48 protein-coding genes (2 of these 48 running past the window's edge) are annotated in these 57078 nt (G+C 67.5%); 34 read left to right on the forward strand and 14 right to left on the reverse strand.

What is annotated here, in order from left to right; all coding sequences use genetic code 11:
• The 14 genes from rsmG to AC5LXX_RS00555 form a co-directional block, all read left to right on the forward strand.
• Positions 1-566, forward strand: partial view of a 16S rRNA (guanine(527)-N(7))-methyltransferase RsmG gene (rsmG, locus tag AC5LXX_RS00490; protein WP_124454621.1) — the 3' portion only. It extends 121 nt beyond the left edge of the window; the window shows 566 of its 687 coding nt (coding positions 122-687); its start codon lies off the left edge, out of view; the stop codon is at positions 564-566.
• A gap of 51 nt (positions 567-617) precedes the next feature.
• Positions 618-1397 (forward strand): ParA family protein, encoded by a 780-nt coding sequence (locus AC5LXX_RS00495; RefSeq protein WP_124454622.1) that lies wholly within the window; start codon positions 618-620, stop codon positions 1395-1397.
• 31 nt (positions 1398-1428) lie between these two features.
• Complete coding sequence (locus AC5LXX_RS00500) at positions 1429-2322, forward strand: ParB/RepB/Spo0J family partition protein (RefSeq protein WP_011546803.1); 894 nt, start codon at positions 1429-1431, stop codon at positions 2320-2322.
• Positions 2323-2332: 10 nt separating this feature from the next.
• On the forward strand, positions 2333-3463 hold the full coding sequence (locus AC5LXX_RS00505) for an SLC13 family permease (protein WP_493410176.1): 1131 nt from the start codon (positions 2333-2335) through the stop codon (positions 3461-3463).
• A 568-nt stretch (positions 3464-4031) separates the two neighbouring features.
• On the forward strand, positions 4032-4553 hold the full coding sequence (locus AC5LXX_RS00510) for an ATP synthase subunit I (RefSeq protein WP_124454626.1): 522 nt from the start codon (positions 4032-4034) through the stop codon (positions 4551-4553).
• A 109-nt stretch (positions 4554-4662) separates the two neighbouring features.
• The gene (atpB, locus tag AC5LXX_RS00515) at positions 4663-5514 is read left to right on the forward strand and encodes a F0F1 ATP synthase subunit A (protein ID WP_039351439.1); all 852 of its coding nucleotides are present in this window, start codon (positions 4663-4665) and stop codon (positions 5512-5514) included.
• Positions 5515-5589: 75 nt separating this feature from the next.
• Entirely contained in the window at positions 5590-5862 is a 273-nt protein-coding gene (gene atpE, locus AC5LXX_RS00520; protein WP_021160442.1) for a F0F1 ATP synthase subunit C, read from the forward strand.
• Positions 5863-5991: 129 nt separating this feature from the next.
• Positions 5992-6462, forward strand: coding sequence for a F0F1 ATP synthase subunit B (locus AC5LXX_RS00525; protein ID WP_006477283.1), 471 nt, complete (start codon positions 5992-5994; stop codon positions 6460-6462).
• A gap of 2 nt (positions 6463-6464) precedes the next feature.
• A complete protein-coding gene (locus AC5LXX_RS00530; RefSeq protein WP_124454628.1) occupies positions 6465-7004 on the forward strand; it encodes a F0F1 ATP synthase subunit delta in 540 nt (179 codons plus the stop codon).
• Positions 7005-7048: 44 nt separating this feature from the next.
• Positions 7049-8590: a F0F1 ATP synthase subunit alpha gene (gene atpA, locus AC5LXX_RS00535; protein ID WP_021160444.1), complete on the forward strand. Its 1542-nt coding sequence runs from the start codon at positions 7049-7051 to the stop codon at positions 8588-8590.
• Between the two features lie 68 nt (positions 8591-8658).
• Positions 8659-9534: a F0F1 ATP synthase subunit gamma gene (gene atpG, locus AC5LXX_RS00540; protein WP_057927954.1), complete on the forward strand. Its 876-nt coding sequence runs from the start codon at positions 8659-8661 to the stop codon at positions 9532-9534.
• Between the two features lie 66 nt (positions 9535-9600).
• A complete protein-coding gene (gene atpD / locus AC5LXX_RS00545) occupies positions 9601-10995 on the forward strand; it encodes a F0F1 ATP synthase subunit beta (RefSeq protein WP_006477287.1) in 1395 nt (464 codons plus the stop codon).
• A 118-nt stretch (positions 10996-11113) separates the two neighbouring features.
• Positions 11114-11539: a F0F1 ATP synthase subunit epsilon gene (locus tag AC5LXX_RS00550; protein WP_006477288.1), complete on the forward strand. Its 426-nt coding sequence runs from the start codon at positions 11114-11116 to the stop codon at positions 11537-11539.
• 257 nt (positions 11540-11796) lie between these two features.
• The gene (locus tag AC5LXX_RS00555; RefSeq protein ID WP_493410177.1) at positions 11797-13524 is read left to right on the forward strand and encodes an AMP-binding protein; all 1728 of its coding nucleotides are present in this window, start codon (positions 11797-11799) and stop codon (positions 13522-13524) included.
• Between the two features lie 300 nt (positions 13525-13824).
• Here AC5LXX_RS00555 and AC5LXX_RS00560 read toward each other — a convergent pair whose 3' ends face one another.
• Positions 13825-13980 carry a hypothetical protein gene (locus AC5LXX_RS00560; RefSeq protein WP_185658210.1) on the reverse strand — a complete coding sequence of 52 codons (156 nt, stop codon included), beginning with the start codon at positions 13978-13980 and terminating at the stop codon, positions 13825-13827.
• A 280-nt stretch (positions 13981-14260) separates the two neighbouring features.
• On the reverse strand, positions 14261-15061 hold the full coding sequence (locus AC5LXX_RS00565; RefSeq protein ID WP_493401986.1) for a transporter substrate-binding domain-containing protein: 801 nt from the start codon (positions 15059-15061) through the stop codon (positions 14261-14263).
• 149 nt (positions 15062-15210) lie between these two features.
• On the opposite strand from AC5LXX_RS00565, the gene hemE reads away from it, so the two are divergent.
• The 4 genes from hemE to AC5LXX_RS00585 all read left to right on the forward strand — a co-directional run bounded on the left by hemE (position 15211) and on the right by AC5LXX_RS00585 (position 24543).
• Entirely contained in the window at positions 15211-16305 is a 1095-nt protein-coding gene (hemE, locus tag AC5LXX_RS00570) for a uroporphyrinogen decarboxylase (protein ID WP_311767306.1), read from the forward strand.
• 451 nt (positions 16306-16756) lie between these two features.
• A complete protein-coding gene (locus tag AC5LXX_RS00575; protein WP_493401988.1) occupies positions 16757-19018 on the forward strand; it encodes a primosomal protein N' in 2262 nt (753 codons plus the stop codon).
• A gap of 368 nt (positions 19019-19386) precedes the next feature.
• The gene (putA, locus tag AC5LXX_RS00580; protein WP_493410178.1) at positions 19387-23319 is read left to right on the forward strand and encodes a trifunctional transcriptional regulator/proline dehydrogenase/L-glutamate gamma-semialdehyde dehydrogenase; all 3933 of its coding nucleotides are present in this window, start codon (positions 19387-19389) and stop codon (positions 23317-23319) included.
• 84 nt (positions 23320-23403) lie between these two features.
• A complete protein-coding gene (locus AC5LXX_RS00585; protein WP_124454643.1) occupies positions 23404-24543 on the forward strand; it encodes a branched-chain amino acid ABC transporter substrate-binding protein in 1140 nt (379 codons plus the stop codon).
• Between the two features lie 115 nt (positions 24544-24658).
• Here the strand turns inward: AC5LXX_RS00585 and AC5LXX_RS00590 are convergent, their stop codons facing one another.
• Together AC5LXX_RS00590 and AC5LXX_RS00595 are read right to left on the reverse strand one after the other, a co-directional pair.
• A complete protein-coding gene (locus AC5LXX_RS00590) occupies positions 24659-26167 on the reverse strand; it encodes a class I adenylate-forming enzyme family protein (protein ID WP_493410179.1) in 1509 nt (502 codons plus the stop codon).
• Positions 26168-26200: 33 nt separating this feature from the next.
• Positions 26201-27853 carry an acyl-CoA dehydrogenase family protein gene (locus tag AC5LXX_RS00595; protein WP_493410180.1) on the reverse strand — a complete coding sequence of 551 codons (1653 nt, stop codon included), beginning with the start codon at positions 27851-27853 and terminating at the stop codon, positions 26201-26203.
• Positions 27854-27972: 119 nt separating this feature from the next.
• Between AC5LXX_RS00595 and AC5LXX_RS00600 the strand changes: the two genes are divergently transcribed.
• From AC5LXX_RS00600 to AC5LXX_RS00615, 4 genes are all read left to right on the forward strand, one after another.
• Positions 27973-28641: a TetR/AcrR family transcriptional regulator gene (locus AC5LXX_RS00600; RefSeq protein ID WP_493410181.1), complete on the forward strand. Its 669-nt coding sequence runs from the start codon at positions 27973-27975 to the stop codon at positions 28639-28641.
• A 228-nt stretch (positions 28642-28869) separates the two neighbouring features.
• On the forward strand, positions 28870-30024 hold the full coding sequence (locus tag AC5LXX_RS00605; RefSeq protein WP_493410182.1) for a pyridoxal phosphate-dependent aminotransferase: 1155 nt from the start codon (positions 28870-28872) through the stop codon (positions 30022-30024).
• A gap of 47 nt (positions 30025-30071) precedes the next feature.
• On the forward strand, positions 30072-30860 hold the full coding sequence (locus AC5LXX_RS00610; protein ID WP_124454655.1) for an ABC transporter substrate-binding protein: 789 nt from the start codon (positions 30072-30074) through the stop codon (positions 30858-30860).
• A gap of 13 nt (positions 30861-30873) precedes the next feature.
• Complete coding sequence (locus AC5LXX_RS00615; RefSeq protein ID WP_493410183.1) at positions 30874-32304, forward strand: FAD-binding oxidoreductase; 1431 nt, start codon at positions 30874-30876, stop codon at positions 32302-32304.
• 45 nt (positions 32305-32349) lie between these two features.
• Here AC5LXX_RS00615 and AC5LXX_RS00620 read toward each other — a convergent pair whose 3' ends face one another.
• Together AC5LXX_RS00620 and cadR are read right to left on the reverse strand one after the other, a co-directional pair.
• Entirely contained in the window at positions 32350-32922 is a 573-nt protein-coding gene (locus AC5LXX_RS00620) for a PadR family transcriptional regulator (RefSeq protein WP_493410184.1), read from the reverse strand.
• Between the two features lie 68 nt (positions 32923-32990).
• Entirely contained in the window at positions 32991-33422 is a 432-nt protein-coding gene (gene cadR / locus AC5LXX_RS00625; protein ID WP_006477300.1) for a Cd(II)/Pb(II)-responsive transcriptional regulator, read from the reverse strand.
• Positions 33423-33503: 81 nt separating this feature from the next.
• On the opposite strand from cadR, the gene AC5LXX_RS00630 reads away from it, so the two are divergent.
• Together AC5LXX_RS00630 and AC5LXX_RS00635 are read left to right on the forward strand one after the other, a co-directional pair.
• Positions 33504-36086 carry a heavy metal translocating P-type ATPase gene (locus AC5LXX_RS00630; protein ID WP_493410185.1) on the forward strand — a complete coding sequence of 861 codons (2583 nt, stop codon included), beginning with the start codon at positions 33504-33506 and terminating at the stop codon, positions 36084-36086.
• Between the two features lie 10 nt (positions 36087-36096).
• Complete coding sequence (locus tag AC5LXX_RS00635; protein WP_493410186.1) at positions 36097-36480, forward strand: zinc ribbon domain-containing protein; 384 nt, start codon at positions 36097-36099, stop codon at positions 36478-36480.
• Between the two features lie 83 nt (positions 36481-36563).
• Here the strand turns inward: AC5LXX_RS00635 and AC5LXX_RS00640 are convergent, their stop codons facing one another.
• On the reverse strand, positions 36564-37445 hold the full coding sequence (locus AC5LXX_RS00640; RefSeq protein ID WP_493410187.1) for an AraC family transcriptional regulator: 882 nt from the start codon (positions 37443-37445) through the stop codon (positions 36564-36566).
• A 290-nt stretch (positions 37446-37735) separates the two neighbouring features.
• On the opposite strand from AC5LXX_RS00640, the gene AC5LXX_RS00645 reads away from it, so the two are divergent.
• From AC5LXX_RS00645 to eutC, 4 genes are all read left to right on the forward strand, one after another.
• The gene (locus AC5LXX_RS00645; RefSeq protein WP_124454669.1) at positions 37736-39199 is read left to right on the forward strand and encodes a mechanosensitive ion channel; all 1464 of its coding nucleotides are present in this window, start codon (positions 37736-37738) and stop codon (positions 39197-39199) included.
• Positions 39200-39386: 187 nt separating this feature from the next.
• Positions 39387-40796: an ethanolamine permease gene (eat, locus tag AC5LXX_RS00650; RefSeq protein ID WP_493410188.1), complete on the forward strand. Its 1410-nt coding sequence runs from the start codon at positions 39387-39389 to the stop codon at positions 40794-40796.
• Positions 40797-40892: 96 nt separating this feature from the next.
• On the forward strand, positions 40893-42290 hold the full coding sequence (locus tag AC5LXX_RS00655; protein ID WP_493410189.1) for an ethanolamine ammonia-lyase subunit EutB: 1398 nt from the start codon (positions 40893-40895) through the stop codon (positions 42288-42290).
• Complete coding sequence (eutC, locus tag AC5LXX_RS00660; protein WP_493410190.1) at positions 42287-43081, forward strand: ethanolamine ammonia-lyase subunit EutC; 795 nt, start codon at positions 42287-42289, stop codon at positions 43079-43081. The genes AC5LXX_RS00655 and eutC overlap by 4 nt, the downstream gene beginning before the upstream one ends.
• On the opposite strand, the gene AC5LXX_RS00665 is transcribed toward eutC, so the two are convergent.
• Positions 43082-43966, reverse strand: coding sequence for a LysR family transcriptional regulator (locus AC5LXX_RS00665; RefSeq protein WP_493410191.1), 885 nt, complete (start codon positions 43964-43966; stop codon positions 43082-43084).
• Positions 43967-44129: 163 nt separating this feature from the next.
• Between AC5LXX_RS00665 and AC5LXX_RS00670 the strand changes: the two genes are divergently transcribed.
• Positions 44130-45743: an MFS transporter gene (locus tag AC5LXX_RS00670; protein WP_493410192.1), complete on the forward strand. Its 1614-nt coding sequence runs from the start codon at positions 44130-44132 to the stop codon at positions 45741-45743.
• A gap of 108 nt (positions 45744-45851) precedes the next feature.
• Here the strand turns inward: AC5LXX_RS00670 and AC5LXX_RS00675 are convergent, their stop codons facing one another.
• Positions 45852-46280: a pyridoxamine 5'-phosphate oxidase family protein gene (locus AC5LXX_RS00675; RefSeq protein ID WP_493410193.1), complete on the reverse strand. Its 429-nt coding sequence runs from the start codon at positions 46278-46280 to the stop codon at positions 45852-45854.
• Between the two features lie 321 nt (positions 46281-46601).
• On the opposite strand from AC5LXX_RS00675, the gene exaC reads away from it, so the two are divergent.
• The 3 genes from exaC (at position 46602) to AC5LXX_RS00690 (ending at position 50090) form a co-directional block, all read left to right on the forward strand.
• Positions 46602-48128, forward strand: a complete 1527-nt coding sequence (gene exaC, locus AC5LXX_RS00680; RefSeq protein WP_493402010.1) for an acetaldehyde dehydrogenase ExaC — start codon at positions 46602-46604, stop codon at positions 48126-48128.
• A gap of 179 nt (positions 48129-48307) precedes the next feature.
• Positions 48308-48850, forward strand: coding sequence for a hypothetical protein (locus AC5LXX_RS00685; RefSeq protein ID WP_493410194.1), 543 nt, complete (start codon positions 48308-48310; stop codon positions 48848-48850).
• 205 nt (positions 48851-49055) lie between these two features.
• Positions 49056-50090: a helix-turn-helix domain-containing protein gene (locus AC5LXX_RS00690; protein WP_124454688.1), complete on the forward strand. Its 1035-nt coding sequence runs from the start codon at positions 49056-49058 to the stop codon at positions 50088-50090.
• Between the two features lie 93 nt (positions 50091-50183).
• Here AC5LXX_RS00690 and AC5LXX_RS00695 read toward each other — a convergent pair whose 3' ends face one another.
• On the reverse strand, positions 50184-51278 hold the full coding sequence (locus AC5LXX_RS00695) for a glycosyltransferase family protein (RefSeq protein WP_493410195.1): 1095 nt from the start codon (positions 51276-51278) through the stop codon (positions 50184-50186).
• Positions 51275-52978, reverse strand: coding sequence for a thiamine pyrophosphate-binding protein (locus tag AC5LXX_RS00700; RefSeq protein ID WP_493410196.1), 1704 nt, complete (start codon positions 52976-52978; stop codon positions 51275-51277). The genes AC5LXX_RS00695 and AC5LXX_RS00700 overlap by 4 nt, the downstream gene beginning before the upstream one ends.
• 323 nt (positions 52979-53301) lie before the next feature.
• On the opposite strand from AC5LXX_RS00700, the gene vapB reads away from it, so the two are divergent.
• Together vapB and AC5LXX_RS00710 are read left to right on the forward strand one after the other, a co-directional pair.
• On the forward strand, positions 53302-53538 hold the full coding sequence (vapB, locus tag AC5LXX_RS00705; RefSeq protein ID WP_493410197.1) for a type II toxin-antitoxin system VapB family antitoxin: 237 nt from the start codon (positions 53302-53304) through the stop codon (positions 53536-53538).
• A complete protein-coding gene (locus tag AC5LXX_RS00710) occupies positions 53538-53939 on the forward strand; it encodes a type II toxin-antitoxin system VapC family toxin (RefSeq protein WP_493410198.1) in 402 nt (133 codons plus the stop codon). The genes vapB and AC5LXX_RS00710 overlap by 1 nt, the downstream gene beginning before the upstream one ends.
• Before the next feature lie 67 nt (positions 53940-54006).
• Here the strand turns inward: AC5LXX_RS00710 and AC5LXX_RS00715 are convergent, their stop codons facing one another.
• The 3 genes from AC5LXX_RS00715 to gcvP all read right to left on the reverse strand — a co-directional run.
• Positions 54007-55395, reverse strand: a complete 1389-nt coding sequence (locus AC5LXX_RS00715) for an L-serine ammonia-lyase (RefSeq protein WP_493410199.1) — start codon at positions 55393-55395, stop codon at positions 54007-54009.
• A gap of 31 nt (positions 55396-55426) precedes the next feature.
• Entirely contained in the window at positions 55427-56569 is a 1143-nt protein-coding gene (locus AC5LXX_RS00720; protein WP_493410200.1) for an alginate lyase family protein, read from the reverse strand.
• Positions 56570-56720: 151 nt separating this feature from the next.
• Positions 56721-57078 carry the end of an aminomethyl-transferring glycine dehydrogenase gene (gcvP, locus tag AC5LXX_RS00725; protein WP_493410201.1) on the reverse strand. The gene runs 2570 nt beyond the window's last position, so only the last 358 of its 2928 coding nucleotides appear in the window; its start codon lies beyond the right edge, outside the window; the stop codon is at positions 56721-56723.

Below are 57078 nucleotides of genomic sequence, written 5' to 3' on the forward strand. Positions count from 1 at the left end.
TCGCGCTGCTCGGCAAGTGGAACGCGGTCTACAACCTGACCGCGATTCGCGACCCGAAGCAGATGCTGATCCAGCACATCCTCGATTCGCTCTCGATCGTCCCGCATCTGCGCGGCCGCGCATCGGCGCGTGTGCTCGACGTCGGCTCGGGCGGCGGGCTGCCCGGTATCGTGCTGGCGATCGTCGAGCCGGGCTGGCTGGTCACGCTGAACGATATCGTGCAGAAGAAGTCTGCATTCCAGACGCAGATGCGCGCGGAGCTGAAGCTGGCGAACCTGTCGGTGGTCACCGGGCGGGTCGAATCGCTGCAGCCGGGTATCGAAGTGCCGGAAAAATTCGACATGATCGTATCCCGCGCTTTCGCGGATCTGTCCGACTTCGTTAAACTTGCTCGACATCTGGTCGCGCCGGGCGGATCGATCTGGGCAATGAAAGGCGTCCACCCGGATGATGAAATTGCGCGCTTGCCGGAAGGCAGCCGCGTGAAGCAGACGATACGGCTGGCGGTGCCGATGCTCGATGCCGAGCGGCATCTGTTCGAAGTGGCCGTCGACGACGCGAATTGAAGGCACGCGGTAGCGTGCCGTTTGTTTGAAGGTAAAGGGAACACACCAACGATGGCAAAGATCTTCTGCGTTGCGAACCAGAAGGGGGGCGTCGGCAAGACGACGACATCGGTCAATCTCGCCGCAAGCCTTGCAGCGCAGGAGCAACGAGTCCTGCTGATCGATCTCGACCCGCAGGGCAACGCGACGATGGGCAGCGGGATCGACAAGGCCGCCTGCGAAGCGACCGTGTACGAGGTACTGGTCGACGGCGTGTCGGTGACCGACGCGCGCATTCGCCCGGACGGCGTCACCTACGACGTGCTGCCCGCGAACCGCGAGTTGTCCGGTGCCGAGATCGAACTGATCAGCATCGACAACCGCGAGCGCCGTCTGAAGGCCGCGCTCGAGCGCGTGGCCGACGACTACGATTTCGTGCTGATCGATTGCCCGCCGACGCTGTCGTTGCTGACGCTGAACGGGCTATGCGCGGCACATGGCGTCGTGATCCCGATGCAATGCGAGTACTTCGCGCTGGAGGGGTTGTCGGACCTCGTCAACACGATCAAGCAGGTTCACGCGAACATGAACCGCGACCTGAAGATCATCGGCTTGCTGCGCGTGATGTTCGACCCGCGCATCACGCTGCAGCAACAAGTCTCCGATCAACTGAAAGCGCACTTCGGCGACAAGGTGTTCGACGCGGTGATTCCGCGCAATGTGCGTCTGGCGGAAGCGCCGAGCTACGGGTTGCCGGGCGTCGTGTTCGACCGCAGCTCGCGCGGTGCGCAAGCGTATCTCCAGTTCGGTGCCGAGATGATTGAACGCGTGCGCGCGTTCGAGGTGTCGTGATCCGGACATGAGCGAAGCGAGGAAGAAAGACATGAACGCGGTACCAAAGAAGAAGGGCTTGGGACGTGGCCTCGAAGCGCTGCTCGGCGGCAGTGCCGATATCACCGAAGCGGTGAAGATCGAAGGGGCACCGAACACGCTCGCGCTCGGCAAGCTGCAGGCCGGCAAGTACCAGCCGCGGACGCGGATGGACGAGGGCAGCCTGCAGGAGCTCGCGGCGAGCATTCGCGCGCAGGGCGTGATGCAGCCGATCCTGGTACGGCCCATTTCGTCAGACAAATACGAGATCATCGCGGGCGAGCGGCGTTTCCGCGCAGCGCGCCTGGCCGGCCTCGATGAAGTGCCGGTACTCGTGAAGGACGTATCCGATCAGGCCGCCGCCGCGATGGCGCTGATCGAGAACATCCAGCGCGAGGACCTGAACCCGCTTGAAGAGGCGCACGGCATCCAGCGCCTGCTCGACGAATTCGGTTTCACGCATGAGCAGGCAGCGGAATCGGTCGGCCGTTCGCGCAGCGCGGTGTCGAACCTGCTGCGCCTGCTGAACCTCGCGTCGCCGGTGCAGACGATGCTGCTGGCCGGCGATCTCGACATGGGCCACGCGCGTGCGCTGCTCGCCGTCGATGCGGCGACGCAGATCACGCTCGCGCATCAGGTCGTCAACAAGCGCATGTCGGTGCGCGAGACCGAGAAGCTGGTGTCGCACACGACGAAGGAAGCGCCGGCCGTGAAGGCGCGTGCGAAAGACGATGGCGGCCGCGATACGCGCCGTCTCGAGGAGGAGTTGTCTGACCTGCTCGCGTCGACCGTGAAGATCAAGCTCGGCCGCCGCGGGCGCGGTCAGGTGTTGATCGACTTCGGCAACCTCGACGCGCTCGAGGGCATTCTCGCGCGGCTGCGCGGCAACGTCGCAACTGAAGAGTAACGGGCCGCCGATGCAGGAGAAGGGCGCATCGGCGCCGCGCCGGTGGCTCGGCTGGCTTGCGCAGGAACCGGTTCTGTCGGTGCTTGCACTCGGCCTGATCGTGCTGCAATGGGTGCGTCCGCAACCATTTGGGGTGCTTGCCGGTCGCGTCGACTGGCAGACTGTCGCGACGCTCGCGGGCCTGCTGATGCTGACCAAGGCGCTCGAGCTGTCCGGTTGCCTGATGTGGCTCGCGCACCGCATCGTTCATCACGTGCATTCCGAGCGCGGCCTCGCGATGCTGCTCGTCGGGTTCGCCGCGGTGCTGTCGATGTGGCTCACCAACGACGTCGCGCTGTTCGTCGTCGTGCCGTTGATGGTGTCGCTGCGTGCGCTGACGCCGCTGCCGTTCCGCCGCCTCGTGATCGTCGTCGCACTGGCCGTCAACGCGGGGTCCGTCGCGACACCGCTCGGCAATCCCCAGAATCTTTTCCTGTGGCAATTGAGCGGCGTGTCGTTCGGGCGTTTCGTGGTCACGCTCGGGCCGCTCGCACTCGCGCTGATGGCGCTGCTGCTCGTGCTCACCGCATGCGTGTTTCGCGCGAAGCCGCTCGACCTGTCGGGCGACGCCGACGCATTCCCCGTACAACGCATGCACGCGCTGATCGCGGCGGTGCTGTTCGCCGCGTTCGTGTTGCTCGCCGATGCGCACCATCCGCTGCCCGGCCTGGTCGGTGTCGCCATCGTGCTGCTCGCCGTCAAACGTGACGCAGTCCTGAAGATCGACTGGCTGCTGCTGCTGATCTTCGTCCTGATGTTCGTCGTGCTGCGCACTGCGGCTGCGCTGCCCGTCGTGCACGACATGATTGCGCATGCGCAACTCGATTCGCCGCTGCGCGTCTATGCCGCCGGCGCGCTGCTGTCACAGGTCATCAGCAATGTGCCGGCCGCGATCCTGCTGTCGGAATTCACGCACGACTGGCGCGCGCTCGCATTCGGCGTATCGGTCGGCGGGTTCGGTTTCGCGATCGGCTCGCTCGCGAACCTGATCGCGGTGCGTCTCGCGAAGGAGCCGCGCATGTGGCTGCCGTTTCACCTGGTGTCGATTCCGTTCGCGCTCGTGAGCGCGGTACTCGGCGCGTGGCTGCTCGTTCACGGTTGAGCAAGGCGGGGGTGCGCGGCACAGGTGCGCGATTCCCGCGGCGGAGAGGGTGCACAGCGTTCGCAGTGGCTACGGGCTGTTGATAAGTGCCGCAACCCACAGTCGAACATCTGTGGTGGCGCGACAACTGATTGGACGTATCGATGCGTGAGCGTCCGGTCGAGATTCGCACGTTGCGCACGGTCGATCGGCCGCGGCGTTTCGCGTGTTCCGGTCCGTCGCGCCGAGTCATTCCGCGCAACTGCTTTACCTCACATTCCCCGCGGTGATCGCGCCGCTCCCTCCGGGCCCGTATCGGGCGTCGTTTCCCCGTCATTTCCTCCGTCGCCGGCATTTTCCGCGCAAGAAATACCGGTGCAAAAAAGCGACCTTACAACTGTCATCGTACGTCGTCGAATCGCCCGTTTTTTCACATGATGAGGCGTCGTTTTACGCAGGTTTTTGTCGCGTCTAAAGCCTTGAATCACTTGCAACTATCGCTTACAATCGCCCGGATTTGTTAGCTAGGCACCCCTGAAAGCTTTCAGAAAGCTTGGGGTCGGGTTCAAGGACTTTGCGGAAGATTGCGATGGCGGGTCAGGCGCCGGACGACAGGCACGATGATCAGCGCACGCAACGCCCCGCTTCGGCGGCCGGCGAGTGGCGCGAATCCGATGACTGGGATGTCGAGCAGCAAGATAACAACATCGTTCCGCTTACACGGACAGAGGCCGAGAGGCTGTTCGGTCCGGACGTGAGCAAGCCCTCGCGCGTGACCCCCTACAAGGTGGTGTTCGCGCAAGTGGTCCTGTCCCTGGTTGCAACGCTGGCGTGGTGGCTGTTTTCGAAGTCGCCGGGCGCCGCTGCGCAATCCGCGTTTCTGGGCGGAGCGATCGGCTGGGTGCCCAGTGCGGTTTTCGTGGCACGACTGAAGGCAGGTGGCTCGGCCACCGTGATGAGCTGGGTGATGGGCGAAGCCCTGAAGCTCGCTCTGACGATCGGGATGTTCACTGCAGTGGCGTTCGGCTGGGCCGGCGTGCACTGGGTGCCGTTCCTCGTCACGTACCTCGTCGTGCTGAAGACGTACTGGATCGCGCTGGCCTGGCGGTAAGGAACAAGCAGCGTGCGGTTTCGACAACGAACCGCACCGGCCCGTTCCCGCAATAGCGTGTTGCGGAACAGGCAAAACGATTTTCGACAATTTGGGTGGCATTAACGATATGGCAGCTAGCGAAGGCACGCGCGGTCCGGATCCGTCCGAGTACATTGCGCACCACTTGCAGAATTTCTCCACCTCGCATCAGACGTCGATTTTCGACATCCACGTCTGGAATCTCGACACGCTGTTCTGGTCGATCGTGTGCGGCATCGTGACGATCCTCCTGCTGCGTCTGGCCGCCCGCAAGGCGACGTCGGGCGTGCCGGGCCGTTTCCAGTGCGCAATCGAGATGCTCGTCGAAATGGTCGAAGACCAGTCGAAGGCCATCGTCCACGGCAATCGTACCTTCATCGCGCCGCTCGCCCTCACGGTGTTCGTGTGGGTCGCGCTGATGAACTCCCTCGACTTCCTCCCGGTCGACCTGCCGGGCCGCGTGATCGGCCTGCTCGGTCTGTCGGACGTGATTTCCCACCATCGCATCGTCCCGACGGCCGACCTGAACGGCACGCTCGGCATCGCGCTCGGCGTGTTCGTCCTGATGATCTACTACAGCATCAAGATCAAGGGCGCGGGCGGCTTCGTGCACGAGCTGCTGTCGGCACCGTTCGGCGCACACCCGCTGCTGTGGATCCCGAACCTCGCGCTCAACATTGTCGAATATCTCGCAAAGACCGTCTCTCTCGGTATGCGGCTGTTCGGCAACATGTACGCGGGTGAGCTGTTGTTCCTGTTGATCGCCCTGCTCGGCAGCATGTGGAGCTTCGGTGGCGACGCAACGTTCCTCGGCTTCGTTGGCCATGTGATCGCGGGTAGCGTCTGGGCAATCTTCCACATCCTGATTGTTCTGTTGCAGGCATTCATTTTCATGATGCTGACGCTGGTGTATCTCGGCCAGGCGCACGACAAGCACTAAGCGCGGCGTGCAAGAAAGAGTTTCCGTTTTAGTTTTTTAAATCTCAGTTCCAAGTCTTTTCACAAAGGAGTGATCATGCAAGCTTACATCGCCAACATCCAGGGTCTGACCGCCATCGGTATCGGCATCATCATCGGCCTGGGTGCAATCGGCGCCTGTATCGGTATCGCGCTGATGGGTGGCAAGTACATCGAAGCCTGCGCACGTCAGCCGGAACTCATCAACCCGCTGCAAACGAAGATGTTCCTGCTGGCTGGTCTGATCGACGCTGCATTCCTGATCGGCGTTGGTGTCGCAATGCTGTTCGCGTTCGCGAACCCGCTCCTGTCGAAGCTCGTCGCAGGCTAAGGTTCCTCGGAAATATGCGTCCGGCGTGAGCCGGCGCAGGGCGGAACGGAGACTTGGGGCGCTGATCGAATGCAACTCGATGAGCGCCTTACCGTTTCATTTTTCCGGAATAGCAGATAAGGAAACACCGTGAATCTCAACGCAACTCTGTTTGCGCAAATGGTCGTGTTCCTGGTCCTCGCGTGGTTCACGATGAAATTCGTGTGGCCGCCGTTGATCAACGCCCTCGACGAACGTTCGAAGAAGATCGCCGACGGCCTCGCCGCCGCGGAGAAGGGCAAGGCGGAACTCGACGCAGCGCACAAGCGCGTGGACCAGGAACTCGCGCAGGCCCGCAATGACGGCCAGCAGCGCATCGCCGACGCTGAAAAGCGTGCCCAGGCGGTCGCCGAGGAAATCAAGGCCAACGCCCAGGCTGAAGCCGCCCGCATCGTCGCTCAGGCGAAGGCGGAAGCAGAACAGCAAATCGTGAAGGCGCGCGAAGCGCTGCGTGGCGAAGTCGCCGCGCTGGCCGTGAAGGGCGCCGAGCAGATCCTGAAGCGCGAAGTCGATCAAACGGCCCACGCCCAACTGCTGAATCAACTGAAAGCCGAGCTCTGATCATGGCCGAACTTGCAACCATCGCCCGCCCTTACGCAGAAGCGCTGTTCCGCGTGGCCGAGGGCGGTGACATCGCCGCCTGGTCCACGCTCGTGCAAGAGCTGGCCCAGGTTGCGCGTCTGCCGGAAGTACTGTCGGTCGCGTCGAGCCCGAAGGTGACGCGCACGCAAGTAGCCGAGTTGCTGCTTGCTGCGGTGAAGTCGCCGCTCGCGGCCGGCGCCGAAGCGAAGAACTTCGTGCAGATGCTGGTCGACAATCATCGCATCGCGCTGCTGCCGGAAATTGCCGAGCAGTTCGAGGCGCTCAAGAACGAACGTGAAGGCGCAGCCGACGCCGAGATCGTGAGCGCGTTCCCGCTGAACGGCTCGGATCTCGAAAGCCTCGTCTCGGGCCTCGAACGCAAGTTCAAGCGCAAGCTGAAACCGACGGTCGAAGTCGATTCGTCGCTGATCGGCGGCGTGCGCGTGACGGTCGGCGACGAAGTGCTCGACACCTCGGTTCGCGCGCGCCTCGCATCGATGCAGGCTGCCTTGACCGCCTGAGCGCCACGCCGGCACGCAACAGAATTGACTATCAGGAGCGAATAATGCAACTCAATCCCTCTGAGATCAGCGAGCTGATCAAGAGCCGGATCCAGGGCCTTGAAGCGAGCGCAGACGTTCGCAACCAGGGCACCGTGATCTCCGTGACCGACGGTATCGTGCGTATCCACGGCCTGTCGGACGTGATGCAGGGCGAAATGCTCGAGTTTCCGGGCAACACGTTCGGTCTCGCGCTGAACCTCGAGCGCGACTCGGTCGGCGCGGTGATTCTCGGCGAATACGAACACATCTCGGAAGGCGACATCGTCAAGACGACGGGCCGCATTCTCGAAGTCCCGGTTGGCCCGGAACTCGTCGGCCGCGTGGTCGATGCGCTCGGCAACCCGATCGACGGCAAGGGCCCGGTCAACGCGAAGCTGACCGACGCGATCGAAAAGATCGCCCCGGGCGTGATCTGGCGTAAGTCGGTGTCGCAGCCGGTGCAGACGGGCATCAAGTCGATCGACGCGATGGTGCCGATCGGCCGTGGCCAGCGTGAGCTGATCATCGGCGACCGTCAGTGCGGCAAGACCGCGGTGGCGCTCGACGCGATCATCAACCAGAAGGGCAAGGACCTGATCTGTATCTACGTCGCGATCGGCCAGAAGGCTTCGTCGATCATGAACGTGGTTCGCAAGCTCGAAGAAACGGGCGCGATGGAATACACGATCGTCGTCGCCGCTTCGGCATCGGATTCGGCTGCGATGCAGTACCTCGCACCGTACGCCGGCTGCACGATGGGCGAATACTTCCGCGACCGTGGCCAAGACGCGCTGATCATCTATGACGACTTGACCAAGCAAGCCTGGGCATACCGTCAGATCTCGCTGCTGCTGCGCCGCCCGCCGGGCCGTGAAGCGTACCCGGGCGACGTGTTCTATCTGCACTCGCGTCTGCTGGAGCGTGCGGCTCGCGTGTCGGAAGAGTACGTCGAGAAGTTCACGAATGGTGAAGTGAAGGGCAAGAGCGGTTCGCTGACGGCACTGCCGGTCATCGAAACGCAGGCTGGCGACGTGACCGCGTTCGTTCCGACGAACGTGATCTCGATTACCGACGGCCAGATCTTCCTGGAAACCGACCTGTTCAACGCAGGCATCCGCCCGGCAATCAACGCCGGCGTGTCGGTGTCGCGCGTCGGTGGCGCCGCTCAGACGAAGGTCGTGAAGAAGCTGTCGGGCGGTATCCGTACCGACCTCGCGCAGTACCGTGAACTGGCTGCATTCGCGCAGTTCGCATCGGACCTCGACGAAGCGACCCGCAAGCAGCTCGAGCGCGGCCGCCGCGTGACGGAACTGCTGAAGCAGCCGCAGTACCAGCCGCTGCAGGTCTGGGAACTGGCCGTGTCGCTGTACGCCGCGAACAACGGCTACCTCGACGACCTCGACGTCAAGCAAGTGCTGTCGTTCGAGAAGGGCCTGCGCGAAAACCTGAAGACCAGCCACGCTGACCTCATCAAGCGCATCGAAGACACCAAGGATCTCTCGAAGGACGACGAAGGCGCACTGCGCTCGGCGATCGAATCCTTCAAGAAGTCCGGTGCCTATTGATCCGCGAGTGACACACTGAGGCCGCGCGGGTGCCGAGCACCCGCGCCGCTTCGGTCAAGGAGCAAGCTATGGCTGGAATGAAGGAAATTCGCGGCAAGATCAAGAGCGTGCAGAACACGCGCAAGATCACGAAGGCGATGGAGATGGTGGCTGCATCGAAGATGCGTCGCGCGCAGGAACGCATGCGCGCCGCTCGTCCGTATGCAGACAAGGTCCGTGCCATCGCCGCGCACATGAGCCGTGCGAACCCGGAGTACCGCCACCCGTTCATGGTGGCGAACGACGGCGCGCAGACGGCCGGCATCATCCTCGTCACGACGGACAAGGGTCTGTGCGGTGGTCTGAACACCAACGTGCTGCGTGCGACGGTGCAGAAGTTCAAGGAGCTGGAAGAGAAGGGCCAGAAGGTCGAAGCCACCGCGATCGGTAGCAAGGGCCTCGGGTTCCTGAACCGCTTCGGCGCGAAGGTGATGTCGCAGGTCGTGCACCTCGGCGATACCCCGCACCTGGACAAGCTGATCGGCGCCGTGAAGACGCAGCTCGATCTGTACTCGGAAGGCAAGCTGTCGGCGGTTTATATCGCTTACACGCGCTTCGTCAACACGATGAAGCAGGAAGCCGTGATCGAGCAGCTGCTGCCGCTGTCGTCGGAACACTTCGAAGCCGATGACGGTACGCCGGCGACGTCGTGGGACTACATCTACGAGCCGGACGCGCAGGCAGTCGTCGACGAACTGCTCGTGCGTTACGTCGAGGCGCTGGTGTACCAGGCCGTCGCGGAAAACATGGCGTCCGAGCAATCGGCGCGCATGGTCGCGATGAAGGCCGCGTCCGACAACGCGAAGACGGTGATCAGCGAACTGCAGCTCGTATACAACAAGAGCCGTCAGGCCGCGATCACGAAAGAACTGTCGGAGATCGTCGGCGGCGCAGCCGCTGTTTAAGCGCGCGCCCGGGACGACAACTGCGCCTTTGCGCGAGTAAAGAATCAGGTATTTAAAGGAAAAGCGATGAGTACTGCTGCTTTGGTAGAAGGCAAGATCGTACAGTGCATCGGCGCCGTTATCGACGTGGAATTCCCGCGCGACAGCATGCCGAAGATCTACGACGCGCTCATTCTCGATGGCTCGGAACTGACGCTCGAAGTCCAGCAGCAGCTGGGTGACGGCGTGGTCCGTACCATTTGTCTGGGTGCATCCGACGGCCTGCGCCGCGGCCTGACCGTGAAGAACACGGCAAAGCCGATCTCGGTGCCGGTCGGCAAGCCGACCCTCGGCCGGATCATGGACGTCCTCGGCCGTCCGATCGATGAAGCTGGCCCGATCGAAAGCGACGTGACGCGTTCGATCCACCAGAAGGCTCCGGCGTTCGACGAACTGTCGCCGTCGACCGAACTGCTCGAAACGGGTATCAAGGTCATCGACCTGATCTGCCCGTTCGCAAAGGGCGGCAAGGTCGGCCTGTTCGGCGGTGCCGGCGTGGGCAAGACCGTCAACATGATGGAGCTCATCAACAACATCGCGAAGGAACACGGCGGTTACTCCGTGTTCGCGGGCGTGGGCGAGCGTACCCGTGAAGGGAACGACTTCTACCACGAAATGAAGGACTCGAACGTTCTCGACAAGGTCGCGCTGGTGTACGGCCAGATGAACGAGCCGCCGGGCAACCGTCTGCGCGTCGCGCTGACCGGTCTGACGATGGCCGAGCACTTCCGTGACGAAGGCCTCGACGTGCTGTTCTTCGTCGACAACATCTACCGTTTCACGCTGGCCGGTACCGAAGTGTCGGCACTGCTCGGCCGTATGCCGTCGGCAGTGGGCTATCAGCCGACGCTGGCTGAAGAAATGGGCAAGCTGCAAGAGCGCATCACGTCGACCAAGAAGGGCTCGATTACGTCGGTCCAGGCCGTGTACGTCCCTGCGGATGACTTGACCGACCCGTCGCCGGCTACGACCTTCGGCCACCTGGACGCAACCGTCGTTCTGTCGCGTGACATCGCTTCGCTGGGTATCTACCCGGCGGTCGACCCGCTCGACTCGACGTCGCGCCAGATCGACCCGAACGTGATCGGTGAAGAGCACTACTCGATCACCCGTCGCGTTCAGCAGACGCTGCAGCGCTACAAGGAACTGCGAGACATCATCGCGATTCTGGGCATGGACGAACTGTCGCCGGAAGACAAGCTGTCGGTCGCACGTGCACGTAAGATCCAGCGTTTCCTGTCGCAGCCGTTCCACGTTGCTGAAGTGTTCACGGGCTCGCCGGGCAAGTACGTGCCGCTGAAGGAAACGATCCGCGGCTTCAAGATGATCGTCGACGGCGAGTGCGACCACCTGCCGGAACAGGCGTTCTACATGGTCGGCACGATCGACGAAGCCTTCGAGAAGGCCAAGAAGATCCAGTAAAGGCTTGAGTGAGTCGCAAGCCGGCGTGTGCCGGCCGGAGCAATGAGTCAGCGATGACTTATCCGGCCGCCCGCGTCGGCCGCAATACGCTCAACCTGTGGATGAGATCGGAGTCGATATGGCAACCATCAAAGTAGACGTCGTCAGCGCGGAAGAGCAGATCTTCTCGGGCGAGGCGAAATTCGTCGCGCTGCCGGGCGAAACGGGTGAGCTGGGTATTCTGCCGGGCCACACGCCGCTGATCACGCGGATTCGTCCGGGTGCGGTGCGCATCGAAGTCGAGGGCGGCAACGACGAATTCGTGTTCGTCGCGGGCGGCATTCTCGAAGTGCAGCCGGGCGCCGTGACGGTGCTCGCCGATACCGCGATCCGCGGCAAGGACCTCGACGCGGCGAAAGCCGAGGAAGCACGCAAGCGTGCCGAGGAAACGCTGCAGAACGCGAAGTCGGATCTCGACCTCGCGAAGGCGCAATCCGAGCTCGCGACCGCGATGGCGCAGCTCGAAGCGATCCAGCGTCTGGCGAAGATCCGCAGCCGGCACTAAGCCGCGCCGCGTATCCCGCGAAAGAAAGCAGCCTTCGGGCTGCTTTTTTTTCGTCTGCCGTTTTTGTCTGTTTTTTTGCGGGTCGGATCATTTCGTCCGGTCGTGCTATTTCACCCGTCCGCCGCGATTCGATGTCAGAGTGTCGTCAGCGGAGCGCGGCATCATTCGCGGTGAGGCTGCCCGTCGCGATCGTTGCGGCGGAGGCGCGCGCAGCAGGCGCGCGCGGGCCGATCAGACAAAAACGGACGGAGACATCGATGGCAGCAGACCTTGGCAAGGAGGCGCTGATCGCGCCCGAGAACGGCTTGTCGTACGTGCGCGGCGCGACCGACGTGCCGCTATCCGACGCGACGATCGGCCGGTTCCTGCTCGACACGGCGGGCCGCTTTCCCGACCGTCCGGCCGTCGTCTTCCGCGAGCAGCAGGTTCGCTGGACCTGGCGCGAGTTCGCGAACGAGGTCGACGTGCTCGCGGCTGGCCTGGCCGCGCTCGGCATCGTGAAGGGCGACCGCGTCGGCATCTGGTCGCCGAACCGCAGCGAATGGCTGCTCACGCAGTTCGCGACCGCGCGGATCGGCGCGGTGCTCGTCAACCTGAATCCGGCCTACCGGCTCGCCGAGCTCGAATACGCGCTGAACAAGGTCGGCTGCAAGGCCGTGATCTCGGCCGAGCGCTTCAAGTCGTCGGCCTATGTCGAGATGCTGCAGACCATCGCGCCGGAGCTCGCGACCGCGACGCCGGGCGACCTGCATGCGGCACGCGTGCCGAGCCTGCGCACGGTCGTGTCGATGGGCGACGTCGCGCCGGCCGGCATGTTCCGCTTCGCGGACGTGATGACGCGCGGCCGCCAGGCGGTCGATCCCGCGTTGCTCGATGCGATCGGCGCGTCGCTCACGGCCAACGACCCGATCAATATCCAGTTCACGAGCGGTACGACGGGCAGCCCGAAGGGCGCGACGCTCACGCATCGCAACGTCGTCAACAACGGGCGCTCGATCGCGACCGCGATGCGCTTCACCGAGCAGGACACGCTGTGCATCCCCGTGCCGCTGTACCACTGCTTCGGGATGGTGCTGGCCGTGCTCGCCTGCGTGTCGAAGGGCGCGGCGATGGTGTTCCCGGGCGAGGCGTTCGACCCGGTCGCGACGCTCGCGGCCGTGGCCGGCGAGCGCTGCACCGCGCTGCACGGCGTGCCGACGATGTTCATCGCGGAGCTCGATCATCCGGCGTTCCCGACGTTTGACCTGTCGACGCTGCGCACCGGGATCATGGCCGGCTCGCCGTGCCCGATCGAGACGATGAAGCGCGTCGTGTCGCAGATGCACCTGTCGGAGATCACGATCGCATACGGGATGACGGAGACGAGCCCCGTGTCGTTCCAGAGTTCGACCGACGATCCGCTCGAGAAGCGCACGACGACGGTCGGCCGCATCCAGCCGCACCTGGAAGTGAAGATCGTCGATGCGAGCGGCGACATCGTGCCGGTCGGCGCAACGGGCGAGCTGTGCACGAAGGGCTATTCGGTGATGCTCGGCTACTGGGCCGACGACGCGAAGACGCGCGAGGTGCTGGTCGACGGCTGGATGCACACGGGCGACCTCGCGACGCTCGACGCGGACGGCTACTGCAACATCGTCGGCCGCCTGAAGGACATGGTGATCCGCGGCGGCGAGAACGTCTATCCGCGCGAGATCGAGGAGTTTCTGTTTCGGCATCCGAAGATCCAGAACGCGCAGGTCTTCGGCGTGCCCGATGCGAAATACGGCGAGGAGCTGTGTGCGTGGATCGTGCTGCGCGCGGACGAGCAGATGACCGAGGACGACGTGCGTGCGTTCTGCAGCGGGCAGATCGCGCATTACAAGATTCCGCGCTACATCCGCTTCGTCGACGAGCTGCCGATGACGGTGACGGGCAAGGTGCAGAAGTTCGTGATGCGCGACCGGATGATCGAGGAACTGAAACTCGACGTGCAGAAGACCGCTTGACGCGGCGCGGCGGCGGGAAAAAACGTGGCGGCCTGCGGGCCGCCCTATGCAGGTCGCTACGCTTTCGATGGACGAAAAAAAGCGGGCTTATTAGCCCGCTAAAAACCACACGCTACGGGGTTAGCGCGAGGAGACCAAAGATGAAACCGAATCCGGCGGGGGCCGGAAACGACTCCAACAGGGATGCCCCTCGGAAGGGCTTCGGTACGTGACCGACTGGCTCGCAGCGCTTCGCGTCCGCTCACACTTGGCACACGAGACCGCATCCGTGTTGAAACCGTTGAGGCCATTGTGGGCGAATTAATGACCCGTCGCGGTAACAAAGTGTTTCAGGTTGTAACGCCCGCCAGATAAGGCTTGGCGGGATTTTTTGCTGTTTTCGGGGTCCTGAAAAAGGTCATTTTTACCCATATTTTCCGCAGCGTTTTCAGCGCATGCGCGCGATGCGTTTTTCATGCGTATCGGGCGCGATGAATTGCCGATTTTCACGCGAGAAAGTGCGCGGCATGACCGATACCGCGTATGACGATTCATTCGTCAGAAAGATTTTGAAACGTGATTGGAATGCGCGGAAGTCGGCCGAACGGCCGATTCAAATGGTTTTGCCGTGATCGCCGGGCGCGGCGGCACGACGGCGATGTGTAACGGCGGCAGGTTTGCCGCCGCCATGCCGCGCATTCGGGAGGCAGCGGCCGCGGGGTCGAGGCCCGTTATCGGCCGCCGCGCGCAGGCGCGCTCACTTCAGCCATTTGTCCGAAATCGCCTGGTATTCGCCGGTCGACAGCGCGAGATGCAGCCACTGGTCAACGTACTGCTGGAACACGACATCGCCGCGCGGCACCATGTACGCCTTCTCGCCGAACTGGAACGGCTTGTCCGGATGCACCGAGCACAGCCCCGGATTCAGCTTTTGCTGCAGCTGCGTCTCGGACGCGTCCGTCACCATCACGTCGGCCTTGCCCGCGAGGATTTGCTTGAAGATCGTCACGTTGTCCGGATAGACGGTCAGGTTCGCATGCGTGAAGAACTGCTTCGCGAAACGCTCGTTGGTGCCGCCCGGGTTCACGATCACGCGCGTCTCGGGCCGGTCGATCTGCGCGACGGTCTGGTACTTGTCGGCGTCCGCGCAGCGCACGATCGGCGTCTTGCCGTCGACGACGTACGGCTGCGTGAAGAACACGCGCTTCTGGCGCTCGAGCGTCGTCGACACGCCGCCCACCGCGATGTCGCATTTCGCGACGAAATCGGCGGTCAGGTTCGGCCAGCTCGTCTTCACGAAGTCGGTTTTCACGCCGAGCGATTTCGCGAGCGATTCGGCCATGTCGATGTCGATGCCCTCGAAACGGCCGTCCGCGCGGTAGTACGAATACGGCTTGTAGTCGCCCGTCGTGCACACGCGCAGCGTGCCGCGTGCGAGCACGTCGTCGAGCCGCGAACCGGCGCCCGGCGCGGCGGCGGCGGTGCCCGTGGCGGTCTGCGCGTGCGCGGCGGCGCAGCAGAGCAGCGCGGCCGCGGCGAGCGTGGCGAATGTCTTCATCGGTCTCCCTCCTTCGTTTCGTTCGATATAAGCGTCCGATCATAACGGAGCCATCGCGCGCGTCATATGGCCGCCATCGTGTCGGCATGCGCAGCCGGAGGGCGGCTGTCCGGTAAAATGCCGCTTTGCCTTCGCTCGTCGCTCCTACCGTGGCCCATAACCTGCTCAACGACACCTTCCTGCGTGCGCTTCTGCGCGAGCCGACCGACTACACGCCGATCTGGCTGATGCGCCAGGCCGGCCGCTACCTGCCCGAATACAACGCGACGCGTGCGCGCGCCGGCAGCTTCCTCGGTCTCGCGAAGAATCCCGACTACGCGACCGAGGTCACGCTGCAGCCGCTCGAGCGCTTCCCGCTCGACGCCGCGATCCTGTTCTCGGACATCCTGACGATTCCGGACGCGATGGGGCTCGGCCTCGACTTCCAGGTCGGCGAAGGGCCGAAGTTCGCGCATCCGGTGCGCACCGAGGCCGACGTCGCGAAGCTCGCGGTGCCGGACATCGAGGAGACGCTCGGCTACGTGACGGGCGCCGTGCGCGAGATCCGCCGTGCGCTCACCGACGGCCAGGGCCGCCAGCGCGTGCCGCTGATCGGCTTCTCGGGCAGCCCGTGGACGCTCGCGTGCTACATGGTCGAAGGCGGCGGGTCGGACGATTTCCGTACGGTGAAGTCGATGGCGTATTCGCGCCCCGACCTGATGCACCGGATCCTCGACGTGAACGCGCAGGCGGTGGCCGCGTACCTGAACGCGCAGATCGAAGCGGGCGCACAGGCCGTGATGATCTTCGATACGTGGGGCGGCGCGCTGGCCGACGGCGCATACCAGCGTTTCTCGCTCGACTACATCCGCCGCGTGGTGTCGCAGCTCAAGCGCGAGCACGACGGCGAGCGCGTGCCGGTGATCACGTTCACGAAGGGCGGCGGGCTGTGGCTCGAAGAGATCGCGGCGACCGGCGTCGACGCGGTCGGGCTCGACTGGACGGTCAACCTCGGCGCCGCGCGCGAGCGCGTCGGCGGGCGGGTCGCGCTGCAGGGCAACCTCGATCCGACGATCCTGTTTGCGCCGCCGGCCGCGGTGCGCGAACAGGCGCGTGCGGTGCTCGACAGCTACGGCAACCATCCCGGCCACGTATTCAACCTCGGCCACGGTATCTCGCAATTCACGTCGCCCGATCACGTCGCCGAACTCGTCGACGAAGTGCACAGCCACAGCCGCGCGATCCGTAGCGGAGCGGCGCGCTGAACGCAAGTGCCGTCATGCTGCGCTGCGGCATGACGATGTTTCGTTTTTGAAACTAAACAGGGCGCAACCCCGCACCCGTTGCCGATTCGGTGCTTGTCAAGACTTGACTTATACACATTTTCCACGTTGCAGCGCGGTAGAGCCCTGTATCGGTCAATTTGTCTCGCTATGGTTCGGTAATTTGAATAGCAGCCTTATGGAATAAGGCTTCGCGGGGCGGCGCAATGCGCGGCGAAAAACAGCGGAAAGCACGGCCCCGCGCGCGTTACGGCCATTGAGCGGCGAGTTCTCAACAAAGTTATCCACAGGCTGGCCAGGGTATACGGCGATTCCTAATGCGAATCCAAAACTTAGCGCCGAATCTGAAGTTTTACTTTAAGTCCGCTGCCGCGATGCGGGCGCGGATGCAAGCCGCCTGCACTTCGCGTATCGCTGCCGCCGGAGCGTTGCAATGAGCGGCACCTACCTGCGCGTCGCGCTCGACCACCCGCTCGCGACCCTGTTCGACTACCGCTGCGACGCGCAGCCGGCACCCGTGCCCGGCACGCTCGTGCAGGTGCCGTTCGGCAAGCGGCAGGCGGTCGGGCTCGTCTGCGAAGTGACGACTCACACCGATGTGCCGCCGTCGCGGCTGCGCGCGGTCGACGCAATCTGCACCGATCTCCCGCCGCTGTCTCCCGACTGGCTCGCGCTCGTGTCGTTCGCCGCCGATTACTATCAGCGCGGGCGCGGCGAGGTCGCGTTGCCGGCGCTGCCGCAGGCGCTGCGCGACGCCGGGCGCTGGGGGCGGTTGCTCGCGCCCGAAGTGCGCTACCAGCCGACGGACGCCGGCCGCGCGGCGCTGCCCGATGCGCTGCCCGCGCGCGGCGCGGCGCTGCGGCGGCTTGCGCAGGCGCTCGTCGACACCGGCTCGCTGACGCTGCCCGATGCGCGCGCGCTGCATCCGAAGGCGGCCGCGACGCTCGACGACTGGGCCGCACGCGGCTGGGTCGACGTCGAGGAGATCGGCTGGGCCGACGCCCCTGTGCCCAAAGCTGTGGATAACCTGTCGACAACCGGTGGACGAACTGTGCCGCCGGCGTTGACCGACCAGCAGGCCGAGGCACTCGACGCGATCCGCGCGGGCGAGGGCTTCGCACCGTTCCTGCTGCACGGCGTGACGGGCAGCGGCAAGACCGAGGTCTACCTGCATGCGCTCGCGTCGCTGCTCGACGCGCGGCCGGATGCGCAGGCGCTCGTGCTCGTTCCCGAAATCAACCTGACGCCGCAGTTCGAGGCCGCATTTCGCGCGCGCTTCGCGGGCGCGCTCGCCGACGATGCGATCGTCACGCTGCACAGCGGGCTCGCCGAGGGCGAGCGGGCGCGGAACTGGCTGGCCGCGCACACGGGGCGCGCGCGGATCGTGCTCGGCACGCGCCTGGCGGTGCTCGCGTCGATGCCGACGCTCGCGTTGATCGTCGTCGACGAGGAGCACGAGCCCGCATACAAGCAGCAGGAAGGGCTGCGCTATTCGGCGCGCGATCTCGCCGTGTGGCGCGCGAAGCAGCTCGGCATCACGGTGGTGCTCGGCTCGGCCACGCCGTCGCTGGAAAGCTGGTGGCAGGCCGAGCAAGGACGCTACACGCGGCTCACGCTGTCGCGTCGCGCGGTGGCCGACGCGACGCTGCCGACCGTGCGGCTGATCGATCTCGAAGAGGAGCGGCGGCGCGGCCGTGCGTCGATGGGCGGGCTGTCGGGGCCGCTCGTCGCGGCGCTGAAGGCGCGGCTGGAGCGCGGCGAGCAGAGCCTCGTATTCCTGAACCGGCGCGGCTACGCGCCGCAACTCGCGTGCGACGCATGCGGCTGGGTCGCCGGCTGCCCGCGCTGCAGTGCGTACGTCGTGCTGCACAAGCCCGAACATGCGCTGCGCTGCCATCACTGCGGCTGGGAAGCGCGCATTCCGCGGTCGTGCCCCGAGTGCGGGAACGTCGACATCGCGCCGCTCGGGCGCGGCACGCAGCGCATCGAGGAGGCGCTGGCCGAGGCCGTGCCGGGCGCGCGCATCTTGCGGATCGACGCGGACAGCACGCGCCGCAAGGGCAGCGCGCAGGCGCTGTTCTCCGACGTGCACGCGGGCGAGGTCGACATCCTGGTCGGCACGCAGATGATCGCGAAGGGGCATGACTTCCAGCGCGTGTCGCTCGTCGGCGTGCTCAATGCCGACACCGCGCTGTTCTCGCACGACTTTCGCGCGAGCGAACGGCTGTTCGCGCAGCTGATGCAGGTGAGCGGCCGTGCAGGCCGCGCCGGGTTGCCGGGCGAGGTGATGGTGCAGACGCGCTACCCGCGCCACGCGCTGTACCACGCGCTCGGGCGGCAGGATTACGTCGGCTTCGCGAATTCGACGCTCGGCGAGCGCCGCGACGCGCACCTGCCGCCGTTCGTCTACCAGGCGCTGCTGCGCGCCGAGGGGCGCACGCTCGACGCGGCGCTCGCGTTCCTGCTGCAGGCCGCGGCCGCGTTGCCCGGCCTGCCGGGTGCCGATCGCGTGACCGTCTACGACGCGGTGCCGATGACGATCGTCAAGGTCGCGAACGTCCATCGCGCGCAGTTGCTGCTCGAAAGCGCGTCGCGGGCGGCGCTGCAGCACGCGCTGCGCGCATGGCAGCCGGAGTTGCGCGCGCTGAAGGGCGTGCTGCGGTGGAGCGTCGAGGTCGATCCGCTGGATATCTGAACGGCGTGCTGCCGTAGCCAGTCAGCCTGCAAGCAGTCCGGCCCGTCGGGCGCCGCTCGGCTGTCTCTTGTCTCGCCCCCGGCCGGGCGCCGCATCCCGTTATCCCACCCAGTGCAACCCGTTTTCGGCCGCTTCCGCGCGCGCCGAAGGTTGCACGCGCGTGTCGAATCGCCCCGATCAGGGAAAACACCGATCCTCCGACCACGGGCAACCCCTAGGTTGCAACCACATAAGTGACTGATTATATTGACTAACTTATGGGTGCAACCTGTCTCGCAATTTGGTTGCACCTTTTTATTGCGTGCCGTAGGATTTCGCGCATCCTCTCACACCACATTGCCGGGCTCGCACCGGCGCACGAACCCACCATGGCAAGCACGACTCTCGGCGTCAAAGTCGACGACCTTCTCCGCTCGCGCCTCAAGGACGCCGCCGCGCGTCTCGAGCGCACTCCCCACTGGCTGATCAAGCAGGCGATCTTCGCGTATCTCGAGCGGATCGAGCACGGCCAGTTGCCGCCCGAACTGTCGGGCCACAGCGGCGTGACGGAGCTCGCCGACGGTCAGGCGGCGGACGGCGACGACGACAACTCGCCGCATCCGTTCCTCGAGTTCGCGCAGAACGTGCAGCCGCAATCGGTGCTGCGCGCGGCGATCACGGCCGCGTACCGCCGCCCCGAGCCGGAATGCGTGCCGTTCCTGCTCGGCCAGGCGCGCCTGCCGGCGAACCTGCAGGCGGACGTGCAGGCGCTCGCGACGAAGCTCGTCGAGGCGCTGCGCGAGAAGAGTTCGGGCGGCGGCGTCGAAGGGCTGATCCACGAGTTCTCGCTGTCGAGCCAGGAAGGCGTCGCGCTGATGTGCCTCGCCGAAGCGCTGCTGCGCATTCCCGACCGCGCGACGCGCGATGCGCTGATCCGCGACAAGATCAGCAAGGGCGACTGGCGCTCGCACGTCGGCCACGCGCCGTCGCTGTTCGTGAACGCGGCGACCTGGGGGCTGATGATCACCGGCAAGCTCGTGACGACCAACAGCGAAGCGGGCCTGTCGTCGGCGCTCACGCGCCTGATCGGCCGCGGCGGCGAGCCGCTGATCCGCAAGGGCGTCGACATGGCGATGCGCCTGATGGGCGAGCAGTTCGTCACCGGCGAAACGATTTCCGAAGCGCTCGCGAACAGCCGCAAGTACGAAGCGCGCGGCTTCCGCTACTCGTACGACATGCTCGGCGAAGCGGCGACGACCGAAGAGGACGCGCAACGCTATTACGCGTCGTACGAACAGGCGATCCACGCGATCGGCAAGGCGGCCGGCGGCCGCGGCATCTACGAAGGCCCGGGCATCTCGATCAAGCTGTCGGCGCTGCATGCGCGCTACTCGCGCTCGCAGCAGGACCGCACGATGAGCGAGCTGCTGCCGCGCGTGCGCGCCCTCGCGCTGCTGGCGCGCCGCTACGACATCGGCCTGAACATCGACGCGGAAGAAGCCGACCGTCTCGAACTGTCGCTCGACCTGCTCGAGGCGCTGTGCTTCGACCCGGAGCTCGCCGGCTGGAACGGCATCGGCTTCGTCGTGCAGGGCTACCAGAAGCGCTGCCCGTTCGTGATCGACTACCTGATCGATCTCGCGCGCCGCAGCCGCCACCGCCTGATGATCCGCCTCGTGAAGGGCGCGTACTGGGATTCCGAGATCAAGCGTGCGCAGGTCGACGGCCTCGAAGGCTATCCGGTCTACACGCGCAAGATCTACACCGACGTGTCGTACCTCGCGTGCGCGAAGAAGCTGCTCGCGGCACCGGACGCCGTCTACCCGCAGTTCGCGACGCACAACGCGCACACGCTGGCCGCGATCTATCACCTGGCCGGCCAGAACTACTACCCCGGGCAGTACGAATTCCAGTGCCTGCACGGGATGGGCGAGCCGCTGTACGAGGAAGTCACCGGCCGCGACAAGCTGAACCGCCCGTGCCGCGTGTACGCGCCGGTCGGCACGCACGAGACGCTGCTCGCGTACCTCGTGCGCCGTCTGCTGGAAAACGGCGCGAACACGTCGTTCGTGAACCGCATCGCGGACAAGACCGTGCCGGTGAAGGAACTGGTCGCCGATCCGGTCGACGAGGCGTCGAAGGTCGTGCCGCTCGGCGCGCCGCACGCGAAGATCCCGCTGCCGCGCAACCTGTACGGCGATGAGCGTCCCAACTCGATGGGCCTCGACCTGTCGAACGAACACCGTCTCGCGTCGCTGTCGTCCGCGCTGCTCGCGAGCGCGCACTTCCCGTGGCGCGCGGCGCCGATGCTCGACGACGATACGCTCGCCGACGCACCGGCACGCGACGTGCGCAACCCGGCCGACCAGCGCGACCTGGTCGGCACGGTCAGCGAAGCGACGGCCGAACACGTGAGCGCGGCGCTCGCGCATGCGGTGGCCGCCGCGCCGATCTGGCAGGCGACGCCGGTCGATGCACGCGCCGACTGCCTCGTGCGCGCGGCCGACCTGCTCGAAGCGCAGATGCACACGCTGATGGGCCTGATCGTGCGCGAAGCCGGCAAGTCGCTGCCGAACGCGATCGCCGAGATCCGCGAAGCGGTCGACTTCCTGCGCTACTACGCGGCGCAGATCCGCGACGAATTCTCGAACGACACGCACCGTCCGCTCGGCCCCGTGGTCTGTATCAGCCCGTGGAACTTCCCGCTCGCGATCTTCATGGGCCAGGTGGCCGCGGCGCTTGCCGCCGGCAACACGGTGCTCGCGAAGCCGGCCGAACAGACGCCGCTGATCGCCGCGCAGGCCGTGCGCCTGCTGCGCGAGGCCGGCGTGCCGGCCGGCGCGGTGCAGCTGCTGCCGGGCACGGGCGAGACCGTCGGCGCGGCGCTGGTCGCCGATCCGCGCACGCGTGCGGTGATGTTCACCGGTTCGACCGAAGTCGCGCGCCTGATCAACAAGACGCTCGCTGCGCGCCTCGACCCGGACGGCAAGCCGATTCCGCTGATCGCCGAAACGGGCGGCCAGAACGCGATGATTGTCGACTCGTCGGCGCTCGCGGAGCAGGTCGTCGCGGACGTGATGCAGTCGTCGTTCGACTCGGCCGGTCAACGGTGTTCGGCGCTGCGCGTTCTGTGTCTGCAGGACGATGTCGCGGACCGCACGCTGACGATGCTGAAGGGCGCGATGCACGAGCTGGCGCTCGGCAACCCCGACCGGCTGTCGACGGACGTCGGCCCGGTGATCGACGGCGAAGCGAAGCAGACGATCGACGCGCACGTCGCGACGATGAAGGAGAAAGGCCATGCGGTCACGCAGCTGCCGGCGCCGGACGCCTGCGCGCACGGCATGTTCGTGCCGCCGACGCTGATCGAGATCGGCAGCATCGACGAACTGAAGCGCGAAGTGTTCGGCCCCGTGCTGCACGTGGTGCGCTACCGCCGCAGCCAGCTCGACAAGCTGCTCGAACAGATCCGCGCGACCGGTTACGGGCTGACGCTCGGTATCCACACGCGGATCGACGAGACGATCGCGCACGTGATTTCGAACGCGCACGTCGGCAACATCTACGTGAACCGCAACGTGATCGGCGCGGTGGTCGGCGTGCAGCCGTTCGGCGGCGAAGGGCTGTCGGGCACGGGCCCGAAGGCCGGCGGCGCGCTGTACCTGCAGCGCCTGCTCGCGACGCGTCCGTCGGGCCTGCCGCGTTCGCTCGCGCAGGCGCTGATCGCGGACGGCGCGGCCGACGGCGATGCGCGCGGCAACCCGGCCGCGGCGCTCACGACGTTGCGCGACTGGCTGATCGAGCAGCGCGAGCCGGTACTGGCCGCACGTTGCGACGGCTATCTGGCACAGGTGCCGGCCGGCGCGACCGCCGTGCTGACCGGGCCGACGGGCGAGCGAAACACGTATACACTCGGCCCGCGCGGCACGGTGCTGTGTGTCGCGGCCACACCGGGCGGTGCGCGTGCGCAGTTCGCGGCGGTGCTGGCGACCGGCAACCGTGCGCTGTTCGCGGGCGCTGCCGGCGAGGCGCTGGTCGCCGCACTGCCGGCGTCGCTGAAGGCGCATGCGAGCGTGCGCAAGCAGGCCGACGCGCCGTTCGACGCGGTGCTGTTCGAAGGCGACAGCGACGAACTGCAGACGCTCGTGAAGGACGTCGCGCAGCGGCCGGGCCCGATCGTGTCGGTGCAGGGCGTGTCGGTGGGCGCGTTCGAGAACGGCGATGCGGAAGATTACGCGCTGGAGCGGTTGCTGACGGAGCGCTCGGTGAGCGTGAATACGGCAGCGGCCGGCGGCAATGCGAATTTGATGACGATCGGCTGACCATCCTTGCCGTTCGGATCAAACAAAGGAAGCGGCAAGGCGATCCCGAAGCCGCTCCATTTACCCTGGTACCAAGGAGATGCTATGCAACACACGATGAAAAAGCTGGCAGGCGCGACGTTCGTCGCGGTCATGTCGCTGGCGGGGACGGCCCATGCGGATGACGTGAAGATCGGTTACGCAGGGCCGATGACGGGCGCGCAGGCGCACTACGGCAAGGATATGCAGAACGGGATCGTGCTCGCGCTGGAGGACTTCAACGCGACGAACCCGAAGATCGGCGGCAAGCCGGTGAAGTTCGTGCTGAGCACGCAGGACGACCAGGCTGACCCGCGCACGGGCACGACGGTCGCGCAGAAGCTCGTCGACGACGGCATCAAGGGCATGCTCGGTCACTTCAACTCGGGCACGACGATCCCGGCTTCGCGCATCTACGCGAATGCGGGCATTCCGGAAATCGCGATGGCGACCGCACCGGAATACACGCAGCAGGGTTACAAGACGACCTTCCGCATGATGACGTCCGACACGCAGCAGGGCTCGGTGGCCGGTACGTTCGCATCGAAGGATCTCGGCATGAAGAAGATCGCGATCGTCGACGACCGCACGGCCTACGGCCAGGGTCTTGCCGACCAGTTCGAGAAGGCCGCGAAGGCGGGCGGTGCGACGATCGTCGACCGTGAATTCACGAACGACAAGGCTGTCGACTTCAAGGCCATTCTGACCAAGCTGAAGGCTGCGAAGCCGGACATGGTCTACTACGGCGGCGCGGATTCGCAGGCAGCGCCGATGGTCAAGCAGATGAAGGCGCTGGGCTTCACCGCACCGCTGATGAGCGGCGAAATGGTGAAGACGCCGACGTTCCTGAAGATCGCGGGCAACGCGGCCGACGGCACGATCGCTTCGCTGGCCGGCCTCCCGCTGGAAGAAATGCCGGGCGGCAAGACCTACGCCGACAAGTACAAGAAGCGCTTCGGCGAAGACGTGCAGACGTACTCGCCGTACGCGTACGACGGTGCGATGGCGCTGCTGAACGCGATGAAGAAGGCCGATTCGACCGATCCGGCGAAGTACCTGCCGGTGCTCGCGAAGACCGACATGGCGGGCGTGACGTCGACGCACGTCGCGTATGACGCGAAGGGCGACCTGAAGAACGGCGGCATCACGATGTACAAGGTCGAGAAGGGCGAGTGGAAGCCGCTGAAGAGCATCGGCGGGAAGTAAGCCGCCAGTCACGATGTTCTGACGGGCGGGCGGCGGCGAAGGTCGCTGCCCGCCGTTCATAAAAAACCACCGGGCCGTCGAGACCAGGTGGTTTTTTTATTGGCGTGTGCCGGCGCTAATCCCTGCGCACCCGCAGCAAGAACTTCTGCAGCTTGCCGGTCGGCGTGCGCGGCAGCGCCTGTGCGAACGTGAACTCGCGCGGGACCTTGTACGCAGCGAGCCGCTCGCCGCAGAACGCGCGCAGCGCATCCGCGTCGGGTGCCGCGTTCGCGCGCAGCACGACGTGCGCGACGACCGTCTCGCCCCAGTCGGGATGCGGAACGCCGACGACGGCCGCCTCCGCGATGTCCGGGTGCGCGCCGAGCACGTCCTCCACTTCCTTCGAATAGACGTTCTCGCCGCCCGAGACGATCATGTCCTTCAGCCGGTCGACGATGAACAGGTAGCCATCCTCATCGATTCGCGCGATGTCGCCGGTGCGATACCAGCCGTCCGGTGTGAACGCCGCGCGCGTCGCCGCCGCGTCGTCGAGATAGCCGAGCATCATGCAGTCGGCCTTCAGCCAGATTTCGCCGGTTTCCCCCGGCTGCGCGTCGATGCCGTCCAGCCGCACGACACGGAGGTCGACGCCCGGGCCGCCCTGGCGGCCGATCGAACCAGCCTTCGCGATCTGCTCGTCCGGATACAGCGTCGTGCCGGCCGGTCCCGTCTCGGTCATGCCGTACACCTGGAAGAACGCGTCGCTGCGATACGCGCGGGCGAGCCGTTCGGCCTGCGCGGCGCCGATCGGGCCGCCGCCGTACAGCCACGCGCGCACGCTCGACAGGTCGAACGCGCCGAAGCCGTCGATCGTGTCGAGCGGCAGCGTGTACGACACGGGTGCGCCGAAATACATCGTCACGCGTTCGCGCTCGATGGTCTGCAGGAAACGCAGCGGATGGTATTCGCGCAGCAGCACGACGGTGCCGCCCGCGAACAGCGTGCCGCCGAACCAGTTGTTCAGCGGCGACGAATGCCAGATCGGCATCGCCATCAGCGTGCGTTCGTTGCGGTCGATGCCGGTCGCGAGCGCCGCCTGCATCGCCGCGAGCGTCACGGCGCGATGGCTGTGCATGCAGCCCTTCGGGCGGCCCGTCGTGCCGGACGTATAGAGGATCTGCGCGATGTCGCCGTCGGCCGGCTCGATGCCCGCGAGGCCGTCGCGCGTCGCGCACATCGTGTCGAAGTTCGGCACGCCGTCGAGCTCGCCCTCGGTCACGAGCCGCCGCGCCGGATGCACGAGGCGCTCGACCACCGGCGCGAGCGCCACGTCGAACAGCAGCGCCTTGCTGCGGCTGTGTTCGAGCACGTAGTCGACTTCCGGTGCCTGCAGCTTGTGGTTGATCGGCACGAACGCCGCGCCGAGCCGCCACGCGCCGAACATCAGGTCGACGAAGGCCGGCGTGTTGAAGCACATCGCGGCGACGCGGTCGCCGGCCGCGACGCCGAGCGCGCTCAGCACGGCCGCCGCGCGGTGCGAGCGCTCGCGCGCGGCGGCATACGTGATCGTCGCGGATTCGCTGACGAGGAACGGCTTGTCGGGCGTCGCACGGGCGGCGCGGTCGAGGGCGGCGACGAGATTCATCGGGGCTCCGGGCGAGGCGAGAGGCGGTGCAGGTCAGGCCGGGTACGCGCGCTGCAGCAGCGCGGCGACGTCGATCGCGTGCGGATCGAAGCCGCCCGCGATGCGGCCCCAGTCGGGCGCGGCGAGCCGGGTCGCGACGAATGCATCGGCGACGGCGGCCGGCGCGTCGCGGCGCAGCAGGCACGCCTGCGCGACGAGCGCGAGCCGCTGCGCGAACACGCGGCCCGACGCTTCGAGCTTGTCGGCCGGCGCGGCGAGCATCGCGCGCAATCCGTCGAGCGCCGCGCGGATGCGCGGCTCGCCGGCGCCGAGGTCGGCGAGTTCGTCGAACAGCGCGGCGGCCGCGTCGGGCTCGCGCGATACGGCACGCAGCACGTCGAGGCACATCACGTTGCCCGAGCCTTCCCAGATCGAGTTGACGGGCGCCTCGCGGAACAGCCGCGCGATCGGGCCGTCGTCGACGTAGCCGTTGCCGCCGAACACTTCCATCGCTTCGCCGGTCAGCTCGACCGCGCGCTTGCAGACCCAGAATTTCGCGGCGGGCGTGACGATCCGCTTCCACGCGCGTTCGCGCGGCGAGTCGTCGCGTTCGAACGCATCGGCGAGGCGCATCGCGAGCGACAGCGCGGCTTCGCTTTCGAGCGCGAGATCGGCGAGCACGGTGCGCATCAGCGGCTGCTCGGCGAGCGCGCGGCCGAACGCGTGGCGCTGGCGCGTGTACGCGATCGCCTGCACGACGCCCTGGCGCAGCATCGCCGCGCTGCCGAGCACGCAGTTCAGCCGCGTGTGGGTGGCCATCTCGATGATGGTCGGAATGCCGCGGCCTTCGTCGCCGAGCATGATGCCCCACGCGTCGTTCAGCTCGATTTCGCTGCTGGCGTTGCTGCGGTTGCCGACCTTGTTCTTCAGCCGCTGGATCTCGACCGCGTTCTTCGTGCCGTCCGGGCGCCAGCGCGGCACGTAGAAGCACGACGGGCTGCCGGCTTCGGTGCGCGCGACGACGAGATGCGCGTCGCACATCGGCGCGGAGAAGAACCACTTGTGGCCGCGCAGCCGGTATTCGCCGCCGCGCCCGCCCGCGCCGACCGGCGTGGCGAGCGTCGTGTTCGCGCGCACGTCGGAGCCGCCCTGTTTCTCGGTCATGCCCATGCCGAACCAGATCGAGCGCTTGTCGGCGACCGGTACGTCGCGCGGATCGTAGTCGTCGCTGTAGAGCTTGTCGCGCAGCAGGTCCCACAGCGCGGGCTCCTTCTGCAGCACGGGGATCGCGGCCTGCGTCATCGTGGCCGGGCACAGCGTGCCGGCCTCGATCTGGCCGTGCAGGTAGAAGCCGGCGGCGGTCGCGGCCCAGCGGCCGCGGCGCGTGTCCCGGAACGCGAGCGACACGAAGCCTTCGCGACGGTACTGGCCGAGCAGCGCGTGCCAGGCCGGATGGAAGTCGACGCGGTCGGTGCGCCGGCCGCGCCGGTCGAACGCGTGCAGCTCCGGCGTGTGCTGGTTCGCTTCGTCGGCGAGTTGCGCGGTGTCGGCGCTGCCGAGCCGCGCGCCGTACGCATCGAGCTGCGGCACGGCCCAGTCGGCGCCTGCCCGGGCGAGCGCGTCGCGCAGCGCGAGATCCGTCGCGAAGAGGTTATAGTCGACGAGTTCGTCGAACTGGTTCGTGACGGCGTGAGTTGCTTCGGTCATCGGGGTGTCTCCGGTCTCATGCTTCGCGGGCCGCCGGCGTCACGCCGCACGGAAGGCGCTTCGGCGCGGGTTCCGGCGCCCGGAAAAACGTGTTCCCTGCTGATTTCAGAGTAGCAAATATGCCGCCGCGACATGTTCAGGTTCCGGCGCCGCCCGGCCAGCCGGCGGCGCAACCCGCGCCCGCGTTGCGCCGCCGGCCGCGCCAGTCGCGCGCGCAGGCGAGTTCCGATGCGCTGCAGCAGGCGTTCGTTCAGCTTTTGCTCGAACGCGGCTACGCGAAGGCGACGATCCGCGAGATCGCGGCCGTCGCGGGCGTCAGCATCGGCACCTTCTACGAGTATTTCGGCGACAAGCAGAGCCTTGCGGCGCTCTGCATCCACCGCCGCGTGCTGGCGCTGGCCGACCGGCTACGAGATGCGGTCGAGCGTTTGCGTGGCGTGCCGCGGGCCGAACTCGCCGCCGCGCTCGTCGACCTGCAGGTCGACGCGATCGCCGCCGATGCGGCGCTGTGGGGCGCGCTGTTCGTGCTGGAGCGGCAGGTGTCGCCGCTTGCCGCGTACCGCCGGCATTACGACGCGTATGTCGCGCTGTGGCGCGACGCGCTGGCCCATGCGGCCGATCCGCCGCCGGCCGGGCGGCTCGACGGGCTCGCGCGCATGGCCCACGCGATCTGCTACGGCGGCCTGTCGCAGGCGTTGCTGACGCTCGGGCCCGCACTCGATTTCGCCGTGCAACGCCGCGAACTGCGGGCCGTGCTGCTTGCGTACCTGGCGGCAGCGGATGCGTAGCGCCCATAGGGCGTGAACACACCCTAAGGGAAATGCCTGATTCGCATGTCGGGCCCGGCGGCCAGCCGTTCCGTTCCGCGCTTCTCCCCATGAGCCATGAGAAAAATGCATGGGCTCCATGACGAACTTTCGATTGTCCGCCGATATTGGCTCGGGCTAAATCATGCGGCAGATGCAGGGCTGCGCACGCCGCGCGGGCCTGCCGGAAGGACATCAGAAGGAGGAGTCATGCGAAGCGCCACCGCGCCCCGTTCCAAACTGCCCGACGTCGGAACGACGATCTTCACGGTGATCGGCCAGCTGGCTGCCCAGCACGATGCGTTGAACCTGTCGCAGGGCGCGCCGAATTTCGCGCCCGATCCGGCGCTCGTCGAAGGCGTCGCGCGTGCGATGCGCGACGGCCACAACCAGTACGCGCCGATGGCCGGCGTGATGGCGCTGCGCGAGCGGCTCGCCGAGAAGACGGAAGCGCTGTACGGCGCGCGCTACGACCCGGAAACCGAGATCACGGTGATCGCGAGCGCGAGCGAAGGGCTCTATGCGGCGATCAGCGCGCTCGTGCATCCGGGCGACGAAGTGATCTATTTCGAGCCGTCGTTCGACAGCTATGCGCCGATCGTGCGGCTGCAGGGCGCGACGCCGGTCGCAATCAAGCTGTCGCCCGAGCACTTTCGCGTGAACTGGGATGAAGTGGCGGCCGCGATCACGCCGCGCACGCGGATGATCATCGTCAACACGCCGCACAACCCGACCGCGACCGTGTTCTCGGCCGACGATCTCGAGCGGCTCGCGCAGCTCACGCGCGACACGGGCATCGTCGTGCTGTCCGACGAAGTCTACGAGCACGTCGTGTTCGACGGCGCGCAGCACCAGAGCGTCGCGCGCCATCGCGAGCTGGCCGAGCGCAGCGTGATCGTGTCGTCGTTCGGCAAGTCGTTTCACGTGACCGGCTGGCGGGTCGGTCATTGCCTCGCGCCGGCCGAACTGATGGACGAGATCCGCAAGGTGCACCAGTTCATGGTGTTCTCGGCCGATACGCCGATGCAGTTTGCGTTCGCGGAGATCCTCGCGCGGCCGGACAGCTATCTCGGCCTGTCGGCGTTCTACCAGGCCAAGCGCGACCTGCTCGCGCGCGAGCTGGCCGATTCGCGTTTCGAGCTGCTGCCGAGCGAAGGCTCGTTCTTCATGCTCGCGCGCTTCCGGCACTTCTCGGACGAAAGCGACAGCGACTTCGTGCTGCGCGTGATCCGCGATGCGCGTGTCGCGACGATTCCGCTGTCGGCGTTCTATACCGACGGTACCGATGCCGGCGTGATCCGGCTCAGTTTTTCGAAGGACGACGCGACGCTGGTCGAAGGCGCGCGGCGGCTGCGTTCGCTTTAAGAAACCAGCGACGGGCACGTCGCATCGACCAGTCACAGGAGATCACGATGAAGCACACGGCCACCCTAAAACTCGCGTTTGCGCTCGCATGCGCAATCGGCTCCGGCGCGGCGCTCGCCGACGCGCAGACGCTGCGTTTCGGCCTCGAAGCGCAATACCCGCCGTTCGAATCGAAAGCGCCGAACGGCGACCTGCAGGGCTTCGACATCGACGTCGGCAATGCTGTCTGCCAGACGGCGAAGCTGTCGTGCAAATGGGTCGAGACGTCGTTCGACGGGCTGATTCCGGCGCTGAAGGGCCGCAAGTTCGACGCGATCAATTCGGCGATGAACGCGACCGAGCAGCGCCGCCAGGCGATCGACTTCACGACGATCATCTACCGCGTGCCGACCCAGCTGATCGCGCGCACCGGCAGCGGGCTGCTGCCGACGCCCGAATCGCTGAAGGGCAAGCGCGTCGGCGTGCTGCAGGCGTCGATCCAGGAGACCTTCGCGAAGGCACACTGGGAACCGGCCGGCGTCGCGGTCGTCGCGTACCAGGACCAGAACCAGGCGTATGCGGACCTCGTCGCGGGCCGCCTCGACGCGACGCTCGTGCTCGCGCCGTCCGGCCAGCGCGGCTTCCTGTCGCGCCCGGACGGCAAGGGCTTCTCGTTCGTCGGCCAGCCCGTGCACGACGACAAGATCCTCGGCAGCGGCATCGCATTCGGCCTGCGCAAGGGCGACGACGCGCTGAAGGCGAAGCTCGACGCGGCGATCGACAAGCTGAAGGCGGACGGCACGGTGAAGACGCTCGGTCTGAAGTATTTCGGCGATATCGACATCTCGACCAAGTAAGCGGAACCGCGCGATGCAGAACCGGGATACGGGTGCCGCGGGCGGAGAACCGCGCGACGTGCCGCTGGCGGGCGAGGCGCTCGAGGCCGTGCTCGTCGCCGAACTGGGCGACGTGCTCGTCACGCGTTCCGCCGACATCGATCCGCGCTACTTCACCGCGTACAACGAGCCGCCCGGCGTGCGGCCGCGTGCGCTGGTGCGCCCGCGCAGCGTCGACGACGTGTCGCGTACGCTCGCGCTGTGCGCGCGGCTCGGGCTGCCGGTCGTGCCGCAGGGCGGGCTGACCGGGCTCGCGCGCGGCGCGGTCGCGCTCGGCGGCGAGGTCGTGCTGTCGATGGAGCGCTTTGCGGGTATCGACGCGATCGATGCGGCGGCCGGCACGATGACCGTGCGGGCGGGGACGCCGCTGCAGACGGTGCAGGAAGCCGCGGAAGCGGCGGGCTTCACGTTCGGTGTCGACCTCGGCGCGCGCGGCTCGTGCCAGATCGGCGGCATGCTAGCGACCAATGCGGGCGGCACGCGCGCGATCCGCTACGGCATGATGCGCGAGCAGGTGCTCGGGCTCGAAGCGGTGCTCGCGGACGGCACGGTCGTATCGTCGATGAACCGGATGCTGAAGAACAACGCGGGCTACGACCTGAAGCAGCTGTTCATCGGTAGCGAGGGGACGCTCGGCGTCGTCACGCGTGCGGTGTTGCGGCTGCATCCGCTGCTCGCCGCGCCGGCCACGGCGCTTTGCCGCGTGCGCGATTACGACGCGGTGGCCGCGCTGTGGAACCGCGTGCGCACGTTGCCGGAAGTCGTCAGCTTCGAAGCGATGTGGCCGGCGTTCTACGACTACGTCGCGCGTCATACGCCGGGCGTCACGGCACCGTTCGTCGGCGACGACGGCTTCGCGGTGCTGATCGAATGCGCGACGAGCGCGCCGGGCGGCGATGCGCGCCAGGCGCTGGAAACGGGCCTCGCGGCGGGGTTCGACGCAGGGCTGCTGGACGACGCGGTGCTCGCGACGTCGGAGCGGCAGGCGCGCGATCTGTGGACGCTGCGCGAAGGCCTCGCGATCGATGCATTGCCGCAGCTCGTCAACTTCGACGTGAGTTTGCCGACGGGTGAACTCGGCGCGTTCGCCGAACGTTGCGAAGCGGCGCTGCGGGCGCGCTGGCCGGACGTCACGTGCCTGTTCTTCGGCCACGTGGGGGACGGCAACGTGCATATCGGCGTATCGCTGGCCGGGATGGCCGATGCGGACCTCGATACGCTCGATCACTGCGTGTACGCGGTGGTGCGCGACATGGGCGGCTCGGTGTCGGCCGAGCACGGAATCGGCGCGCTCAAGCGTCCTTATCTCGCGCATACGCGCAGCGACGCGGAAATCGGGCTGATGCGGCGCCTGAAGGCCGCACTGGACCCGCACGGCATCCTCAATCCCGGCAAGGTGCTTTGACGGCAGCGACTCCCGTCCCGGACGGGAATCGGCCTTCGTGACACGTCAGCCGTCCACCCAGCGCAGCGCGCCGATCTTCAGGTGTTCGACGACGCTGCGTGCCCAATCGAGCTCCGCATTGAGCAGCACCAGCGCATGTTCGTTCTGCAGCAGGAACAGGCGCGGCACCTGGTCGGCCTGCGCGGTGGCGCGCAGCGCTTCCAGCCGTTCGCGTTCGGCATCGAGCCGCGCGATTCGCAGTTCGAGCTGGCGGCGCGCATCTTCGGCGTCGAGCAGCGGCAGGAAGGCGAGGCCGGCGCCGAACACCGGGAATTCACGCGCGGGCTCGGCGAGCAGCGCATGCAGCCACGCCTGCCCCGCCGTGTGCCCAGCTTCGGTCAGCGCATACAGCGTGCGTTCCGGAAACGCGCCGTCGCGCTCGGTGTCGTGCACGGCGATCAGCCCGTCGCGCAGCAGCCGGTCGATCGTCTGGTAGAGGCTCGTGCGCTGCCGCACGTTGACGACTTCATCGTATCCGCGGGCCTTCAGTTGCTGCAGCATCCCGTACGGATGCATCGGCGTTTCGGTGAGCGTCGCGAGGACGGCCAGCGCAAGCGGGGACGGGCGACTCGTTGACATGAATAGTTATTGAATATCTAGTAAGAATATAACTATTCTCAATCAGACTATCTTATTCCGCAAGGGTTTCAGCCGAGGTGCGAGCGCTTTGCGGCCGGCGCGACGGTCTCCATCGTCGCGAGCCCGTGCACGATGCCGCAATCCTCGACCGAATGCTCGCCGACGCACTGGCGGCGCAATTCGGTGAGCTGGTCGCGCAAATGCGTGAGTTCCGCGAGGCGCGCATCGACGTGCCCGATGTGATCGTCGAGCAGTGAATTGATCGAATCGCAGCGGTCGGCCGGCGTGTCGGTGAGCCGCAGCAGCGCACGGATTTCGTCGTGCGCCATGTCGAGCGCGCGGCAGTTGCGGATGAAGCGCAGCCGCTCGACGTGCACGTCGGTGTAGTTGCGGTAGTTCGAGTCGGTGCGCTCCGCATCCGGCATCAGGCCCTCTTTCTCGTAGAAACGGATCGTCTCGGGCGTGCAGCGGGCCGCTTTGGCCAGTTCGCCGATCTTCATGCCTTTCTCCCGTGTAAGGGTTGACCTTGTAGTGGCTTCAGGGTGTTAACTCTACACCGTCAAGCCACAAAGGAGGTTGCCATGACCGACGCCAAGCGTACCCACGACCCACGACACCGTCATGCCGGCGGCGCCGATACGTGCTGCGCCGACCCGCGCGACACGCAGATGGCGACCGTTGCCGACGCGGTGCCGGCGGCCGGTGAGCGCGCGCACGGCGAGGCTGCGTCGCGCAGCCACGATCATTCGCACGGCGACGCGCATAGGCGTGGTGCTGCAGGCTCGCACGATCATGCCGCGCACGACGAAGCCGGTCATGGCCACGACCACGATCATTCACGCGGCGACGCGCATGTGCACGGCGCCGCATGCTCGCACGGCCACGCGGCGCATGACCATGCCGGTCACGACCACGACCACGACCACGACCACGACCACGACCACGACCACGCGGCCGGCGACTGCTGCGCGCCTGCGGCGCTGACGCTCGCGCCGCTGCCGGCCGCGCAGGCGACCGCGTCGGGTCACGTGCGCTCGGCGTTCCGGATCATGCAGATGGACTGCCCGACCGAGGAAACGCTGATCCGCAAGAAGCTCGGCGGGATGACCGAAGTGTCGGCATTCGAATTCAACCTGATGCAGCGGATGCTGACCGTCGACCACGTGCCCGGCGCGCAGCCGGCGATCGAAAGCGCGATCCGCACGCTCGGGATGACGCCCGAAGCCGCGGCGGCCGGCGCGCCGGCGGCGCGCGCAGCCGACGCGCCCGCGAAGCCGTGGTGGCCGCTGGCGCTGGCCGGCGTCGCCGCGATCGCGTCCGAAGGCGCGACGTGGGCCGGGCTGCCGGTGTGGCTGTCGGCGGCGCTCGCGCTCGCCGCGGTGCTCGCATGCGGGCTCACCACGTACAAGAAGGGCTGGATCGCGATCCGCAACGGCAACCTGAACATCAACGCGCTGATGAGCATCGCGGTGACGGGCGCGATGGCGATCGGCCAGTGGCCGGAAGCCGCAATGGTGATGGTGCTGTTCACGATCGCCGAGCTGATCGAGGCGAAGTCGCTCGACCGCGCGCGCAATGCGATCCAGGGCCTGATGCGGCTCGCGCCCGACACCGCGACCGTGCAGCAGGCCGACGGCTCGTGGCGCACGATCGAGGCCGCGCAGGTTGTGCTCGGCGCGGTCGTCCGCGTGAAGCCGGGTGAGCGGATCGGGCTCGATGGCGACGTCGTCGCGGGCCGCTCGACGGTCAACCAGGCGCCGATCACCGGCGAGAGCCTGCCCGTCGAAAAGACGACCGGCGACGCCGTGTACGCGGGCACGATCAACGAATCTGGCTCGTTCGAATATCGCGTGACGGCCGTCGCGGCCAACTCGACGCTCGCACGGATCATCCACGCGGTCGAGGAGGCACAGGGCGCGAAGGCGCCGACGCAACGCTTCGTCGACCAGTTCGCGCGCGTCTACACGCCGATCGTGTTCGCGGTCGCATTGCTGGTCGCGGTGGTGCCGCCGATCGCGATGGGCGGCGCGTGGCACGACTGGATCTACCGCGCGCTCGTGCTGCTCGTGATCGCGTGCCCGTGCGCGCTGGTGATCTCGACGCCGGTGACGATCGTGTCGGGTCTCGCGGCTGCCGCGCGGCGCGGGATTCTCGTGAAGGGCGGCGTCTACCTGGAAGAAGGGCGCAAGCTCGCGTGGCTCGCGCTCGACAAGACCGGCACGATCACGCACGGCAAGCCGGTGCAGACCGATTTCGACGTGCATGCGGACGACGCCGATGCGGCGCGCGTGCGGCATCTCGGCGCGAGCCTCGCGGCGCGCTCCGATCACCCGGTGTCGCAGGCGATCGCTGCCGCGGCACGCGACGCCGGCACGACGGCATTCTCCGATGTACAGGACTTCGAAGCGATCGTCGGGCGCGGCGTGCGCGGCACGATCGACGGCATGCGCTACTGGCTCGGCAACCACCGGCTCGTCGAGGAGCTCGAGCGCTGCTCGACGGCGCTCGAAGCGAAGCTCGACGCGCTGGAGCGGCAGGGCAAGAGCGTCGTGGTGCTGGTCGACGAAGCGCGCGTGCTCGGCATCTTCGCGGTGGCCGACACGATCAAGGACACGAGCCGTGCGGCGATCGCCGATCTGCACGCGCTCGGCATCCGCACCGCGATGCTGACGGGCGACAACCCGCATACCGCGCAGGCGATCGCGCGGCAGGCCGGCATCGACGACGCACGCGGCAACCAGTTGCCGGAAGACAAGCTCGCGGCGGTCGAGGAGCTGTCGGCCGGCGGCGCGGGCGCGGTCGGGATGGTCGGCGACGGGATCAACGATGCACCGGCGCTGGCCCGTGCCGACATCGGTTTCGCGATGGGCGCGATGGGCACCGACACGGCGATCGAGACGGCCGACGTCGCGCTGATGGACGACGACCTGCGCAAGATCCCCGCGTTCGTGCGGCTGTCGCGCGCGACGCACCGCGTGCTGGTGCAGAACATCGGCTTCGCGCTCGGCGTGAAGGTCGTGTTCCTCGGCCTCACGGTCGTGGGGCTCGGCACGATGTGGATGGCGGTCTTCGCCGACGCGGGCGCGAGCCTGATCGTCGTGGCCAACGGCTTGCGGCTGCTGTCGTCGTCCGGGGCGTTCGGTGGCACGCAGGCCACGCGTTGAGGAGCGGGCGATGAGCTTTCTGAAACGGATCCTGGGCGGCCACGGCGGTGGCCATGGCAACGGGCATGGCAGCAGCGGGAACGGCGGCCACGGCGGCGGAGGCGGGCATCACGGCGGACAGCGCGGAGACGGGCATGGCGGTCACGATGCGCGCGGCCGCGATCGCCACGGCTGGGGCTGGCAGGCGCCGGCCGATGCGGCAAACGGCGGGCAGGGCGGCAACGTGCCGCTGAGCCAGCTTGCGTGTGCGGGCTGCGGCGCGCTCAATGCGGCGGACGCGCGGTTCTGCGCGCAGTGCGGCGCGGCGCAACGCAGCCGCGCCTGCAGCCGCTGCCACACGGCGCTGGCGGCCGACGCCCGCTTCTGTCCCGGGTGCGGGACGCAGGCGACGTAACAGGTATGCCGCTCATTCGCGCCGGCCGGGCATGAGCATCGGCCGGCGCGTTTCGTTTCATGGCCGCCGCAGCGGCCGTTCACTCAGCGCAACGGCAGGTGAATTTCGGTGAGCAGGTCCGCCGGTGCCGTGTCCATCGGCGTATTGAGGTACAGCTCGAACGGCGGCGCGTCGGCGGCCTCGCGGCCCGAGTGACGCAGCCAGTCGCCGTAGAGCCACTGGTAGGCCGTCTTCAGGTCCGCATACGGCCCCGTATGCAGCAGCACCGCATATTCGCCGCCTGCCACCGTCGCGCGTTCCACCGGCGGCACGGGCTCGACGTCCGGCGCGCCGTCGGCCGGCATGAAGCAGGCCTTCGCGCGCAACTGCGCTTCGGGCGTCGTGTCCGGATCGTCGTAGAAAATGCCGATCATCTTCGCGCCCGGCCCGATCAGCCCGTGCTGCGCGACCCACGCGCCGATCCGCCCGAACGCATCGCCCACCTTCATGTACGCGCCGGTGTGCGCCACCGCGTAGCCGTGCAGTTCCGGCAGGCGCCGGATCTCGACCTCGTGCTTGAACATGTCTTCCTCTCCTCGCTGTAGCGGATAAATCGGCCGGTGGGTGCCCGTGCGCCGGTGCTGCGCGGGCAGCACGCCGTACGCGTCGCGAAACGCCCGCGCGAACGCGTGCGTCGAACCGTAGCCCGCGCGCCGCGCGATCTCGTCGAGCGGCCGTGCGGTGCAGACGAGATCCTCGGACGCCCGCACGATCCGCATCCGCCGCACCGTCAGCACGATCGACTCGCCGTACAGCGCGCGGTAGACGCGCTGCCAGTGATACGGCGACAGGCATGCGATTTCGGCGAGCCGGTTCAGGTCGAGCGGGCCGTCGAGATGCGCGCTGATGTACGCGTGGACGCGCGCCACGCTGGCCGCGTAGCGGACCCACGCGGGCGGGTCGGTTTTCGTTTCGGCTGGGGTCATCGACGTGTCCGGGCTGGAACCGACGTCACGGTAGCACGGGCCGAATGGACAAATCTTGCGGAAATGCCGCGCCGCGGATGAATCCGCCCCTTTTAAATTTCCACGAAATGGGGTCTTGCCCCTCCGCGATCAACGACTAAAGTTAAAGACGGTGAAATCGGGTGATCGCGTCATTTTTCTCGGGTAAGTTGCTCGAACCGGTCACCCAAGCCGGGCAGCACGCTTTTCGAAGTACGCAGGTAGTTCGTCGATGTCCAATCGCAACACCACGTTTTTCGGGAGAAGAAGAAATGGATGCTTCCAGCTTCATCACGTCGCTGCAGACCACGCTAGGCGGATACCTGCCCAAGATCGCCGGCGCGATCGGCATCCTGGTGATCGGCTGGCTGATCGCCGTGGTGGTGCGGGCCGGCGCGCTGCGCCTGCTCAACGCGCTGAAGGTCGACAAGCGGATCACCGACAGCACCGGCCAGGGCGCGTGCGTCGAGCGCATCATCGCCGGCGGGCTGTTCTGGCTCGTGCTGCTCGTCACCGCGGTGGGCATCTTCAACGTGCTCAACCTGTACGCGGTGTCCAATCCGTTCTCGCTGCTCGTCACGCACATCGTCAACTACCTGCCGAACCTGATCGGCGGCGCGGCGCTGACGCTGATCGCATGGCTGATCGCGTCGCTGCTGCGCAGCCTCGCGAACCGCGCGCTGAAGGCCAGCAAGATCGACGACAAGCTGTCCGAAGGTGCCGGCATGCAGCCGATGAGCGGCTATCTCGGCGACGTGCTGTTCTGGCTCGTGATCCTGATGTTCCTGCCGGCGATCCTCGCGTCGTTCGCGCTGTCGGGCCTGCTGTCGCCGGTGCAGGGGATGGTCGACAAGCTGCTCGCGATCGTGCCGAACCTGTTCGCGGCCGCGGTGATCGGCTTCGTCGGCTGGATCGTCGCGCGGGTGCTGCGCGGCCTCGTGACGAACCTGCTCGTCGCCGCCGGCGCCGACCGCCTCACGCAGCGTCTCGACAGCCCGACGCCCGTGCGCGTGTCGAGCCTGATCGGCACGATCGTCTACGTGTTCGTGTTCGTGCCGACGCTGATCTCCGCGCTCGACGCGCTGAAGATCGAGGCGATCTCGATTCCCGCGACCAACATGCTGAACCAGTTCCTCGGCGCGGTGCCGGACATCGTCGCGGCGATCGTGATCGTGCTCGTCACGTTCTACTTCGCGCGCTTCGTCGCATCGCTCGCGCAGAAGCTGCTCGAAGCGGCCGGTGTCGACGGGCTGCCGGCCGTGCTCGGCGTCGAGCGCGTGTTCTCGGGGATCCTGCAGCCGTCGGTGCTGGTCGCACGGCTGATCGTGTTCTTCGCGATGCTGTTCGCGTCGGTCGAAGCCGCGAACCGGCTCGGCTTCTCGCAGGTGCGCGACGTCGTCACGCTGTTCATCGAATTCGGCGGCCACGTGCTGATGGGCGGCGTGATCCTCGTGATCGGCGTGTGGCTCGCGGGCCTCGCGCGCCGCGTGATCGAGCAGGCCGACCGCGAGCACAGCGTGCTGTTCGCGCGCATCGCGCAATTCGCGATCCTCGGCCTCGTGTTCGCGATGGGGCTGCGGGCGATGGGGATTGCCAACGAAATCGTCCAGCTCGCGTTCGGCCTGGTGCTCGGCGCGATCGCGGTGGCGGTGGCGCTGTCGTTCGGCCTCGGCGGCCGCGAGGCGGCCGGCAAGCTGCTCGACCGCTGGTTCAACCAGCGCGGCGGCGGCCAGTGAGCACGGGCGATCCGGCCTGCGCCGCGCGGCCGGATCGACGTCGCAACGAACGCGGCGGGCGTTTCTGCAAGCGAAACGTCAGCCGCGATCTTTGCCGAATTTCGATAACACGTCGTTTAATGACTCTCTAGCATCGATTCTCAGTTGCGCTGGCCGGCAGGCCCGGCGCCTTTGAGGAGAGAGTCCGATGAAAGCAGAGTCGAATGGCCGGCCCGCCGCCGGCGCAAAGTCCGGCCAGCCCGCGCTGCAGCAGACGCTCGGGACCTGGCAACTGTGGGGCATCGCGGTCGGCCTCGTGATTTCCGGCGAATACTTCGGCTGGAGTTACGGCTGGGCGAGCGCAGGCACGCTGGGTTTCGTCATCACCGCGCTGTTCGTCGCGGCGATGTATACGACCTTCATCTTCAGTTTCACCGAGCTGACGACGTCGATCCCGCACGCGGGCGGCCCGTTTGCGTATGCGCGCCGCGCGTTCGGCCCGACCGGCGGCTATCTCGCCGGCGCCGCGACGCTCGTCGAGTTCGTGTTCGCGCCGCCCGCGATCGCGCTCGCGATCGGCGCCTACCTGCACGTGCAGTTCCCGGGGCTCGAACCGAAACACGCGGCGATGGGCGCGTATCTCGTGTTCATGGCGCTGAACATCGTCGGCGTGCAGATCGCGGCGACCTTCGAGCTCGTCGTCACGCTGTTCGCGATCTTCGAGCTGCTGGTGTTCATGGGCGTCGTGTCGCCGGGCTTCGCGTGGAGCAACTTCATGAAGGGCGGCTGGTCGGGCGCCGATCATTTCAGCATGGGCGCGTTCCACGGGATGTTCGCGGCGATCCCGTTCGCGATCTGGTTCTTCCTCGCGATCGAAGGCGTCGCGATGGCCGCCGAGGAAGCGAAGAACCCGAAGCGCTCGATTCCGATCGCCTACGTGGCCGGGATCCTGACCCTCGTCGCGCTCGCGATCGGCGTGATGGTGTTCGCCGGCGGCGCGGGCGACTGGACCAAGCTCGCGAACATCAACGATCCGCTGCCGCAGGCGATGAAGTACATCGTCGGCGCGAACAGCGGCTGGATGCACATGCTCGTGTGGCTCGGGCTGTTCGGGCTCGTCGCGTCGTTCCACGGGATCATCCTCGGTTATTCGCGCCAGATCTTCGCGCTGGCCCGCGAGGGCTACCTGCCCGAATGGCTCGGCAAGGTGCATCCCCGCTTCAAGACGCCGCATCGCGCGATCCTCGCGGGCGGCGTGGTCGGCATCGCGGCGATCTACAGCGACGAGCTGATCCAGTTCGGCGGCCAGACGCTCACCGCGAATATCGTGACGATGTCGGTGTTCGGCGCGATCGTGATGTATATCGTGAGCATGGCGGCGCTGTTCAAGCTGCGCCGCTCGCAGCCGAACCTGGAGCGGCCGTTCCGCGCGCCGCTGTACCCGATCTTCCCGGCATTCGCGATCCTGGCGGCACTCGTCTGTCTCGCGACCATGGTGTACTTCAACGGGCTGGTCGCGCTGGTGTTCGTCGGCTTCCTCGCGGTCGGCTACGCATACTTCCTCGCGACGCGTTCGCAGCGGGCGAGTGCGCCGGGCGACGCGCTGCTGGAGGAGTGAGCAGGTGAAGGCGAAAGTGGCAGGCCGTTTCTGACGGTATCCGGCGCGCCCTGTCGAACGGGCGCGCCGTCGGCTTTTGGCAAGGAGATTCGAACGATGTCCTACACGGAGACGATCGGTCCGCGCACGTACCGCTTCGCGGACCTGAAGACGCTGCTCGCGAAGGCGAGCCCGCTGCGTTCCGGCGACCAGCTCGCCGGTGTCGCGGCGGCGAGCGAGGAGGAGCGCGTGGCCGCGAAGATCGCGCTCGCGGGCGTGCCGCTGAAGGCGTTCCTGAACGAAGCGGTGATTCCGTACGAACACGACGAGGTCACGCGCCTGATCATCGACGATCACGACGCGCACGCGTTCGCGGAAATCTCGCACCTCACCGTCGGCGATTTCCGCAACTGGCTGCTGTCGCCCGCCGCCGACGGCGCGGCGCTCGAACGGATCGCGCCGGGCCTCACGCCCGAGATGGTCGCGGCCGTGTCGAAGCTGATGCGCAACCAGGACCTGATCGCGGCCGCACGCAAGCGCCGCGTCGTCACGCGCTTTCGCAACACGGTCGGGCTCGCCGGCCGGATGTCGGTCCGGCTGCAGCCGAACCACCCCACCGACGACGTGAAAGGCATCGCCGCATCGATGCTCGACGGCCTGATGTACGGCTGCGGCGACGCGATGATCGGCATCAACCCGGCGACCGACAGCCTCGCGGCGATCATGAAGCTGCTCGCGATGATCGACGGGTTCCGCGAACGCTACGGCGTGCCGACGCAGTCGTGCGTGCTCACGCACGTGACCAACACGATCGCCGCGATCGAGAAGGGCGCGCCGGTCGACCTCGTGTTCCAGTCGATCGCGGGCACCGAGAAGGCGAACGCGAGCTTCGGCATCTCGCTCGCGCTGCTCGGCGAAGCGCACGAGGCCGCGTTGTCGCTGCGCCGCGGCACCGTCGGCAACAACCTGATGTACTTCGAGACGGGCCAGGGCAGCGCGCTGTCGGCAAACGCGCATTTCGGCGTCGACCAGCAGACCTGCGAAGTGCGCGCGTATGCGGTCGCGCGCAAGTTCGAGCCGTTCCTCGTGAATACGGTGGTCGGCTTCATCGGCCCCGAGTACCTGTACGACGGCAAGCAGATCATCCGCGCGGGGCTCGAGGATCACTTCTGCGGGAAGCTGCTCGGCGTGCCGATGGGCTGCGACATCTGCTACACGAACCATGCGGAAGCCGACCAGGACGACATGGATACGCTGCTGACGCTGCTCGGTGCGGCCGGCATCAACTTCATCATGGGGATTCCGGGTGCGGACGACGTGATGCTGAACTACCAGAGCACGTCGTTCCACGATCAGCTCTATGTGCGCGAGGTGCTCGGGCTGCGCCGTGCACCGGAATTCGAGGAGTGGCTGGAGACGATGGAGATCGCCGACGCGCACGGCGCGCTGCGCGCCGCGTCGGCCCGCGTGCCGCTTCTGGCCGGCGCGAACGACTGGATGGGGTTGTCAGCATGAGCGATGCCGTCGAAAAGAATCCGTGGGGCCAGTTGAAGTCGTTCACGAACGCGCGGATCGCGCTCGGCCGCGCGGGCAACAGCCTGCCGACCGCGCCGCTGCTGGCCTTCAACCTGTCGCACGCGCAGGCGCGCGACGCCGTGCACCAGCCGCTCGACGCGGACGCGCTGCGGCGCGAGATCGAGGCGGCCGGCCTGCTGCCGACGCTGCGCGTGCAGAGCGCCGCGCCCGACCGCGACCACTACCTGCGCCGGCCCGATCTCGGCCGCAAGCTGTCGGACGACAGCTGCGGGCTGCTCGCCGGTTACGGCGCGGCGCTCGACGAAGCGCCCGACGTCGTGTTCGTGGTCGGCGACGGGCTGTCGGCATTCGCGGCCGCGAAGCAGGCGCTGCCGCTGCTGCAGGCCGTGCGGCCGCGGCTCGAGGCGGACGGCTGGCGGATCGGCCCGGTGGTGGTCGCGACGCAGGCGCGCGTCGCGCTCGGCGACGAGATCGGCGAGCTGCTGCGCGCGAAGGTCGTCGCGATGCTGATCGGCGAACGGCCGGGGCTCAGCTCGCCGGACAGCCTCGGCGTGTACCTGACGTGGGCGCCGAAAGTCGGCTGTCACGATGCGCTGCGCAACTGCATCTCGAACGTGCGGCCCGAAGGGCTGCCGCACGCGGCCGCCGCGCACAAGCTGCATTACCTGATGACGCATGCGCGCAGGCTCCAGCTGACGGGCGTCGGGCTGAAGGACGACAGCGACGCGCTGCTGCCGCCGTTGGAGGCGGAGCGGATCGGGGCGGCGTGACTACCTGAACAGCCGCTCGCACAGGAAATCGACGAACACGCGCAGCTTCGGCGACAACTGCCGGCTCGACGGCCACACGATCGAGAACTGGCCCGGCGCGATCCGGTAGTCGTCGAGCACGGTGACGAGCGCACCCTGTTCGAGCGCGTCGCGCGCGAGGAAGTCGGGCATGTAGCCGATGCCGAGCCCCGCGAGCACGGTGCCGCGCAGCGCCTCCATGTTGTTGCAGGTCATCGCGGTGCGCAGCTTCAGCGGCGTGCCGTCGTCGGCGGCGAGCGCCCAGTCCTGCAGCTTGCCGGTGGTGGGGAAGCAGTAGCGCACGCAGTCGTGCGCTTCGAGGTCGCGCGGCGTGCGCGGCGTGCCGGCCTGCGCGAGATACGCGGGCGTCGCACACAGCACGAACGCGAACGGGCCGAGCCGCCGCGACATCAGGCTCGAATCCGACAGCGGCCCGCTGCGGATCACCGCGTCGAACCCGCCTTCGACGACGTCGACCATCCGGTCGTTGAAATCGAGATCGAGCTCGACGTCCGGATAGCGCTGCCGGAATTCGGGCAGCACGGGCAGCAGGAAGCGGTAGCCGATCACCGGCAGGCTCACGCGCAGCTTGCCGCGCGGGCGCTGCGCCGACGCCGTCACGGTCGCCTCCGCGTCGCGGAAATCCTCGAGGATCCGCTGGCAGCGTTCGTAGAAGTGCCGCCCCTCCTCGGTCAGCGTGACGCGGCGTGTCGTGCGGTTGAACAGGCGCACGCCGAGCGACTGTTCGAGTTTCGCGATCGTCTTGCCGACCGCCGATGCCGAGATGCCGAGCGTGCGGCCGGCCGCGACGAAGCTCAGCGCTTCGGCCGTGCGGACGAACGCGACGATGCCGGTGAGGTTTTCCATCTTTCCATCGAATCGAAGGGCGTACGACGACGCACGCGGCCAGGGCAATTACGGAATTTTAGTCCGTTATATATGGAACTTCGCGTGGTTTTTCGCAGATTGAATCGGATTTATCTTCTGTCTCTCTGACGGCGCATCCGCGCCGGCTTTTCGAGGAGCGATGATGGATCACCCTGTTTCAGCCGTTTCGGCCCAGTCGGCGCGCCGGCGCGCATGGGTGCTGGCCGCCGTCTGCATGGCCGCCGTCGCGCTGCCGCTGTCGTTTTCGGGCGGCGCGGTCGCGACGCCGGCGATCGGCCGCGACCTGCACGGCAGCCCGGTCGCGATGAACTGGATCACCAACGCGTTCATGCTCGCGTTCGGCAGCTTCCTGATGGCATCGGGCGCGCTCGCCGATCAGTTCGGCCGCAAGCGCCTGTTCGCGATCGGCGTCGGCGGCTTCACGCTGATGTCGATCGCGCTCGCGTTCGCGCCGTCGATGCTCGCGGTCGACCTGCTGCGCGCCGCGCAAGGGCTCGCGGCGGCCGCGGCGCTCGCCGGCGGCACGGCCGCGCTCGCGCAGGAGTTCGACGGCGCGGCGCGCACGCGCGCGTTCAGCCTGCTCGGCACGACCTTCGGCATCGGGCTCGCGTTCGGGCCCGTGCTGGCCGGCGGCCTGATCGGGCATTACGGCTGGCGCGCGATCTTCGTGACGAGCGCGGTGGCCGGCGTGCTGTCGCTGGTGTTCGGGCTGCCGCGCATGCACGAGTCACGCGACCCGCATGCAACGGGGCTCGACTGGCCCGGCACGGCGGCGTTCACTGCCGCGTTGACGCTGTTTACGTTCGGCGTGATCGAGGCGCCCGCGCGCGGCTGGTCGAGTGCGCTCGTGATCGCGCTGCTGGCCGGCGCGGCGCTCGGCGCGGGCGCGTTCGCGGTAATCGAGACGCGCGTCGCGCGGCCGATGCTCGACCTGTCGCTGTTTCGCATCGCGCGCTTCGTCGGCGTGCAGGTGCTGCCGGTGTCGACGTGCTGCTGCTACATCGTGCTGCTCGTCGTGCTGCCGCTGCGCTTCATCGGCATCGACGGCTTCAGCGAAATCGACGCCGGCTGGCTGATGCTCGCGATCTCAGCGCCGATGCTCGTCGTGCCGTTCGTCGCGGCGACACTCACGCGCTGGTTGTCGGCCGGCGTGATCTCGGGGCTGGGGCTCCTCGTCGCGGCGGCAGGGCTCGTGTGGCTCGGCAGCGCGCTGCGCGGCGGCGCGGGGGCCGCGGCGATCGCGCCGATGCTCGCGATCGGCGTCGGCGCCGGCATGCCCTGGGGGCTGATGGACGGGCTGTCGGTGAGCGTCGTGCCGAAGGAGCGGGCCGGGATGGCGACGGGAATTTTCAGCACGACGCGCGTGGCCGGCGAGGGGATCGCGCTGGCGATCGTCGGCGCGGTGCTCGCCGGGCTGGCGCGAACGGGACTGACGCAGGCGGCAGGTGCCGCCGGCACGCCGGACGCGACGCTGCGGGCCGCCGCGCGGCTCGCGACCGGCGATCTCGCGGGCGCGGCGGCCGCGTTGCCGGGTGTCGGGCACGCGGCGTTGATCGCGAGCTACACGCATGCGTTCGACCGGCTGCTGACCGGGCTGGCCGTCGTCACCGTGCTGTGTGCCGGCGTGGTGTTCGTGTTTCTCGGCGGCCGTCCGGCTCACGACGAAACGGGCGACGATGCGGGTGGCCGTGCGCACGCCGATGCGTCGGCGCGCAGCCGGGCAGAACCGGCCTGTGCGGAGACGCACGGGCGTTGAGCGTTGCGTCTCGGCACATCGGCAAATCTGCGCTTCCGCACATCGGTCAATGCCGCCGCCGTGCCCGCATGGTCCGCCGATCCGCGCGGCACTCGCCGTGGCCGTGCATCACGCCAGCACGAGCGACGGCAGCGCCGCATCTGTCCGCGCCTGTGCCCGTTCCACGTCGATCACCACATGGCGCAGCGCATCGGGCCACAGGTGCGCGCGGCTTCCCGCCTCCTCGTCGAGCGTCGCGCGGCCCTGCACGAGCCAGGTCGTCTGGCGCACGAAATCGACGAACAGCAGCGCGATCGCCGGATTCACGAGCAGGTTGCCGATCGTGTTGAACAGGTTGTTGCCCGCGAAGTCGGGCAGCACCAGCGTGCGGCGGTCCGGGATATCGACGAGCGGCTCGAACGAGCCGTCGCCGCGCGGCTGGCGGCCGCGGTACGAGCAGTCGCCGTTGCCGGCCGCGTCGGCAGTCGCGACGATCAGGAAGGCCTGCTCGCGGATGAACGCGATGGCGTCGTCGGTCAGGGGGCCGCGATCGTTCATGGTGTCGGTCGGCAGGTGCGCCGTGGCGTGTGAATCCCTGATCCGCACGCAAGCGACATGCCACGCGCCAAGGCGCGCGTCCGCGGGCAGCGCACCGCCGCTCACTGTGGAAATTCCGAACACCGGCCGCATCGCTGCGCAACCGCGGTGTTCAGAATCGGTACACCGGCCATGCCGCGCACGTGAACACTGCACGGTGCGCACGCGGGCCGGCCGTGATCGACGTGCTCCCATCCTGTTTGGCACGCATGTTGCGTAAACGAGTGCAGCGCATTCCAACCGGCGCTGTACTCACACAAGCACGATGAACAGGAGACATGTATGAACCCGTTTGACCTGAAGCAACTGGGCCTCGACGTCGAATATCCGTACCGTCAGCAGTACGACAACTTTATCGGCGGCAAGTGGGTGGCGCCGGTGAAGGGCGAGTATTTCGAGAACGTGTCGCCGATCAACGGCCAGCCGTTCTGCCGCATCCCGCGCTCGGGCGCCGACGACATCGAGCTGGCGCTCGACGCCGCGCATGCCGCGCGCCGCAAGTGGGGCAAGACGTCCGTGGCCGAGCGTGCGAACCTGCTGCTCGCCGCCGCCGAGCGGATGGAGAAGAACCTGAAGCTGCTGGCCGTGGCCGAGACGATCGACAACGGCAAGCCGCTGCGCGAGACGATGGCAGCCGACCTGCCGCTCGCGATCGACCACTTCCGCTACTTCGCGGGCTGCATCCGCGCGCAAGAGGGCGGCATCTCCGAAATCGACGACAACACCGTCGCGTACCACTTTCACGAGCCGCTCGGCGTCGTCGGCCAGATCATCCCGTGGAACTTCCCGCTGCTGATGGCCGCGTGGAAGCTCGCACCGGCGCTCGCGGCCGGATGCTGCGTCGTGATGAAGCCGGCCGAGCAGACGCCCGCGTCGGTGCTGGTGCTGATGGAGCTGATCGGCGACCTGTTCCCGGCCGGCACGATCAACATCGTGAACGGCTTCGGCAAGGAAGCGGGCGAAGCGCTCGCGACCAGCAAGCGGATCGCGAAGATCGCGTTCACGGGCTCGACGCCGGTCGGCAAGCACATCCTGCGTGCGGCGGCCGACAGCCTGATCCCGTCGACGGTCGAACTGGGCGGCAAGAGCCCGAACATCTTCTTCGCCGACGTGCTCGACCAGGACGACGCGTTCCTCGACAAGGCGCTCGAAGGGCTCGCGATGTTCGCGCTGAACCAGGGCGAAGTGTGCACGTGCCCGTCGCGGATCCTGATCCAGGAATCGATCTACGAACGCTTCATCGAGAAGGCCGTCGCGCGCGTCGAGCGCATCAAGTCCGGCCACCCGCTCGACCTGCAGACGATGATCGGCGCGCAGGCGTCGCAGCAGCAGCTCGACAAGATCCTGTCGTACATCGACATCGGCCGCGGCGAAGGCGCGCAATGCCTGACGGGCGGCGAGCGCACGGCACCGGCCGCCGAACTCGGCACGGGCTACTACGTGAAGCCGACGATGCTGCTCGGCAACAACAAGATGCGCGTGTTCCAGGAAGAGATCTTCGGGCCGGTCGCGTCGGTGATGACGTTCAAGGACGAGCAGGAAGCGATCGAACTCGCGAACGACACGTTCTACGGGCTCGGCGCGGGCGTGTGGACGCGCAACGGCACGCGTGCGTACCGCATGGGCCGCGAGGTCGAGGCCGGCCGCGTGTGGACCAACTGCTACCACCTGTACCCCGCGCACGCGGCGTTCGGCGGCTACAAGCAGTCGGGGATCGGCCGCGAGACGCACAAGATGGCGCTGTCGAACTATCAGCAGACGAAATGCCTGCTGGTCAGCTACCAGGCCGAGGCGCTCGGGTTCTTCTGATCGCCGAAGCGGTGGCGGAGCGCCGGGGCCGGTCGGTCCCGGCGCTCCGCTCCGTTCGATTCCAGGATTCGACGCCCGGCGCGGGCCGCGTTGTCTTGCTGCCCGCGCCGGAAACCATGCCGGCAGCCGCGGGCGCGCGGCGGCACGGCGCGTCGATGCGCGCGACGACGACAACCAGCATGGCAGAGCCGCCCCGATCCTTTCCCCGTCACCCGGTATTCCATGCGGGTGAGCTCGATGCGCAGCACCGCTTCGGCGTCGCCGACGAAGCCGAGCGGATGAGCGACGTCGTGACCACGCGCCTGAGCCTCGGCGTGCGGCAGTTCGTCGAGTCGCAGCCGTTCATGTTCGTCGGCACCGCAAGCGGCACGCCCGCCGTCGTGACCTGCGACATCGTGCAGAGCCTGCACGACGCGAACGGCGATCTGCTGCCCGTCGCGCGCGTGATCGACACGAAGACGCTGCGGTTCGCGTTGCCCGCACCGGAAGGCGGCGGCCGGATCGATGCGGCTGCCTGCGACGGCAGCGGGGTCGGATTGCTGTTCGTCGATTTCGTGCGCGGGATCCGCTACCGAATCAACGGTCGTGCGACGTTGCGGGCCGATCTGCCGGAAGCGGATGCGGCGCCGTGGGCGGCCGGCAGCGCGATCGTCGAGCTGGCGGTCGCGCAGGCGTACGGCAACTGCGGCACGCGGGTCGTGCGGCTGAAGCCGGCCGGGTAACCGGTAGCCGGGAGACGGTCACGGCGCGGATGCGCAGTCGTCGCGCGTGCCGCACCGGCGGCGTGCGCGGTACGCCGTCTTCGGGTGCGCCCGCATGGCGCGCGCCGGCCGGACTGTGTGGAATGGCGGGTCGTGCGCCGGACCGGGCGGTTCGGCACGGGACTTGCGTGATACGCGCAGTTCCGGGCAGGAGAGGGAGGACACGATGGATCAACACGTGGCGTGTAGCGAAGAACCGACCGCCGAAGACACGCGGCGCAACGCGCAGGGCGACGACGCGCTGGCCGGGCAGGCCGTCGTCAGCGTCGCGCACGATGCGGACGAGCAGGCGCGCAACCTGATCGGCTGGCGGCAGACCTACGACCAGCTCGCGGCGGGCCGCTTCGTCGGCACGCTGACCGAGCTGCCGCTCGACACGATGAAGCTGTTTCGCGAATCGACGAGCCACCTGCTGCGCCAGGCCTGCGAAGTGCGCGGCGACGCGTACTGGTTCGGCATCCCGCTCGTGTGCGACGGCACCGCGCGCGTCGATGCGTGCCGGATCGGGCCCGGCGCGCTGGCGTTCCGGCCCGGTAACGTCGAATTCGAACTGGTGACGCCCGCGCAGTTCTCGATCTACGGCGTCGTCGTGCGCGGCGACGTGCTGCGCCGTTATGCGGAGGAAGTCGAGCGTCGCGCGCTCGACGAGCGGCTGTTCACGCAGCGCGTGATGCAGGTCGGCGATGCGCGGCTCGCGCGCCTGTGCGCGCTGCTCGGCAGCCGTCTCGATGGCGCGGTGGCGATGGACGGCCCGCTGCCCGATGCGCAGCGCGACGACCTGCAGGCCGACGTGCTGGCCGCGCTGTTCGATGTGTGCGCGCAACCGGCCGACGACGGCAGCGGCGCCGCGCCGTCGACGCGGCGCTGGATCGTCGAACAGGCGCGCGACTACGTGCTCGCCCATCGCACGCGCCCTGTCGGCGTGCCGGAATTGTGCGAGCAACTGCACGTGAGCCGGCGCACGCTGCAGTACTGTTTCCAGGACGTGCTCGGGATGGCGCCCGCGACCTATCTGCGCACGCTGCGGCTGAACGGCGCGCGGCGCGACCTGTGCGGCCGCGCGGCCGGCTCGGTGCAGGATGTCGCGGAGGCGTGGGGTTTCTGGCACCTGAGCCAGTTCGCGACCGATTACCGGCGGCTGTTCGGCAAGCGGCCGTCGGAGACGCTGCGCGATCGCGCGGTGACGGTCGCGGCGGGGTGAAACGGGTAGCCGGGGCGGTGCCGCGTCAGCACGGGGCGCGTGCGTGTACGGCTACTTGTTCGTTTGTCCTGCCGAAGGCCGCGTCGGGTTTGCTCAATTGACCGTCGTTGCCGCTTCGCGCGGGGCGGGCCACGCCAGCGCATCCCAGTCGATGGCGCGGTAAGCCGCTTCGACTGCGGCCAGATCGTCCGGCTGCTCGCTGCGATGCAACCCGTGCAATTCGACGGGCAGCTCGAGCGCGACCGGCACGCAATGCGGATAGTCGCGCACGCGCAGCGCCGGCCCGATCGTCGTGAAGCACGCGAGCGTCGGCACGTCGAACCCGTCGGCGAGATGCAGCGCGGCCGTGTCGGGCGTGAACAGCATGCTGGCGCCCTTGACCCAGGCGATGAAGCGCGCGGTGTCGGTGGCGTCGCTGCTCACGTCGACGTAAGCGGGATGCGCGACCGCGCCGAAGCCGGCCACCGGCAGCCCGTAGCGCTGCACGAGCCGATCCACGAACGCCGCGCGCAGCGCCGGCGGCACGCTGCGCACGGCCGTGCTCGCATTCGGGCAGAACAGCACGTACGGCCGCTGCCAGGCGGCCGGCAGCGCAGGCAGCGGCAACCGTGCGAGCCAGCGGTTGCGCTTCGCGGCGGCCGGCACGGCGGCCGGGTCGGCGCCGAGCGCATCCAGGAAGAAATCGATCATCGGTAGCCGCGCGAACGCGGGCCAGTACAGGTGATTGCCGACGTCGATGCACGGTGCATCGGCGGGCAGTGCTTCGACCGGGTACGGCAGCGTGCATGATGGCGCGACGACGTCGGCCGCGAGCGCATATAGCGCTTCGACGTAGCGCGGCGCGCGGGCCGGCCGGTACAGCGTGAAACGCAGGCCCGGGTGGGCCGCACGCAGCGCGGCGACGGCCGTCAGCCCGATCACCGAATCGCCGAGCGTGACGCCCATGCCGTTGATCACGTGCACGTGCCGCGTGCCGTCATGGTCGAGCCGGAACGGCCGGTGCGCGGCGTGCAGCAGGCCGAGCGCGGGCGCGGCCGCCACGTGACCGTCGGCACGCCCGCCGCCGTGCTCGACGTCGTACGGCGCGACGAGCGTGCCGTCGGGGGCGAGCAGCGTGCCGGGGCAGGCCAGCGCATCCTCGTGCGACAGCGCGACGCCGGGCGGCGCGATGTGCGTCTCCACCGTCATCCGCCGCGCGCGCGGCGGCCTTGCTCGCGGATCTGTTCGAGCGTCGCGGCCGGCGTGCTGGCGTCCTGCGGAATGCGGATCTCGATCACCGCAGGCAGCCCGCAGGTCAGCGCGCGTTCGAGCGCGGGCGCGAAATCGGCGGTGCGCTCGACCGTCTCGCCATGCGCGCCGAACGCCCGCGCATAGGCGGCGAAATCGGGGTTCGTGAGCCCCGTGCCGTGCACACGGCCCGGGTAGTTGCGCTCCTGATGCATGCGGATCGTGCCGAAATGCCCGTTGTTGACGACGATCGCGACGATGTTCAGCCCGTATTGCATCGCGGTCGCGAGCTCGTTGCCGGCCATCATGAAGCAGCCGTCGCCCGCGAGCGCGACGACCGCGCGCTGCGGATACAGCGATTTCGCGGCGAGCGCGGCCGGCAGCCCGTAGCCCATCGCGCCGCTGGTCGGCGCGAGCTGCGAACGGAAATGCCGGTATGCAAAGTGGCGATGCAGCCAGATTGCATAGTTGCCGGCGCCGTTGGTGAGGATCGCGTCGTGCGGCAGGCGCTCGCGCAACTGCACCATCACGTCGCCGAGCTGCACGTCGCCGGGCATCGGCAGCGGCGCATGCCATTCGCGATACGCGCGATGCGCGTCGGCGGCCGTGCCGGCCCACGCGGGGCGTTCGGGCGCCTCGAGCGCGGCGAGCGGCGCGGCGATCTCGGGCATCCCCGACACGATCGGCAGGTCGGCCGCATAGACGCGGCCGAGCTCGTCCGCGCCCTGGTGCACATGGATCAGCGTCTGGCGCGTCTTCGGGATGTCGAGCAGCGTGTAGCCGCCGGTCGTCGCTTCGCCGAGGCGTGGCCCGATGACGAGCAGCAGGTCGGCGTCGCGGATGCGTTTCGCGAGCGCGGGATTGATCCCGAGCCCGACGTCGCCCGCGTAGTTCGGGTGCGCGTTGTCGATCGTGTCCTGGAAGCGGAACGCGCAGGCGACCGGCAACTGCCAGCGTTCGACGAAGGTGCGCAGGTTCGCGCAGGCGTCGGGCGTCCAGCCGCTGCCGCCGACGATCGCGACCGGCCGTTCCGCGCGCGCGAGCCGCTCGCGCAATTCGTCGACCTGCGCGGCCGACGGTGCGGCCGCGATGCGTTTCGCGGCCGGCACGACGGGCTGCGACGCGCACGCTTCGGACAGCACGTCCTCGGGCAGCGCAAGCACGACCGGGCCGGGGCGGCCCGACGTCGCGACGTGGAACGCATGGCTCAGGTATTCGGGGATGCGGCGCGGGTCGTCGATCTGCGCGACCCATTTCGCCATCTGGCCGAACATCCGGCGGTAGTCGATTTCCTGGAAGGCTTCGCGGTCGAGGTGCTCGCGTGCGCACTGGCCGACGAACAGGATCATCGGCGTCGAATCCTGGAACGCGGTGTGCACGCCGATCGACGCATGGGTTGCGCCGGGCCCGCGCGTGACGAAGGCGATGCCGGGGCGGCCGGTCAGCTTGCCGACCGCTTCGGCCATGTTCGCGGCGGCCGCCTCGTGGCGGCAGACGACCGTCTGGATGCGCGCGGTGTCGTCCGCGAGCGCATCGAGTACGGCGAGGAAACTCTCGCCCGGCACGCAGAACACGCGTTCGACGTGATTGGCGAGCAACGCATCGACGAGCAGTCGCGCACCGGTGGTGGCGCGCGGCTCGAGATCCTTGGAATGCGACATAGGCTGCCGTCTCCCTGGGTAGCGGGACGTACAGCTTACGCCGGTACGCCGGCTGCTGAAAAGTGCCGGAACGCTGGGTGGTGCGGCGGGTGCGTCAGGACTTCGGTGGCCGAATGGCCAGCTTGTGCCCGCTGGCGCGATGGTGAAAAGTGAGCGCTACGGATGTTGAGCCGGACGCTGAATCGGCATGTCGGCGTTCAGGGAGGGGTTGATGTTGACGCGTCGAGCAGACCGCCATTGGGAGATTTATGTACACACATGGATTTACATTTCGACCCGCATCGGATAATGTACATACAATGTACATCCGACCGGAGATCGACATGCATACCACGAGGGTATTCAGGAACGGCAACTCGCAGGCCGTGCGAATTCCTGCAGACCTTGCTTATGATCGCAGCGACATCGAACTGGAAATCGAGCGCGTCGGTGACGAAATCCGCATTCGGCCGATGCGGCGGCCTTTGACCCACGTACTTGAGAAATTCGCGAAATTCGGGCCGGATTTCATGGCCGAAGGGCGGGGCGAGCAGGAACAGGCCGAACGCGAGGGTTTGTGATGCCGCGCTTCATGCTCGACACCAACATGTGCATCTATCTGATGAAAAATCAGCCGGAGCAGGTCGCGAGACGGTTTGCGCAGTGCTACACGGGCGACGTCGTCATGTCGGCGATCACCTATGCGGAGCTCGAGTACGGCGTGACCGCATGCACGAGCCCCGCGCGAGAGCGCCGCAATCTCGCCGCATTGATCGAGGATATTCCCGTCGCGCCTTTCGACGCCGCGGCAGCGCGAGCGTATGGTCCGGTCCGCGACGCGACCCGTGAGCGAAAGAAGGATCACCTCGACAAATTGATCGCCGCTCATGCGGTGTCGCTCGATGTCGTCCTCGTTACCAACAACGAGCGCGATTTCGTCAGCTATCCGGGGTTGCGACTGGAGAACTGGCTGAACGACTAGCGTCGGGCGCCATGCCCGGCGGCAACGCAGGGTGTCGATCCACCCCGCGCCATCGCCGGGTCCGGCATCAGCACTCGACGATATTCACCGCCAGCCCGCCGCGCGACGTTTCCTTGTACTTCGTCTTCATGTCGGCGCCCGTCTCGCGCATCGTCTTGATCACGGAGTCGAGCGACACGTAGTGCGAGCCGTCGCCGCGCAGCGCCATGCGCGCCGCGTTGACGGCCTTCACAGATGCCATCGCGTTGCGCTCGATGCACGGAATCTGCACCATCCCGCCCACCGGGTCGCAGGTGAGGCCGAGGTTGTGTTCCATCCCGATTTCGGCCGCGTTCTCGACCTGCTGCGGCGTGCCGCCGAGCACGGCCGCGAGCGCGCCGGCCGCCATCGAGCACGCAACCCCCACTTCACCCTGGCAACCGACTTCCGCGCCCGAAATCGACGCGTTGAGCTTGTAAAGAATGCCGATTGCGGCGGCCGTCAGCAGGAAGTCGATCACGCCTTGCTCGTTCGCGCCGGGCGTGAAGCGCGTGTAGTAGTGCAGCACGGCCGGGATGATGCCGGCGGCGCCGTTGGTCGGCGCGGTGACGACACGGCCGCCGGCCGCGTTTTCCTCGTTGACCGCGATCGCGTACAGGTTGATCCAGTCGATCATCGACAGCGGATCCTGCAGCGCGCGCTCCGGGCTGCCCGTCAGCGTGCGGTACAGCTGCGGCGCGCGGCGCTTGACCTGGAACGGGCCGGGCAGGTTGCCGTCGGCATCGGGGTTGCCGATGCCGCAGCCGCGCGACACGCACGACTGCATCACCGACCAGATTTTCAGCAGCCCGTCGCGCGTTTCTTCCTCGGTGTGCCACGCGCGCTCGTTGTCCCACATCAGCTGCGCGATCGACTTGCCGGTCGACTCGGTCAGCGCGAGCAGCTCGGCGCCGGTGCGGAACGGGTGCGTCATCTGCTCGGCCGCGCTCAGCACCTTCGTGTTCGGCGCGCCGGCCGTCACGACGAAGCCGCCGCCGACCGACAGGTAGGTGCGCTCGACCAGCACCGCGCCGTTCGCGTCGGATGCGCGCAGCTTCATCCCGTTCGGATGCTCGGGCAGCGCCTGGCGGTAGAACGCGATGTTCTCCTTCAGCACGAACGGCACCGGATGCTTGCCGAGCAGCGCGAGCTGCTTCGACTTGCGCACGTCTTCCAGCCGCGCGTCGATCGTGTCGGGATCGACGGTGTCGGGCGCGTCGCCGAGCAGGCCGAGCATCACGCCGCGGTCGGTGCCGTGGCCCTTGCCGGTGGCGCCGAGCGAGCCGTACAGCTCGACCTTCACGTGGGCCGTCGCGTCGAGCTGCCCGTCGCGCTCGAGGCCCTGGACGAACATCAGCGCCGCGCGCATCGGTCCGACCGTGTGCGAACTGGACGGACCGATGCCGATCTTGAAGAGGTCAAACACGCTGACTGCCATTTCGATACCTGCCTTGCTATAAGAATAATTGCTAGCGCGCCTGCAATGGCAGGCACGCGGCGAGCCATGCGGGCGGCGTTGGGGAAAGCTGCTGCGCGACGCGGGCATAGCGCCCGTCGAGCCGCGCGGCCAGATGAAAGAGTTCGGTGGCGTTTTTCGGGTCCCACTGCCCCGTGTAACCCGGCAGGCCGGCCTCGCGGCGCTTCGCGTCGAACGGCACCGGCGAATTCACGAATTCCTCGTGGGTTTTCTCGCCGAGCGCATACGGCACGAGCCAGTCGAGCGCCGCCGCGAGCGTCGCGCCGTTCGCGCCGCGTTCGCGCAGCCAGTTGCGGTTGAAGCGGCGCGCGGCGAGCGCGGCCGTCACCAGCGGCTGCAGATCGTAGACCGCGTAATGCAGCGCATCGCGTTCCTCGAAGTCCCAGGTCTTGCCGTCCGGGCCGATGTTGTCGGCGAGATGCTCGACGAACAGCCGCTGCGCGGCGTTCATCATCTTGCGGTCGCCGAGCGTGAACGCGGACAGCGCGACCAGCTTGATCCGGTGGCTCTGCCAGTTGTTGCGCCAGGTGCCGGTGAGCGGGCGCTTCTGCGCGTCGATCTGCGCGACATAGCCGGCGCCGAGCTTCGCGATGAACGCGGCCGTCGCGTTGCGGGTTTTTACCGGCAGCGCGCTCGCGGTCATGTCGTACGCGACGATCAGGCTCTCGAAGCGCGTTTCGTCGATCGGATTGAAGCTCGGCTGGTAGGTCGAGACCCACGCGGACAGGAAGCGGTCGACGAGCTGCAGGTAGCGCGGCGCGTTCGTCACGCGCCACGCGAGCGCCGCGTCGCGCATCAGGTCCATGTCCTTCAGCGCGGCCGCACTCTGGTCGTAGATGCCTTCGTGCGGCAGCGTGCCTTCGGTGTGCACGCGCGCCATCGCCTTCGGCTGCTCGCCGATGCGCGCGTCGACGCTGCGGATCAGCGCCTGCACGCCCGGTTCGGCCTGCGTCGTCTCGCTCGCCTGCAGCGCAGGCGCCGCGCAGAAATTCATCGCCGCGCGCGCGCTGCCGGACGCGCCGAGGCCGGCAGCGGCCAGCGACAGCGAGGCGACGAGCATCGGCACGAACCGGCCTGCGCGCGTGCACGGCCGCTTCTTGGTTGCACCATGGCCCGGAAACATCGGACGCACCATGCGGAACTCCTTCATTGGCTGGATCGCGTGTGATGTTAGCCGGATTGGCGGAGGAACGTGAACCGGTTCGCCCGGCGAACGCAAAAACCGCACGCAACCCCGGGTTGCGTGCGGTGCGGTCACCATCGGGCGGTTCCGGGCCTGGCGTGCGTTATGCGTATTCCGACATCGGCACGCACGAGCAGAACAGGTTGCGGTCGCCGTACGCGTTGTCCGCGCGGCCGACCGGCGGCCAGTACTTGTTCGTGCCGAGCGATGCGACCGGGTACGCAGCCTGCTCGCGCGAGTACGCGTGCGGCCATTCGTTCGCGGTGACGACGGCTGCCGTGTGCGGTGCGTGACGCAGCGGGTTGTCCTCGCGATCGGCGCGGCCTTCCTCGACCGCGCGGATTTCCTCGCGGATCGCGATCATCGCGGCGATGAAGCGGTCGAGTTCTTCCTGCGATTCGGATTCGGTCGGCTCGACCATCAGCGTGCCCGGCACCGGGAAGCTCATCGTCGGCGCGTGG

Source organism: Burkholderia torrens (assembly GCF_984668525.1).

What these genes read in the sequence shown, in the direction of transcription:
- putA (WP_493410178.1), top strand. Translation starts at nt 19,387, where the DNA reads ATGGCAAGCACGACTCTCGGCGTCAAAGTCGACGACCTTCTCCGCTCG.
- AC5LXX_RS00690 (WP_124454688.1), top strand. Translation starts at nt 49,056, where the DNA reads ATGGATCAACACGTGGCGTGTAGCGAAGAACCGACCGCCGAAGACACG.
- AC5LXX_RS00610 (WP_124454655.1), top strand. Translation starts at nt 30,072, where the DNA reads ATGAAGCACACGGCCACCCTAAAACTCGCGTTTGCGCTCGCATGCGCA.
- eat (WP_493410188.1), top strand. Translation starts at nt 39,387, where the DNA reads ATGAAAGCAGAGTCGAATGGCCGGCCCGCCGCCGGCGCAAAGTCCGGC.
- AC5LXX_RS00600 (WP_493410181.1), top strand. Translation starts at nt 27,973, where the DNA reads ATGCCGCCGCGACATGTTCAGGTTCCGGCGCCGCCCGGCCAGCCGGCG.
- AC5LXX_RS00620 (WP_493410184.1), bottom strand. Translation starts at nt 32,922, where the DNA reads ATGTCAACGAGTCGCCCGTCCCCGCTTGCGCTGGCCGTCCTCGCGACG.
- AC5LXX_RS00555 (WP_493410177.1), top strand. Translation starts at nt 11,797, where the DNA reads ATGGCAGCAGACCTTGGCAAGGAGGCGCTGATCGCGCCCGAGAACGGC.
- atpE (WP_021160442.1), top strand. Translation starts at nt 5,590, where the DNA reads ATGCAAGCTTACATCGCCAACATCCAGGGTCTGACCGCCATCGGTATC.
- AC5LXX_RS00575 (WP_493401988.1), top strand. Translation starts at nt 16,757, where the DNA reads ATGAGCGGCACCTACCTGCGCGTCGCGCTCGACCACCCGCTCGCGACC.
- AC5LXX_RS00585 (WP_124454643.1), top strand. Translation starts at nt 23,404, where the DNA reads ATGCAACACACGATGAAAAAGCTGGCAGGCGCGACGTTCGTCGCGGTC.
- AC5LXX_RS00505 (WP_493410176.1), top strand. Translation starts at nt 2,333, where the DNA reads ATGCAGGAGAAGGGCGCATCGGCGCCGCGCCGGTGGCTCGGCTGGCTT.
- AC5LXX_RS00720 (WP_493410200.1), bottom strand. Translation starts at nt 56,569, where the DNA reads ATGGTGCGTCCGATGTTTCCGGGCCATGGTGCAACCAAGAAGCGGCCG.
- AC5LXX_RS00665 (WP_493410191.1), bottom strand. Translation starts at nt 43,966, where the DNA reads ATGGAAAACCTCACCGGCATCGTCGCGTTCGTCCGCACGGCCGAAGCG.
- AC5LXX_RS00495 (WP_124454622.1), top strand. Translation starts at nt 618, where the DNA reads ATGGCAAAGATCTTCTGCGTTGCGAACCAGAAGGGGGGCGTCGGCAAG.
- cadR (WP_006477300.1), bottom strand. Translation starts at nt 33,422, where the DNA reads ATGAAGATCGGCGAACTGGCCAAAGCGGCCCGCTGCACGCCCGAGACG.
- vapB (WP_493410197.1), top strand. Translation starts at nt 53,302, where the DNA reads ATGCATACCACGAGGGTATTCAGGAACGGCAACTCGCAGGCCGTGCGA.
- AC5LXX_RS00550 (WP_006477288.1), top strand. Translation starts at nt 11,114, where the DNA reads ATGGCAACCATCAAAGTAGACGTCGTCAGCGCGGAAGAGCAGATCTTC.
- atpB (WP_039351439.1), top strand. Translation starts at nt 4,663, where the DNA reads ATGGCAGCTAGCGAAGGCACGCGCGGTCCGGATCCGTCCGAGTACATT.
- AC5LXX_RS00605 (WP_493410182.1), top strand. Translation starts at nt 28,870, where the DNA reads ATGCGAAGCGCCACCGCGCCCCGTTCCAAACTGCCCGACGTCGGAACG.
- AC5LXX_RS00700 (WP_493410196.1), bottom strand. Translation starts at nt 52,978, where the DNA reads ATGTCGCATTCCAAGGATCTCGAGCCGCGCGCCACCACCGGTGCGCGA.
- AC5LXX_RS00710 (WP_493410198.1), top strand. Translation starts at nt 53,538, where the DNA reads ATGCCGCGCTTCATGCTCGACACCAACATGTGCATCTATCTGATGAAA.
- AC5LXX_RS00655 (WP_493410189.1), top strand. Translation starts at nt 40,893, where the DNA reads ATGTCCTACACGGAGACGATCGGTCCGCGCACGTACCGCTTCGCGGAC.
- AC5LXX_RS00670 (WP_493410192.1), top strand. Translation starts at nt 44,130, where the DNA reads ATGGATCACCCTGTTTCAGCCGTTTCGGCCCAGTCGGCGCGCCGGCGC.
- AC5LXX_RS00510 (WP_124454626.1), top strand. Translation starts at nt 4,032, where the DNA reads ATGGCGGGTCAGGCGCCGGACGACAGGCACGATGATCAGCGCACGCAA.
- AC5LXX_RS00565 (WP_493401986.1), bottom strand. Translation starts at nt 15,061, where the DNA reads ATGAAGACATTCGCCACGCTCGCCGCGGCCGCGCTGCTCTGCTGCGCC.
- AC5LXX_RS00560 (WP_185658210.1), bottom strand. Translation starts at nt 13,980, where the DNA reads ATGAAAAACGCATCGCGCGCATGCGCTGAAAACGCTGCGGAAAATATG.
- eutC (WP_493410190.1), top strand. Translation starts at nt 42,287, where the DNA reads ATGAGCGATGCCGTCGAAAAGAATCCGTGGGGCCAGTTGAAGTCGTTC.
- AC5LXX_RS00590 (WP_493410179.1), bottom strand. Translation starts at nt 26,167, where the DNA reads ATGAATCTCGTCGCCGCCCTCGACCGCGCCGCCCGTGCGACGCCCGAC.
- exaC (WP_493402010.1), top strand. Translation starts at nt 46,602, where the DNA reads ATGAACCCGTTTGACCTGAAGCAACTGGGCCTCGACGTCGAATATCCG.
- atpD (WP_006477287.1), top strand. Translation starts at nt 9,601, where the DNA reads ATGAGTACTGCTGCTTTGGTAGAAGGCAAGATCGTACAGTGCATCGGC.
- AC5LXX_RS00640 (WP_493410187.1), bottom strand. Translation starts at nt 37,445, where the DNA reads ATGACCCCAGCCGAAACGAAAACCGACCCGCCCGCGTGGGTCCGCTAC.
- atpG (WP_057927954.1), top strand. Translation starts at nt 8,659, where the DNA reads ATGGCTGGAATGAAGGAAATTCGCGGCAAGATCAAGAGCGTGCAGAAC.
- AC5LXX_RS00645 (WP_124454669.1), top strand. Translation starts at nt 37,736, where the DNA reads ATGGATGCTTCCAGCTTCATCACGTCGCTGCAGACCACGCTAGGCGGA.
- AC5LXX_RS00530 (WP_124454628.1), top strand. Translation starts at nt 6,465, where the DNA reads ATGGCCGAACTTGCAACCATCGCCCGCCCTTACGCAGAAGCGCTGTTC.
- AC5LXX_RS00635 (WP_493410186.1), top strand. Translation starts at nt 36,097, where the DNA reads ATGAGCTTTCTGAAACGGATCCTGGGCGGCCACGGCGGTGGCCATGGC.
- AC5LXX_RS00500 (WP_011546803.1), top strand. Translation starts at nt 1,429, where the DNA reads ATGAACGCGGTACCAAAGAAGAAGGGCTTGGGACGTGGCCTCGAAGCG.
- AC5LXX_RS00615 (WP_493410183.1), top strand. Translation starts at nt 30,874, where the DNA reads ATGCAGAACCGGGATACGGGTGCCGCGGGCGGAGAACCGCGCGACGTG.
- AC5LXX_RS00685 (WP_493410194.1), top strand. Translation starts at nt 48,308, where the DNA reads ATGGCAGAGCCGCCCCGATCCTTTCCCCGTCACCCGGTATTCCATGCG.
- AC5LXX_RS00715 (WP_493410199.1), bottom strand. Translation starts at nt 55,395, where the DNA reads ATGGCAGTCAGCGTGTTTGACCTCTTCAAGATCGGCATCGGTCCGTCC.
- AC5LXX_RS00595 (WP_493410180.1), bottom strand. Translation starts at nt 27,853, where the DNA reads ATGACCGAAGCAACTCACGCCGTCACGAACCAGTTCGACGAACTCGTC.
- AC5LXX_RS00630 (WP_493410185.1), top strand. Translation starts at nt 33,504, where the DNA reads ATGACCGACGCCAAGCGTACCCACGACCCACGACACCGTCATGCCGGC.
- AC5LXX_RS00675 (WP_493410193.1), bottom strand. Translation starts at nt 46,280, where the DNA reads ATGAACGATCGCGGCCCCCTGACCGACGACGCCATCGCGTTCATCCGC.
- atpA (WP_021160444.1), top strand. Translation starts at nt 7,049, where the DNA reads ATGCAACTCAATCCCTCTGAGATCAGCGAGCTGATCAAGAGCCGGATC.
- AC5LXX_RS00695 (WP_493410195.1), bottom strand. Translation starts at nt 51,278, where the DNA reads ATGACGGTGGAGACGCACATCGCGCCGCCCGGCGTCGCGCTGTCGCAC.